43 protein-coding genes and 3 pseudogenes (1 of these 46 cut by a window edge) are annotated in these 57,671 nt (G+C 56.6%); 22 read left to right on the forward strand and 24 right to left on the reverse strand.

Annotated elements, in window-relative coordinates:
• Together Pla52nx_RS00710 and Pla52nx_RS00715 are read right to left on the reverse strand one after the other, a co-directional pair.
• Positions 1-380 carry the 5' portion of a DinB family protein gene (locus tag Pla52nx_RS00710; protein ID WP_146523813.1) on the reverse strand. The gene continues 196 nt to the left of window position 1, outside the view, so only the first 380 of its 576 coding nucleotides appear in the window; the start codon lies at positions 378-380; its stop codon lies off the left edge, out of view.
• The gene (locus Pla52nx_RS00715) at positions 377-532 is read right to left on the reverse strand and encodes a hypothetical protein (RefSeq protein WP_231742878.1); all 156 of its coding nucleotides are present in this window, start codon (positions 530-532) and stop codon (positions 377-379) included. The genes Pla52nx_RS00710 and Pla52nx_RS00715 overlap by 4 nt, the downstream gene beginning before the upstream one ends.
• Positions 533-638: 106 nt before the next feature.
• Here Pla52nx_RS00715 and Pla52nx_RS00720 point away from each other — a divergent pair, with 106 nt between their 5' ends.
• The 3 genes from Pla52nx_RS00720 (at position 639) to Pla52nx_RS00730 (ending at position 1,543) form a co-directional block, all read left to right on the forward strand.
• The gene (locus tag Pla52nx_RS00720) at positions 639-806 is read left to right on the forward strand and encodes a hypothetical protein (RefSeq protein ID WP_342190319.1); all 168 of its coding nucleotides are present in this window, start codon (positions 639-641) and stop codon (positions 804-806) included.
• A gap of 111 nt (positions 807-917) precedes the next feature.
• Positions 918-1,172 (forward strand): hypothetical protein, encoded by a 255-nt coding sequence (locus Pla52nx_RS00725; protein ID WP_197455169.1) that lies wholly within the window; start codon positions 918-920, stop codon positions 1,170-1,172.
• 116 nt (positions 1,173-1,288) lie between these two features.
• Positions 1,289-1,543, forward strand: coding sequence for a hypothetical protein (locus Pla52nx_RS00730; protein ID WP_197455169.1), 255 nt, complete (start codon positions 1,289-1,291; stop codon positions 1,541-1,543).
• Here Pla52nx_RS00730 and Pla52nx_RS00735 read toward each other — a convergent pair.
• Positions 1,511-2,113, reverse strand: a complete 603-nt coding sequence (locus Pla52nx_RS00735; RefSeq protein ID WP_342190320.1) for a hypothetical protein — start codon at positions 2,111-2,113, stop codon at positions 1,511-1,513. The two genes, Pla52nx_RS00730 and Pla52nx_RS00735, sit on opposite strands and share 33 nt — an antisense overlap.
• Positions 2,114-2,218: 105 nt before the next feature.
• On the opposite strand from Pla52nx_RS00735, the gene Pla52nx_RS00740 reads away from it, so the two are divergent.
• A complete protein-coding gene (locus Pla52nx_RS00740; RefSeq protein ID WP_342190190.1) occupies positions 2,219-2,386 on the forward strand; it encodes a hypothetical protein in 168 nt (55 codons plus the stop codon).
• 181 nt (positions 2,387-2,567) lie between these two features.
• On the opposite strand, the gene Pla52nx_RS00745 is transcribed toward Pla52nx_RS00740, so the two are convergent.
• Positions 2,568-2,750 (reverse strand): hypothetical protein, encoded by a 183-nt coding sequence (locus Pla52nx_RS00745; protein ID WP_342190321.1) that lies wholly within the window; start codon positions 2,748-2,750, stop codon positions 2,568-2,570.
• A gap of 105 nt (positions 2,751-2,855) precedes the next feature.
• Between Pla52nx_RS00745 and Pla52nx_RS00750 the strand changes: the two genes are divergently transcribed.
• Complete coding sequence (locus Pla52nx_RS00750; protein ID WP_342190194.1) at positions 2,856-3,023, forward strand: hypothetical protein; 168 nt, start codon at positions 2,856-2,858, stop codon at positions 3,021-3,023.
• 170 nt (positions 3,024-3,193) lie between these two features.
• Positions 3,194-3,340 carry a hypothetical protein gene (locus Pla52nx_RS00755; protein ID WP_197454142.1) on the forward strand — a complete coding sequence of 49 codons (147 nt, stop codon included), beginning with the start codon at positions 3,194-3,196 and terminating at the stop codon, positions 3,338-3,340.
• A gap of 1,173 nt (positions 3,341-4,513) precedes the next feature.
• Here the strand turns inward: Pla52nx_RS00755 and Pla52nx_RS00760 are convergent.
• The gene (locus Pla52nx_RS00760; RefSeq protein WP_146517662.1) at positions 4,514-5,146 is read right to left on the reverse strand and encodes a hypothetical protein; all 633 of its coding nucleotides are present in this window, start codon (positions 5,144-5,146) and stop codon (positions 4,514-4,516) included.
• A 364-nt stretch (positions 5,147-5,510) separates the two neighbouring features.
• Here Pla52nx_RS00760 and Pla52nx_RS00765 point away from each other — a divergent pair, with 364 nt between their 5' ends.
• Both Pla52nx_RS00765 and Pla52nx_RS00770 read left to right on the forward strand, forming a co-directional pair.
• The gene (locus Pla52nx_RS00765; protein WP_146517663.1) at positions 5,511-10,526 is read left to right on the forward strand and encodes a beta-propeller domain-containing protein; all 5,016 of its coding nucleotides are present in this window, start codon (positions 5,511-5,513) and stop codon (positions 10,524-10,526) included.
• A 164-nt stretch (positions 10,527-10,690) separates the two neighbouring features.
• The gene (locus Pla52nx_RS00770) at positions 10,691-11,074 is read left to right on the forward strand and encodes a hypothetical protein (protein ID WP_146517664.1); all 384 of its coding nucleotides are present in this window, start codon (positions 10,691-10,693) and stop codon (positions 11,072-11,074) included.
• A gap of 250 nt (positions 11,075-11,324) precedes the next feature.
• Here Pla52nx_RS00770 and Pla52nx_RS00775 read toward each other — a convergent pair whose 3' ends face one another.
• From Pla52nx_RS00775 to Pla52nx_RS00785, 3 genes are all read right to left on the reverse strand, one after another.
• Entirely contained in the window at positions 11,325-11,675 is a 351-nt protein-coding gene (locus Pla52nx_RS00775) for a YciI family protein (protein ID WP_146517665.1), read from the reverse strand.
• Positions 11,676-11,694: 19 nt separating this feature from the next.
• Positions 11,695-12,072, reverse strand: a complete 378-nt coding sequence (locus Pla52nx_RS00780) for a VOC family protein (RefSeq protein WP_146517666.1) — start codon at positions 12,070-12,072, stop codon at positions 11,695-11,697.
• Positions 12,073-12,164: 92 nt separating this feature from the next.
• Positions 12,165-12,635, reverse strand: a complete 471-nt coding sequence (locus Pla52nx_RS00785) for an SRPBCC family protein (RefSeq protein WP_146517667.1) — start codon at positions 12,633-12,635, stop codon at positions 12,165-12,167.
• Between the two features lie 463 nt (positions 12,636-13,098).
• Here Pla52nx_RS00785 and Pla52nx_RS00790 point away from each other — a divergent pair.
• Positions 13,099-13,188 (forward strand): annotated as a pseudogene (locus tag Pla52nx_RS00790) (PhnA domain-containing protein); the annotation flags it as partial.
• Positions 13,189-13,386: 198 nt separating this feature from the next.
• On the opposite strand, the gene Pla52nx_RS00795 reads toward Pla52nx_RS00790, so the two are convergent.
• From Pla52nx_RS00795 to Pla52nx_RS00830, 8 genes are all read right to left on the reverse strand, one after another.
• Complete coding sequence (locus Pla52nx_RS00795; RefSeq protein WP_146517668.1) at positions 13,387-16,785, reverse strand: FAD-dependent oxidoreductase; 3,399 nt, start codon at positions 16,783-16,785, stop codon at positions 13,387-13,389.
• Between the two features lie 13 nt (positions 16,786-16,798).
• Complete coding sequence (locus Pla52nx_RS00800) at positions 16,799-17,419, reverse strand: hypothetical protein (protein WP_146517669.1); 621 nt, start codon at positions 17,417-17,419, stop codon at positions 16,799-16,801.
• A gap of 415 nt (positions 17,420-17,834) precedes the next feature.
• A complete protein-coding gene (locus Pla52nx_RS00805; protein ID WP_146517670.1) occupies positions 17,835-19,544 on the reverse strand; it encodes a glutamine--tRNA ligase/YqeY domain fusion protein in 1,710 nt (569 codons plus the stop codon).
• A 335-nt stretch (positions 19,545-19,879) separates the two neighbouring features.
• A complete protein-coding gene (locus tag Pla52nx_RS00810) occupies positions 19,880-21,313 on the reverse strand; it encodes a phytoene desaturase family protein (protein ID WP_146517671.1) in 1,434 nt (477 codons plus the stop codon).
• 255 nt (positions 21,314-21,568) lie between these two features.
• On the reverse strand, positions 21,569-22,267 hold the full coding sequence (locus Pla52nx_RS00815; protein WP_146517672.1) for a pilus assembly FimT family protein: 699 nt from the start codon (positions 22,265-22,267) through the stop codon (positions 21,569-21,571).
• Entirely contained in the window at positions 22,264-24,582 is a 2,319-nt protein-coding gene (locus Pla52nx_RS00820) for a tetratricopeptide repeat protein (RefSeq protein ID WP_231741541.1), read from the reverse strand. Before Pla52nx_RS00820 ends, Pla52nx_RS00815 begins: the two co-directional genes overlap by 4 nt.
• 149 nt (positions 24,583-24,731) lie before the next feature.
• Positions 24,732-26,087, reverse strand: a complete 1,356-nt coding sequence (locus Pla52nx_RS00825) for a dihydroorotase (protein ID WP_146517674.1) — start codon at positions 26,085-26,087, stop codon at positions 24,732-24,734.
• 431 nt (positions 26,088-26,518) lie between these two features.
• Positions 26,519-27,604 carry a hypothetical protein gene (locus Pla52nx_RS00830; RefSeq protein WP_146517675.1) on the reverse strand — a complete coding sequence of 362 codons (1,086 nt, stop codon included), beginning with the start codon at positions 27,602-27,604 and terminating at the stop codon, positions 26,519-26,521.
• A 259-nt stretch (positions 27,605-27,863) separates the two neighbouring features.
• Between Pla52nx_RS00830 and Pla52nx_RS00835 the strand changes: the two genes are divergently transcribed.
• The 4 genes from Pla52nx_RS00835 (at position 27,864) to Pla52nx_RS00850 (ending at position 32,981) form a co-directional block, all read left to right on the forward strand.
• Positions 27,864-29,186, forward strand: a complete 1,323-nt coding sequence (locus Pla52nx_RS00835) for a hypothetical protein (protein WP_146517676.1) — start codon at positions 27,864-27,866, stop codon at positions 29,184-29,186.
• A 132-nt stretch (positions 29,187-29,318) separates the two neighbouring features.
• Positions 29,319-30,092, forward strand: a complete 774-nt coding sequence (locus Pla52nx_RS00840) for a hypothetical protein (RefSeq protein WP_231741544.1) — start codon at positions 29,319-29,321, stop codon at positions 30,090-30,092.
• Between the two features lie 7 nt (positions 30,093-30,099).
• Positions 30,100-31,626 (forward strand): DUF11 domain-containing protein, encoded by a 1,527-nt coding sequence (locus Pla52nx_RS00845; RefSeq protein ID WP_197454144.1) that lies wholly within the window; start codon positions 30,100-30,102, stop codon positions 31,624-31,626.
• 623 nt (positions 31,627-32,249) lie between these two features.
• The gene (locus tag Pla52nx_RS00850; protein WP_146517678.1) at positions 32,250-32,981 is read left to right on the forward strand and encodes a type 1 glutamine amidotransferase; all 732 of its coding nucleotides are present in this window, start codon (positions 32,250-32,252) and stop codon (positions 32,979-32,981) included.
• A 521-nt stretch (positions 32,982-33,502) separates the two neighbouring features.
• On the opposite strand, the gene Pla52nx_RS00855 is transcribed toward Pla52nx_RS00850, so the two are convergent.
• A complete protein-coding gene (locus Pla52nx_RS00855) occupies positions 33,503-35,053 on the reverse strand; it encodes a sialate O-acetylesterase (protein ID WP_231741545.1) in 1,551 nt (516 codons plus the stop codon).
• 118 nt (positions 35,054-35,171) lie between these two features.
• On the opposite strand from Pla52nx_RS00855, the gene Pla52nx_RS00860 reads away from it, so the two are divergent.
• Complete coding sequence (locus Pla52nx_RS00860; protein ID WP_146517679.1) at positions 35,172-36,137, forward strand: hypothetical protein; 966 nt, start codon at positions 35,172-35,174, stop codon at positions 36,135-36,137.
• Between the two features lie 617 nt (positions 36,138-36,754).
• Here the strand turns inward: Pla52nx_RS00860 and Pla52nx_RS00865 are convergent.
• From Pla52nx_RS00865 to Pla52nx_RS00875, 3 genes are all read right to left on the reverse strand, one after another.
• Complete coding sequence (locus tag Pla52nx_RS00865) at positions 36,755-38,704, reverse strand: MutS family DNA mismatch repair protein (RefSeq protein ID WP_231741546.1); 1,950 nt, start codon at positions 38,702-38,704, stop codon at positions 36,755-36,757.
• Between the two features lie 15 nt (positions 38,705-38,719).
• Entirely contained in the window at positions 38,720-40,465 is a 1,746-nt protein-coding gene (locus Pla52nx_RS00870; RefSeq protein ID WP_146517680.1) for a glycosyltransferase family 87 protein, read from the reverse strand.
• A 292-nt stretch (positions 40,466-40,757) separates the two neighbouring features.
• Positions 40,758-42,209, reverse strand: a complete 1,452-nt coding sequence (locus Pla52nx_RS00875) for a Gfo/Idh/MocA family protein (protein WP_146517681.1) — start codon at positions 42,207-42,209, stop codon at positions 40,758-40,760.
• A gap of 252 nt (positions 42,210-42,461) precedes the next feature.
• Here Pla52nx_RS00875 and Pla52nx_RS00880 point away from each other — a divergent pair, with 252 nt between their 5' ends.
• On the forward strand, positions 42,462-43,931 hold the full coding sequence (locus tag Pla52nx_RS00880) for a sulfatase (protein WP_231741547.1): 1,470 nt from the start codon (positions 42,462-42,464) through the stop codon (positions 43,929-43,931).
• 443 nt (positions 43,932-44,374) lie between these two features.
• Positions 44,375-44,755, forward strand: coding sequence for a hypothetical protein (locus tag Pla52nx_RS00885; RefSeq protein ID WP_146517682.1), 381 nt, complete (start codon positions 44,375-44,377; stop codon positions 44,753-44,755).
• Positions 44,756-44,841: 86 nt separating this feature from the next.
• Here Pla52nx_RS00885 and Pla52nx_RS00890 read toward each other — a convergent pair whose 3' ends face one another.
• The gene (locus tag Pla52nx_RS00890; RefSeq protein ID WP_197454145.1) at positions 44,842-45,336 is read right to left on the reverse strand and encodes a DinB family protein; all 495 of its coding nucleotides are present in this window, start codon (positions 45,334-45,336) and stop codon (positions 44,842-44,844) included.
• 416 nt (positions 45,337-45,752) lie between these two features.
• Between Pla52nx_RS00890 and Pla52nx_RS00895 the strand changes: the two genes are divergently transcribed.
• From Pla52nx_RS00895 to Pla52nx_RS00905, 3 genes and pseudogenes are all read left to right on the forward strand, one after another.
• Positions 45,753-46,199 carry a VOC family protein gene (locus Pla52nx_RS00895; RefSeq protein WP_146517684.1) on the forward strand — a complete coding sequence of 149 codons (447 nt, stop codon included), beginning with the start codon at positions 45,753-45,755 and terminating at the stop codon, positions 46,197-46,199.
• A 52-nt stretch (positions 46,200-46,251) separates the two neighbouring features.
• Positions 46,252-47,259 (forward strand): hypothetical protein, encoded by a 1,008-nt coding sequence (locus Pla52nx_RS00900; RefSeq protein ID WP_146517685.1) that lies wholly within the window; start codon positions 46,252-46,254, stop codon positions 47,257-47,259.
• A gap of 46 nt (positions 47,260-47,305) precedes the next feature.
• Positions 47,306-48,502, forward strand: a pseudogene (locus Pla52nx_RS00905) (glycosyltransferase); the annotation flags it as partial.
• Here Pla52nx_RS00905 and Pla52nx_RS00910 read toward each other — a convergent pair.
• The 3 genes and pseudogenes from Pla52nx_RS00910 to rny form a co-directional block, all read right to left on the reverse strand.
• A pseudogene (locus tag Pla52nx_RS00910) lies at positions 48,458-48,763 on the reverse strand (sulfatase/phosphatase domain-containing protein); the annotation flags it as partial. The pseudogenes Pla52nx_RS00905 and Pla52nx_RS00910 overlap by 45 nt on opposite strands.
• A gap of 108 nt (positions 48,764-48,871) precedes the next feature.
• Positions 48,872-49,825 (reverse strand): sugar phosphate isomerase/epimerase family protein, encoded by a 954-nt coding sequence (locus Pla52nx_RS00915; RefSeq protein ID WP_146517687.1) that lies wholly within the window; start codon positions 49,823-49,825, stop codon positions 48,872-48,874.
• A gap of 59 nt (positions 49,826-49,884) precedes the next feature.
• Positions 49,885-51,486: a ribonuclease Y gene (rny, locus tag Pla52nx_RS00920; protein WP_146518608.1), complete on the reverse strand. Its 1,602-nt coding sequence runs from the start codon at positions 51,484-51,486 to the stop codon at positions 49,885-49,887.
• A 780-nt stretch (positions 51,487-52,266) separates the two neighbouring features.
• Between rny and tilS the strand changes: the two genes are divergently transcribed.
• From tilS to Pla52nx_RS00935, 3 genes are all read left to right on the forward strand, one after another.
• Positions 52,267-53,382, forward strand: coding sequence for a tRNA lysidine(34) synthetase TilS (tilS, locus tag Pla52nx_RS00925; protein ID WP_146517688.1), 1,116 nt, complete (start codon positions 52,267-52,269; stop codon positions 53,380-53,382).
• A 133-nt stretch (positions 53,383-53,515) separates the two neighbouring features.
• Entirely contained in the window at positions 53,516-55,597 is a 2,082-nt protein-coding gene (locus Pla52nx_RS00930; RefSeq protein ID WP_146518609.1) for an FAD-dependent oxidoreductase, read from the forward strand.
• A gap of 375 nt (positions 55,598-55,972) precedes the next feature.
• Positions 55,973-57,397: a class II fumarate hydratase gene (locus Pla52nx_RS00935; protein ID WP_146517689.1), complete on the forward strand. Its 1,425-nt coding sequence runs from the start codon at positions 55,973-55,975 to the stop codon at positions 57,395-57,397.
• Positions 57,398-57,671 lie beyond the last annotated feature (274 nt).

Here is a 57,671-nt window from a genome sequence, read left to right on the forward strand (position 1 = left end):
ATTGTATGCGATTCACCCCTAATGAATATGGTCTGACCGACGTTCTCAGCGTCAATTGATTCGATCGCGTTGACAAACGCTGACCAACCGCGATCAAAGTACTCGATCAGCGATTGCCGGTCTCCATCCCAATCAAGAAACTCGGCATCACGATTTCGGTCAGGCTTTTCTCCGTCGGTGGTCAGGTAGTCTGTCCATCGGCTTTGAAGGTTGCCTCCAAGGTGGCGCAGGATTATCGCGACCGAGTTAGAGTCCTCCTTTGGACGCGAGTGGAGTTCGGCATCGGTCAATTGTGCGATGGTGGCGTCGATCATACGTCGGTAGGACGCAACCGTCTCACGCATCGCATCGAGCCATGTTGTCGAGTCGCACATTTTCATCGTGAGCCAAATAACGGCGGCGTTGACCGAGCGACGCCATTGTGGTGTCCATGTTCATCCGGCCGATGCGTCGCTTCGGTCCAACGCATGGTTCTGTCGTCTTCCGTGGCGGCACTGTACCGCTCGGATGCGACCTTTGGATTGTATCGCATGCTCGGGCCACACTGCAATTCGAGCCCTGGATTCCGCTCCTGATTTTGCCCCGCCGACGATGTGGCCGAAGTCGAATGCCGAGGCCGGACCGTCACACGTGATCCAATGGCAACAAGTTGTTCGAGCATCCAGTCGACCACAATCCATTTCACGCGCAACAGTTCGGCGAGAGGACGCATTGCCGAAGCCAACAATATGCTGTCGGCCCCAAGATCTGCCAACTCATTCGACTGGTCGATCACTACATCGACACGCGACGATCGAGCACTGTAACGACAGAACGCTTGCCGTCAGCGGGCGGCGACGAAAGATTTACCATTCGTGCAACGGCAACTTCGCCGCTCCGTTGCACGGCATTGTTATGCGGCGTTTGGGATTGAATCAATGAAGATCACGTCATTTACAGATACATGGTATCCAGAGTGCATGAACCAAGTGCGTTCATCTTTTAGCGATGATGTGTCGCTAGATGCGGCGGCAATCGCAGATGCGATCATGGTTGCGGGAGCGTTTATTGCACAGTCGATTGACAACAGCATCGGACACACGGCAGAGGGTGGGAATGGTAGCACGTTGCTTGATGCGATCAACAATCTTGGGAGAGAGCTAAACGACATCGCTGACAAGTTTGTCGAGTGATTCGTCCGCATAACGCTTGCCGTCAGCGGGCGGCGACGAAAGATTTACCATTCGTGCAACGGCAACTTCGCCGCTCCGTTGCACGGCATTGTTATGCGGCGTTTGGGATTGAATCAATGAAGATCACGTCATTTACAGATACATGGTATCCAGAGTGCATGAACCAAGTGCGTTCATCTTTTAGCGATGATGTGTCGCTAGATGCGGCGGCAATCGCAGATGCGATCATGGTTGCGGGAGCGTTTATTGCACAGTCGATTGACAACAGCATCGGACACACGGCAGAGGGTGGGAATGGTAGCACGTTGCTTGATGCGATCAACAATCTTGGGAGAGAGCTAAACGACATCGCTGACAAGTTTGTCGAGTGATTCGTCCGCATAACGGCGGCGTTGACCGAGCGACGCCATTGTGGTTTCCATGTTCATCCGCCCGATGCGTCGCTTCGGTCCAACGCATGGTTCTGTCGTCTTCCGAGGCGGCACCGTACCGCTGGGATGCGACCATTGGATTGTATCGCATGCTCGGACCGCACTGCAATTCGAGCCCTGGTTTCGCTCCTGATTTTGTCCCACCGACGATGTGGCCGAAGTCGAATGCTGAGGCCGGACCGTCACACGTGTTCCAATGGCAACAGATGACTCGAACATCCGGTCGACCGCACTCCATTTCACGCGCAACAGTTCGGCGAGAGGACGCATTGCCGAAGCCAACAACATGCTGTCGGCCACAAGATCTGCCAACTCATTCGAGTGGTCGATCGCTACATCGACACGCGACAATCGAGCACTGTAACGACAGAACGGTGGCGTTGACCGAGCGACGCCATTGTGGTTTCCATGTTCATCCGCCCGATGCGTCGCTTCGGTCCAACGCATGGTTCTGTCGTCTTCTCTAGCGGCACCGTACCGCCGGGATGCGACCATTGGATTGTATCGCATGTTCAGACTGCACTGCAATTCGAGCCCTGGCTTCGCGCCTGATTTCGTCCCGCCGACGATGTGGCCGAAGTCGAATGCCGAGGCCGGACCGTCACACGTGTTCCAATGGCAACAGATGACTCGACCATCCGGTCGACCGCACTCCATTTCGCGCGCAACAGTTCGGCGAGAGGTCGCATTGCCGAAGCCAACAATATGCTGTCGGCCCCAAGACCTGCCAACTCATTCGACTGGTCGATCACTACATCGACACGCGACGATCGAGCACTGTAACGACAGAACGCAGAGATCACCCAGCCGCGGCGGTGGTCTCTTGTGGTACGTAACGACGACACCCGCGGCGTGGGTGCATCGACATTGATCATCGCGGTACAAGGAGCGACGGCTGGGAAGCATCGCCGCCCGTTGCCATTGTACCGGTTGAACTCGACCGTGGGCAAATCGATCACTCTGATCAGTGCCTGCCTCCACTCTGCACTCGATCACTAGCCGCGTTGATCGGCGGCGTTGACCGAGCGACGCCATTGTGGTTTCCATGTTCATCCGCCCGATGCGTCGCTTCGGTCCAACGCATGGTTCTGTCGTCTTCCGAGGCGGCACCGTACCGCTGGGATGCGACCATTGGATTGTATCGCATGCTCGGACCGCACTGCAATTCGAGCCCTGGTTTCGCTCCTGATTTTGTCCCACCGACGATGTGGCCGAAGTCGAATGCTGAGGCCGGACCGTCACACGTGTTCCAATGGCAACAGATGACTCGAACATCCGGTCGACCGCACTCCATTTCACGCGCAACAGTTCGGCGAGAGGACGCATTGCCGAAGCCAACAACATGCTGTCGGCCACAAGATCTGCCAACTCATTCGAGTGGTCGATCGCTACATCGACACGCGACAATCGAGCACTGTAACGACAGAACTACTAAGTTAAACCCTACTCACCCAGTGATATATCTGGATTTCGGGTAATATCACCTAATCAAGTAGGGGTTAATACCTGAGAACACTCGTCTCGTCAAGTTGAGTGATATTACTCTTTTCACTCAACTGAAGCAAGACGCACCGTCTTAGGATCAATCGGATGACACTTTCAAGCTTTGAGGTCATGATGACATCGGCCGAGAATAATGTCGACGAGAACGACCGGGTCTGGTTCCCCAAATGGCTGCGGAGGTATGTGATGATGTTTCGCAATGGCGATGACGGACGAATTGACCGTCAATCTTGACTCGACACTGCGATTTTCTCGAATGCTGTTAGCCTCGGGTGCTCCCGCGTGGCAGCGTTGGCAAGCGGTGAGGGCGGTTGAATGAGGTGTGTGAGACGTTACGCAATCCTAAAACTTGCCCAACAAAAGGGAGGGCCTGCAATGCCGGAAGGCAATCTCAGGACGCCCGAATCGGACCTGGAGGAGCGTGGACACATTGACCCCAGGGAACCATCTAACGAATTTTGCAGTATCTGTCGCTGCCTCCGCAGCTTGATGAGATGTTTGTCGGTTGGACGTGGGGCTGACGCCCCACGCTTTATGCTGTCGCTGCCTCCGCAGCTGGAAGCGGTCACACGCAGAGGAAGTTTTCTTGTTCGATGGTCAACATCCATCGGCACGTTTGACCAACGCAGCAAAGTGCTGTGTCCCCCGGATCGTTTCCTAAGGACATTGAAACGACGATGAAGTACGTGCATGTCGAAGTGGGATTTGATGGCCGCTTGCAGAGTCCGATCGATCGGTTGCTGCAGGAAGGAGGTTGTCTTGGTGGTGGCAATTCAGATCGCGTATCGTCGGTGTGATATCAGACGTAGATTCGACGTGTTGGATGACGCCGGGTTGCCGAGTAGAGATGTGAGAACCGGACGTTCTCTATCGCGTGGCGGCTGATGGGTGCAGCTTGTTTGTTGAAGACGCATGGGGGGACTGCTCGCTTTGCTCGCCGGGTTAGCGTCTCGGAGAGACTCTGCGATGAATAAGTTCCCGCTTGCGGATTGTCGTTCGACTCTCCGAGTCGACAACGTACAGCGGAGAACGCTATCGACTTGGAAAGTCGAGCGACAATTGTTGACCGCACGTCCCGAGAGACGCTGCCACGTGGGTTGCCAGGATTTTTCGGGGGAAGGTGGGGGTGGCTTGGGGAGTGCAGTGCCCAGTGCAGTGCTGAGCGGCTGAAGCCTGGACTCCAACTCGTGCAGGGATTACAGGGACAGGGCACTTTGCTGGAGTGGATGTCACTGGCCCCTTTGGTGATTTGGGTCAACGATCGGTCGCGGGATGCGTTTTGCTTGCGTTGATCGACGTGATGAGATGCTTTCGCCAGTGAAGTTGAGTATCTGCCAACGGAATCGAGCCCCAACACCGATGTAGGCGTCAGGGCTCGAAGTGAGAGAGTTGTGCAAGGCAGGACGGTTAAAAGTAGCTCATGTATTGGGCGATCGTCATCCAGACGGCGTTGGCGGTGGTATTGGATGGAGCAACGTCGTTTCCGTCTTCAAATTGTTGGCTGACGGGGACCAAGTTCCAATCAACCAGATAGAAGACGGCGATGCGTGCTTGGTCTCGACCGCGTCCGCCGATCACTTCGCCTTCAAGTGGGTCGTCGCCTGGATCAAGGATGTCGTTGCCGTTGTTGCCACGTAGGAAGTCCTTGCCTTCGCCACCATACAGGTAATCCCATCGACTGCCCCCGTAGAGTATGTCGTTGCCGCCGTAGCTGTAGGCGATAGAGGGCTTTGCGGTGAGGTTGTAGAATTCGTCCCGATCGTCGTCGCCGTCAAACTCAACGTAGACAAAGCTGGATAGGCCGTAGGCGTTGACCACTTGGAACGGCCCGTTATCGACGGCGTACTCGATGATCATGTAGTCGTCGTATTGGCCTTGATACTCCGTCAAGCGAATGCGTTCTTTCGCTCCCGCGACGTTTGATTGAAGTCGGACGACGCCGCCGGATCGGTTCATGATCAGGTCGGCGGAAGCCGTGTTGGCGAAGCCGACGGCGGCGATTGCGGCGACGATCAGAGCATTGAGTAAGGTCCGAGACATGGTCGTTCTTTCTTTCGGCGTTGCAGAGGAAACTGGTTTGTCGGTGTGACACTCTGCTGAGCGTGCCAACACCCGAGATGTGACAGGATTTTCCGAAATTCTCTTGCGCGATCGAAAACAGCCGGCGCCGATTGGTTCTCGTCTCGTGTTTTCCGGCGACAATGGTTTCGATTCGACGTAAGCAGCACAAACCGTTCGACCAGTGATTCACCAACGCACTACCGGTGAACACCAAACACACGGCGTGCAAATCCACTTGATCGTAGATCAACGAGACGAATGCCAATACGCTATCTTGTGTCGAAGACACTATCGATGTCGCCAGCCTCAGGGCCACGTTCACTAGATCACGTTGAGCAGGACCATGGAAACGATACGAATCAGAAAACGTGAACGCCCTGTCATTCGTGTCTTCGTAAGCTCAACGTTCTCGGATTTTCGATTCGAACGCAATGCCTTGCACCGTTATGTCTTCACCGAGTTGGAACGACGGTGCCTTGGAGAAGGTTTTCATTTTCAGGCGATCGATTTGCGATGGGGTGTTTCCACGGAAGCGGGCCTTGATCATCGAACAATGAAAATCTGCTTTGAGGAAGTACGGCGTTCGCAGTACGTATCGCCCCAGCCTAATTTTCTCATCCTATTGGGCAACCGCTACGGCTGGCGCCCGCTGCCCGAAGAGATTTCGGAGCAAGAATTCGACCTCTTGGTTGCTGCGGCGCAATCCGTCCACGAGCAGGGAAGTGTAAGTCCCAGCATCCACGGTAAGTCGCCGGAGCAGATTCTCCGAGATTGGTACCGATGTGATCACAATGTTCTGATCAGAAGTCCCCACGAAAACCACTCCGATCGCACGACGCTCAACTACATCCTGCAATCGCGCAGGCAGGACCTCGGTGACGGGCGGGATTACACGCAAACGTCGGCGAAGCCGCCGACCGACACGAACGACTGGTGCGATGTCCAAGAGATGTTGTGGGCAATCATCAATGCCGCGTTTCCACCCACGCAGCTCGCAAAACGGTTTCTCGACATGGACTGGCAGCATCATCTTTCAGAGGTCCATGATCCGCAAAGTCCGAAACGCGCGGTGCCTCAGATCGTTCGGTTCCAAGGTTCCGCAACGGAACAGGAGATCTGGGCGGGAGCGTTTTCAGTTCCCAATGCCGGCGAGCATGTTATCGCGTTGTTTCGAGAGTTTGACAGTTGTGACATTCGCTATGGCCGAAGCCGAGCCAAAGATTTCTTTGATCTCACGCGCGAAGGTGATATCGACTCTGATGCGTCTGCGGCTCAGCAGGCATTGAAGACAGCACTCCGCGAACGTCTCGGGCAAGACGCGATTGTGAACTTACCCACTTCGATTTTGACGCATGCAGCAAATGGCCCAGCCGTCGCCGACGGTACCAAACATGGCATGAGGGCTTTCTGTGACAAATTGGTCAACGACACGCTGTGGCCAATCATTCAGCAACAGATGGACGATTGGAAGGAATCTGCCCACCGAGTCGCCAGCACATCGCAGTCCGACAGCCCGTTGACGGCGTCCGATACGCCCGTTGGTAAGATCTCTCCAGAACGCGAGTTGGAGATTGAGCGAGAAGAACACAGGCGGATCGCAGAGCACCATACAGCCAACTTCGTTGGCCGAAATGAGCCGGATGGTCCACTCCAGAAGATAGCCGAGTATCTGCAGAGTGATTCGAAACAGCCTTTTGTACTTTACGGGGACTCTGGTTGCGGAAAAACGGCCTTGATGGCGAAGGCATTTCAAGTAGTGCCACCGAATCAAAGCCACATCATCCGTTTTCTTGGCGTGACTCCCCAGTCATCAGATTTGCGATCTTTGCTTACCAATCTATGCCTTGAGCTTCGCCAAGATCATCCGTTGGATGCACCTGTCCCCCAGGAAGTTGCTGAATTGCAGCGGGAGTTCCGGCAACATCTTGTGGCCGCGTCGGATGCCTGCCGATCAATCATCCTTTTTCTGGACGGGCTCGACCAATTGGAAGATTGCGATTCCGGCTTGCAACTCAATTGGCTTCCTGGTGGGCCCACGAACCTTTTGCCCCAGCAAGTCAAGGTCGTCGTATCCTGCTTAGCCGATCGAGCCGAGGATGATCCGGCCGGACAGCCCTTCGCGATACTCAACCATCGAGGGCTGATCAACAAGGATATGTACCGGCTTGGACCGCTTTTGATCGAACAGGCAAAGAGATTGTTCTTTGATGTGTGGCTGCGAGATGCAGGACGAACGCTGGATGGGAATCGTGACTACCAGACAACTCAGCGCAATCAAATCGAGAGCCGACTGACGGCGAACGAGAATTCTCTTCACCCTCTATTTCTGAAGTTCCTGTTCGAGGATGTCCGGCTGTGGCGTTCCTACGACGATCGAAACAGCGACTTGCCGGATACTGTTGATGCGTTGCTAGAACAATTCTTTGCACGTCTTAGTCTGAAAGTGAACCACGGACCATTATTGGTGCGTCGCGTGCTAGCTTATCTCGCCGCCGCGCGACGGGGCCTTCGTGAAGCAGAGATACTTGAGGTGCTATTTAAGGATCGAGAGTTTCGTCGCGCCCTGCTTCGGAAGAGCCTTGCCACTGGACATCGAATGCATCGCCGGCCTAAACGCATTCCCATTGCGATTTGGGCTCGACTCCGTTTTGACTTGAACCCGTTTCTGACAGAACGTTTAGCACCGGGGGCGAGTGTCCTCACATGGTATCACCGGCAGGTCGCCGATTGGGTTGATGCAGAAGTAGGACGAGAATCCGATTCGAGCCATGGTGCGAGTGATCAACGAGCATTCCACCTGACGCTGGCGGATTACTTTGGGACGGGCAAATTCGTCAGTGATTCCAATGATTGCAAACAATCGCAACGACAAACCTCAACCGAGATTTCTAGTCTGACTCGCGGGATGGACGAGATCGCATGGCAATTAACCCATGCAGAGTGCTGGCTCAAATTAGAATGCCTACTTCGACACCCAGGATTTATCGAGTGCAAAAGGAACTGCGGGTTATCGTACGACTTGCTGCATGACTACGAACGTGCATTGGCGAGTTGGGGCGGTAACTCAAATGGCCAAAAGAACATCGCTGACTGGTCTTCATTTCTTCACAGATTCCTTGGCGATCTCCGCAACGCAAGACAATCGGTGTATCAGCTGGCTCACAACAGTGCAGACTCGGGCTCTGTCGTAGAATCCGTTGAGCGGCTTCTCGAAGAGGGTAAATGGCCGAACGAGCCTTGGGTGCGATTACTGAATCGACCTTCGTTGCTACAGTCCGCCGCCTGCATGACCACAGCGTTCTACCCAAGAATCGACGCCGCAAGTGTAGACTCGACCGGGCGTTTCATGCTGATGGCAGGTCGAGATGATTCGATTCGAAGGGCGGACCTCCACACAGGCGAAGTCCTCGATGTTGTCGAATTGGAGATCAAGGGCCATCTCGTGCGCCTTTCAATGACTCCAGATGGAGCGAAGGCAATCATCGTTGCTGCCTACTTTGCATGGATTTGGGATTTTACGGACAACCATCTTGAGCGTGTCGTTGGCACATTTGATGGTAGATTGTCGTCTGTTTCGATCGAAGATTCGGGACGCTTCGCGATCGCGGGAGATCTCGACGGGACGCTCTATTGGATTGATGTCAGCAGTCGGATCATCATAAACAAGTGCTCCGCACATAGCGATGTCACGACCCTCGCACTTTCTCCTGATGGGGCGAGCTTGATCACCGGAGGTGGAGACGACTGCCTCGTCAAGCTTTGGTCGACTGGATCATTGCACTGCGTTTCAGAACTCAGCGGTCATGAAAGTCCCGTATTTGCATCCTGTGTTACCCCGGACGGCAATTGGGCAGCGACTGGCAGCAAAGATGGATCCGTCCGTGTTTGGGACTTGCGTGAACCGAAGTGTCAAGCAGAACTGCGAATTCACAACAGCACGGTAAACGGATTGGCGATCACGTCTGACGGACAAACAGTGATTTCCGGTGGATTCGACAAGAGAATTTGCGTCTGGGATGTTGCCACCAAGGAATGTACGGGTGAATCAGAATCCCATTCGCGGGCAATTACCAATCTCTTTTTGTGCGATGACCAAAAGCGTTTGATTTCGACTTCATGGGATGGCGCGGTGAAAGTCTGGAGCACCGAGGATCTTCGCAACGTCAAGGCGAGTCGTGACGTCTATCAGGTCACCTCCATGGCAAAACTAACCGACCACTTCATCGCTGTCGGTGATACCGAAGGCCGGGTAAAACTGGTGGATGTCTCTTCACGGAAATCAAGGCTTTCGATTAACGCGCATGACGGATCGGTCTTGGCGCTCGGGGTTCAGCCTCATACCGGTCATTTAGTCTCGTTGGGAAAAGACAAGAACATCTCCGTTTGGAATCCCGATACCGGTACCAATATCACGACTTTTGGCAAAGATCTGTTCGAGCAAGCAGACCAGTGTCCTGTGAGTCTCGATTGCATCACGGATGGGGCAGGCGTTCTTTGTGGAAGCCTCGAAGGTGTCGTCATTGGCTGGAATGTCGAGGCAGCAACGCCAGCCAGCGTTTGGAGAACGCCACCATTGGACCTGCTTGGCTTTACCGCGACGTTTGCTTGCCGTGACGCGCAGGACGAAGACGTTTTTTTCTCGCGGCGTCCAAGCGGAGCCAACTCGGTCGATTGCATCGCGGCTTTGCCAGATGGTTGGCGAGCGGCTACCGCAGGGCCCGACGGTCGGATCACCCTTTGGAACGTGTTCAACGGCGAATCACTCGACACCATGCGTGTCGCCAATGGAAGGCTCTTTTCACTTGCCGTGTCGCCAGACGGTCAATGGATTGCGGCGGCCAATCGAAACTCCGTCTCCATTATCCGAGTCGATCACAACGCTGAACCAGAGTTCCTCGGAATCCATGATGGTATCTGTCGCTGCATCGTTTTTCGTAATGATCAAAGGTGGATTGCTTCCTGCGGCGATGACGGCTACCTGAATCTGCTGTCGATGAATGCTCAGTGTGCCGAATCAGGGTTCTCGCACACGGTGAGTTACCGAACCAATCAAGGCACGCCGAGGGCGGTTGTCTTCGCGGACGAGCTTGTCCTTGGGACGACAAACGGACTGGAGTTCCTGAAGCTCGAGGGAGTCCCTGAAGCAGAACCGGCTCTCCTCACACCGACCGTCCGTTGGCGAGCCAATGAGCGTGGCGGATTCGGAAGCTGGGATCGCCGTCTAACCGTTCGCTGCCCCCATTGTGGCACCATCATGCAGGTGCAAGAAGGAAACACCGAAGTCCGATGCGGCTGTGGTCAGCCGATGCGGTTGAATCCATTCTATTGCGACAACCGCACTCGCATTCTTGGCCAATAGACGCGGCCCCAGGGCCTTGAGGGAGCGTCGCGGGGTCGGGCATCGTGTTCGGTGTTCAGCTTGAGGATTGTTTCAATCTACTCCGCTGTCAATCACCTAGCAGCCGATTGCTTGACTGCGCCCACCGCCAGAAAGTGATTCACCGCAACGTCACACCCGACCATTTGATTCAACGAAAATATGACAAAGTGGTCAAACTCTGTGATCTGATGTTGGCCAAGGCGCTCGAAGGCACTCAGGCGAGACAAGTCACTTCGCCCGGTCAGCTGATCGGTAACGTTGTTCGACAAGTGACCTGTGTTTTCATGATTTTTGCCGAAGCTTGTCATTTCCCTTTCACGGATGCGGCGAGTCAGACGGAAGCGACGTTTGGTTTGGCGACTGCGATGCTCGTCCACCGCACAGGAATGCCGGCGACCGTTCTGAAGTGCTTGCAAAGCCCGCTACCAACTCGCACCAGACTGAGGGCTCCCAACCGAGTCGCTAAAAAGAGCGAAGCGCTTCGCATGGTGGTGTTATCAAACGCTCGGTGGTGTCATAGACCCTGAGCCGCTGGCCGTCAGGCCACGGGTTTTACGCTCTGAAATGGATGCTCGATGCGTGCAAGACCCGTCCGCTGACGCGTCGCGGCTCAGGGCGTTCGGTAGCGTCATCGCTTAGATACGTCGAGCTGCTGGGGATTCGATGCAGATTCACGCTTAATACGGTGATTCCGCCGCGTTCTATGCGGGACGCTCTCCAAAAGGAGTGGTGCGAGATGTGACGTCCAAGAGGAGGTGACTGAGGCCGGAGTGCCATCTACGGCATGCCGGGCAACTCGATGATGCTCCGAATCTCCGTTGTGCCACGTCGGGTACCGGGAATGCTGGCCGCCACCCTGATCGCCTCGTCGAGACTGGCAACGTCGATCAGGAAATAGCCCGCCAATTGTTCTTTTGTTTCCGCGTACGGTCCGTCTGATACAGTGCGTTGCCCGTCGCGAACTCGAACGCAAGTCGCTGTGGAAGCAGGATGCAATGGCGCTGCACCTAAATAGTGGCCTTGTTTGTCCAGTTCGTGACACAACTGAACTGACTCGTCGCGAGCGACTGCCAGTTCGTCCGGCGGCCAGACTCCCTCTTCGGAATAGATCAATAGGATGTACTTCATCTTGCTCTCGTTTCCTGTGCTATTGCATTGAGTGCAGGCCGACCATGTTGCCTTCGGTGTCATTCACCAAAGCAATGAAACCATACTGGCCAATCGACATTTTCGGTTTGCAAATTTTGCCGCCAGCCGCTTCCACGCGCGATGCCTCGTTCGCGCAGTCGTCGCACGCAAAGTAGACGAGCGTGCCCATCCCGCCGGACGGACAATCCTTCATCTTTGCCAATGCGCCCGAGGCGCCACCGGCTTCCATGTTCATGGGAAACGCCTGCATTTCGAGTTCAGGATCCGGCGAATCGAGTTGCGTCAGCTCAACTTGGAGGACCGTTTCGTAGAATTTCTTTGCACGTTCCATGTCTTGAACATAAATTTCAAACCAGACAACGGGGTTGCGAGTCATCATCAATCTCCGGCTAAGGGGTTACTTGGGATAGAATCAAGCCTGTCATCCATTGCCCAAGGGGCGGGCTGCTCAAGGCATCAGGAAAGAAGCTACGCGGGCGTTTCTGTATCGCGCGGCATCTCGTGTTCGACAAGATGTGCCAATTGGATGAGAGACTCTTGCCAGCCGAGATAGCACATTTCAGCGGGGATGAACTCGGGGAGTCCCTCGTGCAAAATCTCCAGTTCGGTACCACAGCTTACCGTTCGCAATGTGATCGTCTTGGTCATATCGGCCGCCCAACCCGGGTCATCGAATTTGTCGGCCACGCGAATGCGTTGATGGGGAACGAGATCGACGAACTTGCTTTCAAAGCTGTGACTATGGCCATTCTCAAAGTTGGTGAATGTCATGTGGTAGCTGCCGCCAACTCGGGCGTCAAATCGGTCAATTTTTCCGAGAAAACCGTACGGCGGCAGCCACCGGCACAAGGCATCGGCATCTAGAAATGCCTTGTAGACACGTTCGGCAGGGGCACGCAGCACGCGATGCAGGTGGACGATGCTCGATGAATCAGTCATGGTACGGTTCTCCAGTTTGTTAACGGCTGTTTGATGGATAGTCGAACGGGGAGCCGTGGGTTCGACATCGATTTCCAATCTTTTCCACCTCCATCACTGCTTCTGTCAGTGTGTTTGAGTCAATTCCATCGACCGGTTGTCCCTCAAGGGGGCATTCAGGGAACGGGAAGTGACGGCAGAGGCATGTTTGGGCAAAAAATTGTTTGGGCAAAAAAATGGCGGCATACGCAAACGCGGTTGAACTTGCGGATTCTTCTATAGAGCGAATGACAACGTGTTACATAACGTTTGGTGTTGACATTGTTTTTTCAGTCCATGTTTTTTTTCCATGCATTGCAATCAAAGTGAGCCTCAGGCGCTAGCCGTGGGCGGGCACCACAGTGGGCGGGCACCACAGTGGGCGGGCACCACAATCCGCCTGAGGCCCACGGCCAACGCCTGAGGCTCACTGGGGGCCGGCAGTAGGGACGTCGATGGCGATCACGACACCGACTGCAAGATCGATGGAATTGGGGCGATATCGCTGAAGTCTGAGTTCGTCAAGAAAGCCTGATGTCCCCGCATGTTCGTCGTGGTGTTGTGTAATACTTTGCCAGCTGTCTCCGTCCAATACCCAGCTTGTTTGAAACACTGCGGCATTGAAACCGTCCCTGGACGCACTTGACGGATGTCGAAACTCGCGTAATCAGGTCATCGCACACAATGGATAGGACATTGGATCTCTCGGCACGATAAACCAAAGTTGAGTTGATCAGTGATCTTCGTTTTGCAACTCGTCAAAGGCGTTCTGGAGTTGTTGACGTGCAGTGCGTATGTCGTCCGATTTGATGTCCACGAGTGGCTGTGCCGGTGGCTCCCATAGTTCGACCACCGGGCGGAATTCTCCGATGTCGTTCAAGATGTAATCTTGGCTTCGTAGGTGCCTTGCGTTTTGATGCTGAACATGAACCCATGCTCTCTGATTACCAGGGTTGCCAAGCAGCTGAGGCAAGAAGCTACGGCCATGGATTCCCTCGCTCGGAAGTGGCGCGCCGGACAACTCGCAAAGCGTGGGAAGCAAGTCCGAAAAATCGACCATGTCCTTACAGATTGTTCCTGCGGGGATATGACCGGGCCAACGCACGATCAAGGGAACATGAGTGCCTCGATCGGTCATCGTACCCTTGCCGCCTTGGATTGCTTTTTCGTCGCCCCATAGGTTGGTCAGGTCTCGGTCGGTGCCATTGTCTGCCAAGAAGAAGACAACAGTGCGATCGGCAACGCCCTGGTCCTGCAATGTTCTCAGGAGCCGACCAACACATTTGTCCAGGTACTGCACCATGTCGGGAAAGTACTTGGGGTCGCCTTTGTGTTCATTGTGCGGTTTGCGATAGCTCTGGTCTTCTGAGTCCGGCGTTGGCTCCCACGGGAAGTGCGGCAGCGGGGTCGCGAAGTACGCGAGAAACGGCGTATGCTGCCTGACGCTCGCCTGGATGAACTCCATTAGAAATTCGACATCCACGTCGGGGCCATATCGATCATGAACCTCCTCGGCAACGACCGAACCGTTTCGATTAGTGTGCGGTTGCCAGTACCGTCGCGTCTTGTTGCCCTGGCTGTCGAAAATCTGCCAGACTTGATACTGATCAAACCCGAACGCGTTGACGGTGTTGTGTTGATGCAGCAACGACATGTGCCACTTGCCAGCGATGCCGGTGGCATAACCCTGCGTCTTCAACTGACGAGCAAAACTAGGTTGGGCAGGCGACAGAAAAATGTTCTCTTGCCGCCGACTGTGAAGCACATCCGTCAGTCCGTTCTTGAAGGGGTAGCGTCCCGTCAAGAGGCTCGCTCGCGAGGGTGAACAGAAGGGGTTGGAAAAACAATGGGTGAATCGCATCCCTTGGTCCGCAAGATCGTCGATGTTAGGCGTCGCATGCTTCCCCCCATAAGCCGAAAGGCACTCGATGCCCATGTCATCCGCAAGGATAACAAGGATGTTTGGCTTCGTTGCAAGACCCGACGCTGGAGTATGAGTTGAAGCATCTGGTTCTGAAACACGGACCACTCGCACCGCATCGGCGATCACGTACCCATCGGTCCCCTCAGTGCTGATTTGGACAACGGCAGGCTGTTGACTCGAAAACGCAAATCGCCCCAGGGAGTGCCAACCACCGTTGGTGGGCTTGCGTTTCTGATCGACAACGACTTTGGATTCTCCGTTGGCATGATGGATCACAACAGGAACGTTCCAGGCCCGGTTGCGATACGGAGTGTAAGCGATATCGACGTCGTACAGGCCCGTTTTCAAACCGGTCCATTCAAAGCGAATCTTCTTGTCACCTTTGCCACTATCGTTGTCGTGCAAATACGACTCACCGACGTACCCGTCGCCAAAAGTGCTTTCGATCCATTCTCCGGTGAGCACCGCGTCGGTATCGTCCAAAATGCTTCCATCAATCTTAGGCGAATCAACCTTTGGCAAATCAATTTTGGGTGGATCCTTTGCGGCTGGAGACTTCTGGCTCCACTGGACGATCAGATTGCTTGCGTCCAGGTGCGGGCGAAGATCGGCGTACTGGACTTCCTGAACGGAAATGTCCATCTTGATTGCGATACTCGCAGCGATCGCTGCGCTTTCGCTCAGCGTCATGAACACAGGTTCCATGCGAATGGAACCGTGGGCCACGTGCGACGTCGACAGGCAGATCGGAGAGAATAGGTTTTCACATTCGCCGATGCGAGGAACAATCGATCGGTAGGAAATGCCATACGGTTTCGGTGGCACATGCCAGATCACACCGTCGTGACGCACAAAGCCCTTTTCGTTGACAAAGAATTGCACGACATGGGAGTCCATCCCGAACGAGCCCAACCCTACTGGATCATTTGCCTGGCGTTTAGCCTCGCAGTCCGCTTGCGTCATCACGTAGTCGGCGATCATGCGACGCGCTTCACGAATGTAGATCATGTAGGGCCAGCCAGCGTTGACCGTGAACTCGTCCTTGGGCAAACCGTATTGGGCAACTTTGGTCCGGATTTTTTCTGGCACGCGAGGACTATTGGCTAACGTCCACAGAAACCCGCGAATGTAAAGTTCATGTGCCGCTTCAATCTCGCGACGCTTATCGTAGGAGGCTTCTGGATAATCCCAGTTGACACCGTCAAGGTCGCTGCCGACGGCATGCATGTTGTTCCAGTCGACTTTCGAAGCCGAGCCCGCCAAAGGATCGATCAAGGCGGGTAAGCGAGAGTCACCAGCCTCGAAGTTTCGCAGCAGAAGTTCGTGATCGATGGCTTGATAGCCGGCCGGCTTTTCGATGGGAATTCGTAGATTCGGATCTGTCGTCAAGCACAGGCGGTAGTTGTACGCTTGAATCTTGCGATCGCCTTGACCGTTCGCAAGACCATCAATCTTGTGCACACGCGGCAGCAATCCGCTATCGGGCTTTCCGGGAACGATGTAGGGATCGACATCGACAATGAAATGATCCTTGTTGCCTTGCCGGTAGTGCAAACGTGGCTGTGTGTCTCCGCGTCGCACGCCTGCCAGGCTTTCACCGTACTTCTCTTCCGGCTCGCGTCCGACGGTGTAGCTCACCCCTGCCGCCGCCATCAAGTCACCAACGTAAGTCGCGTCGATGAACATCTTTCCTCGATAGGTCCGACCGTCCAAGGTGGTGATCGAGACGATACGATGACCTTCCATTTTGACGCCTGACTCACGATTCAATTTTGCATCGAAGACGACAGGAACGCCCGCTTGCTTGATCAGCCTATCGAATACTGATTGACCCACGTGTGCTTCAAAGCTGCGTACAAATTCCTGGCCGTAGTGTTTGGCAATCTCGTCGTAGAATTCTGACGCAATTCCACCAAACGTATCTCTTCGACCCAGAAAGTCTGTTGCACCAAGCCCGCTGGAACTCATGCCACCGAGGAAGTGTGTCGGATTGATCAGGATCACCGAACGGCCTTGACGCTTCGCCGAGATCGCTGCCGTGACGGCGCCAGACGAGTCTCCGTATACGACGATGTCGTAATGAGGGGCTTCGTCTGCCGGTTCCGCATGTACGGATCGTTGAAACGCAGGCGGCATCAAAGCAAAAAACACCAGAACGCTGAGTGCTATTGGCTGGCCATACCATCGAGCAGGATTGAGGTTGTACATTGGGATCGTCTCATTATCCGCGCAGTACGCGAATCACCTGATTGTTCTGGATAACAAAATTCAAACGGTCGACATTGATGGCCATACCGGGAGGCATGGAGATTCCATCCTGCCGAATGATGCGCCAGATGAGCTTGCGTTCTTTTGCCAGTTCTGATGCTTTCTCTGTTTTCAGGCCGATGAAATCGACATCTTCGGCGTGCGAAGTAGGTTTCTCGGGCTGTGCGATTCGGCCGATGGCAATGTTACTGATGACCTCGCGTTCGCCACTCAGAAATCCCATACACTCACCTTCCGTATCGACCATGAAGGTTTCAAAGTAGGTGACCGAAAGCGGGTGTTTGCGCCACGGTGCTTCGTCACCCCGTAGAGACACGTAGGCTTCTGGATAAGTGTGCCGCAGGACGAACCCGACCAATCCGGAGCAATCGCAGTTCACTTGGCCTTTGGCTTCGTCGATTTGTGTCGTGTGTTGATAGCCAGTCTTCGTCAGCGACCCAAGCAACGCTTCCATCCGATTGGCAAAACGCGTGTGAGGGGGTGCGTTGGAATCGAACAGCTCGTCGCCATTGAATGGATACGCTGACGCAAAGACGAACAGCAGACAAGCGACGCAAAGTTTCAATTTTGTCACGGTGTTGCGTTATTCAGTCTATGTAGTGGCATGTCCGACGTGGCAAAAGTCCCCGTCATGTGATCCGGGAAGCGAAGTTCAAAATGGACGATTGCATTGGAAATTCCGCGAACATAACTACGGGAATCGATATCGGCTGGTTGTAGGCTTCCCGTTTTGGTGCGAGGAATATCCTACTCGGGTACCTTGGTCGAAGGTACCCTTAAGGCAGATCACGCTGTTCGGGCGGGTCCCTGGGATGGACGACTGTTCCAGTTTTCTCAGCTCTGCCGAGGGACGTGTAGTAACTAACCGATGCACGTCGGGGATTCTTGCCCGAGAGATCGCGTACGCGCAAGAGTGCCCATCCTACGGTGATGAGCGCGATTTCAGTTGCCACTCGCCAAGTATCGCAATGGGGATGATTCCCGCAGGCTCATTGCGTCTTGCCCTTGGCCACCATCTTGCCCCAACTGTCTCTCAAGGGGACGATCCGATTGAATACGATCGAGTCGGCTGCCTCGCTATCGGGGTCCACGACGTAGTATCCCAGGCGTTCGAACTGAACGCGATCTCCGATGGCGGACTCTGCCAGTGCCGGCTCGGCCAAGCCGGTGATCTCCGACAGCGAGTCCGGGTTGATGTGATCCAAAAAGGACTGGCCTTCGTCGGTCACATCGGGATTCTCGACGTTGAACAAGCGGTCATAGTTACGGACGGTGATCGGGACCGCGTGTTCGGCACTGACCCAGTGAATCGTTCCTTTGACCTTGCGGCCTGACTTATCCTCGCCGCTCTTGGTCTCGGGATCGTAAGTGCACAGGATCTCGGTGACATTGCCCTCGGCGTCTTTGACACAATCATGGCAATCGATGATGTAACCGGCGCGGAGGCGAACGTCGCCGCCCTTTTTCAAGCGGAAGAATTTTCGAGGAGCTTCTTCTTGGAAATCTTCTTTTTCGATCCACAGTGTTCCGCTGAAGGGGATCTCACGTGAACCCGCTTCGGGGTCTTCTGGGTTGTTCGTTGCCGACATCATCTCGACTTGACCCTCAGGCCAATTGGTGATCGTCAGTTTGATCGGATCCAGAACCGCCATGCGGCGTGGGGCGACAGCGTTGAGGTGTTCGCGGATGGCGTTTTCCAAACGGACGACGTCGATCGTGCTGTTGAACTTTGCCACGCCGATGTCGGCGCAAAAATTGCGGATCGACTCGGGCGTGTAGCCCCGGCGACGCAAGCCGCTGATGGTGGGCATGCGGGGATCGTCCCATCCGTTGACGTGATTCTCTTTGACCAGTTGCAGCAACTTTCGTTTGCTCATCACGGTGTAGGTCAAGTTCAGCCGGGCAAACTCGATTTGACGCGGGTGATGGATGCCCAGCGATTTGCAATACCAATCGTAGAGCGGACGATGGTTTTCGAACTCCAGTGTGCAGATCGAGAACGTGATTCCCTCGATCGAATCGCTTTGTCCGTGCGCCCAGTCGTACATCGGGTAGAGGCACCATTTGTCACCGGTGCGGTGATGGTGAGCCCGCATGATGCGATACATCACCGGGTCACGCAGATTGATGTTGGGGGACGCCATGTCGATCTTGGCCCTCAGGGTACGCGCCCCGTCGGCAAACTCGCCCGCTTTCATGCGGCGAAACAGATCCAGGTTTTCCTCCGGCGAGCGTTTGCGATAGGGGCTGTCCTTTCCCGGTTCGGTCAAGCTGCCGCGATAGGTTCGCGTCTCTTCGCTGCTCAAGTCACAGACATAGGCGTGTCCCTCCGTGATCAGCTTTTCGGCCCAAGTATAGAGTTGGTCAAAGTAGTCGCTGGCATAGTGCAGATTGTCCCACTGAAACCCCAGCCAACGCACGTCGTCCATGATCGATTCGACGTATTCGGTCTCCTCTTTGGACGGATTGGTATCGTCGAAGCGTAGATTGCATGTTCCGTCGTACTGATTGGCCAAGCCGAAGTTCAAGCAGATGCTTTTGGCGTGCCCGATGTGCAAGTACCCGTTGGGTTCCGGTGGAAACCGTGTGAACACGCCGCTCGCCTTGCCTGCGGCCAAGTCCGCATCGATCGCCTGGGTGATGAAGTGCTTGGAGCGTGACTCATCGGATTCGTTGGGCTCGGTAGAGGCGTCGGTCATGGCGATGGCTTGTGGATGGCTTGGGAAATCAGGTCGTGGTTGATTTGGAAATGCTGTGGGAATATCGAGAACGTTTTCCCCGAGAGACCCCTGTCGGCGGTTCCGGGTTCGTCCGTGATCCGGGTGTCGATTTTTCTGCTACCGCAGAGATACGAAAAACTCGATTTCGATCATAGGGGGGATTGTTCGGTCAAGGTCCGCCTAGTGGTCTGTTACATCTTAATTTTAGGGTAGTGGATCTTGTTAAAGATCCTGCAGTGGTGGGATCTTTGACAAGATCCACTACGGCCAACCCTAACTCTTAGGCGTCCCAGACAACTAGCCGCCCGAACCGCTCACACGGGAGAGGCTTCGCTGGTCAGCAACTGGTCGACTTCGTTGCTGACGATGACGCCGTAATTGATCGCACCGAGCCAGCCGCTCATGATGATCCCGACGCTACCGGCGTGAAACATGCCGCCGACTTGCTGGGGCAGTTCTCGGCTGACCCCCAGGCCTTCGAATTTGGTGCCAAAGCTGGCGCCCATTTCGTGTTGGGTGTAGTGGTGAAAGGTCTTCGGCGTGGCGGCTTCGGCATGATCGATTTTGTCACGCACGCCTGGGATGTAGCGTTCCAGCGCATCGATGGTGGTCTCCACCAAATCCTGCTTGCTGGCCAAATAGTCGGCTTCGTTCAAATCCGCCCAGTCGGACCAGTTCGCGTTGGTGCTGCTGACGATCGCGTAACGTTCCTTGGTTTTCCACGGTCGAGTTCTGGGGTAATAAAAACTGAAGGTGCGACTGGTGATGTCGCGGCTGAGCAGCAGTTCGGTGCGGAAATCCTCGGCGGTGCTGGTAAAGAATAGATCTCCACTGCTCTCGTCGATTTCTTCGCCCTCTTTGAGCGCCATGTAGACTTGCGTGCTGCTGTTGTTCAGCCGCACGTCCTTGGCCCGTTGGATAAAATCGCGGTCCAGTTTTTCTTCGCCCAGCATCTTGAGGACGGTCGTCTTGAGATTGGCGTTGCTGACGATCGCTCGTGTACGGATCTTGCGACCGCCGACGTGAACGGCACTGACGCGTCCGTCGACCAAGTCGATCTTTTCGACCGGGCAGTTGATGCGAATGTCGACACCGTTGGACTCCAATTCCCTGGTCATCCGTTTGACCAAATCATCTGTGCCGCCCTCGTAGATGTAGACGCCTTTGCTCATGAAATTGCTGAACACGATTCCATAAGTGATTGCCGGGTCCTCCAACGTTGATCCGTTGGCGTAAGTGATGGGCTCCATCAGCAATCGCACGATGTCGTTACGACCGGGAAAGAATCGATCAAACAGTTGTCCCGTCGTGGTGGTTTGATCGTCATAGAAATTCATGCCACGCGCGGTGTCAAAGAATTCCTGAACAGTCTCACTCGGCTGCCCGAATCGCTCGACCAACAGACGCGTGAAATCTTCGCGGTCGAACGTGGTGGTCAGTGAAAATTGCGGGTTGTCGAACCGAATGTTTTTTAGTTGGACGATCCGATCGGCGATGTCACGATTCCAGTACCGACGGCAGGACTTGACCATCCCATGAGGAAACCCGTGCAGTGAGATGTCAAAGGTGTGACCACCGGGGCGCAAGAACCATGTGGCCAATCCACCGAGTTTGTAGTGCTGTTCCAGCAGCAGCACGCGATGTCCGGCACGGCCCAAGATATTCGCGGAGGTCATGCCGGCCAAACCGCTGCCGATCACCACGACATCATATTCGTCCTGAGCACCTTTCAAGAAATCACGTGGCATGTTTGTTCGAGCTTTGGGGGGAGAGGGTGAGTTGCTGGGTGGTGGGAGGGGACTCGTAGGGCTCGGCACAAAAGTTTGTCCTTCTGAAAGTGACTCAGCCAAACACCTTGAGAGTCCGTTCCCGACGTGGTTTTGTACGTTAGTGATTCTGCCCCCTCTCCCCCAGCCCCTCTCCCCCAAATCCTGGCTCGCTTAGGCTCGCCAGGATCTGGGGGAGAGGGGAGCCATTTTTTGTTTGGATGATGACACTGGGTGTTAGAGGGGGCCGATGTCGGGTTGCAGTTCTGCAAAAACACCGATTTGGTCGCCTTTGGGTAAGCCGCCACCGTACAGCAACAAGCCGTTTTCGCCAACGATCCATCTTTCGTCGACCAGTCGCAGTGACTCCGTTTTATCGGCAAAAACCGTGTCTTGACCAATCGAAAGGCTCATTCGGTCATTGGATTTTAGAAACAGATCCGTGTGTTCCCCCGGCAAGACCGTGCCCACCCGCTTGGTCCCCCGCTCTGATCGGACCAGGGTGGTGATTTTCCAGCGATCATCTCGGGGGTCCTTGAGGATTCGCACGGTGGCGAGCGACTCGCCGGGCTCCAAATCAACGGCGGCATACCAACTCGGCCCGGTAGTGTTCTCCGGCCACAGGCTGCTGTAGGCGATTCGGTATCGACCGGATGGGGGCACGCGGACGCGAAATCGATAGGTCAGCGGATCATCGCTGGGGACACGGACCGCGGCGATTTGATCGTTGGACGATGATGCGAGATAGCCGGTTTCGGCTCGCAAGCGTTGCAACTCCGTCGTCGCTGTTCTGAGCCGCATTTGGGTCACGAGGTAGGCTGCGACCAACGCGACCACTGCCATGCACAGCATGAGTTCGCGAAGCGTGAACTGGCTCTCGGTTCGACGCGTGTTCTCATCTGGGCGTTCCGACTCCACCGGATCGCCCTGACTCATCGCGGCTCATCCAACGCGTCGATCATGCGTTGGACACGAAACAGGTCGATGCCGGGCGGTTCGTGGTCCAGCAGCCATTGCAGGTCCTCCAACGCTCGACTGGTACGCTGTGTCATTGCCCTGAGTTGGGCTCGCATCATACGATAGTCCGCCGCGTCTGGATTGACGTGTACGATCGCTTCGATGTACCGCAGCATTGACTCGACGTCTTCGCTGCGGGTCGCGATGCCCATCAAGTTACTCAGCACACGCGTCAAGATCTCCGTGTCGGTCTGTGCGCGCAGGTCATCCTCTTGCAAGTCACGTCGTGCAAACTGTCGGACCATGTTGCGGGCGTCGTCGCGTGAAAGCAATTCGCCGCCATCAAAGACATCGATGAGTTGTTGGTCGTCACCGCTGACGTGCGCGGCGACGAAATGCCCGGGAAGCCCGATGCCTTGGATGTCTAATCCCAATCGTCTGCCCAAGTCCATGTAGAGGATCGACAGCGTGATCGGCAGACCTTCGCGATCATCGATCACGCGATTGAGATGGCTATTGGCGACGTGATAGTATTCGGCACGACCACCGTGAAAACCGTTTTCGACGAACAGATAGCGATCCAATGCTTGACGTTTCGCTTCATCATCAGCGTCCTCCGCCAATTCACCGCGAATCTCTCCGGCCATCGATTCAAATTGCTGTTGATAGGCGTCGATGTCGATCTCGGGGTTGTCGAGCTTTGCGATCACCAAGGTTGCGCGAACCAAGCGGTCGGGGTCCTCGCTTTGCAGGACGGCAGACAACTGATCGAGTGTCTTTTCCTGCTGGACGTCTCCTGCCAATTTCTCCAACGCCTCCGCGTTTCGTCGCAATTCGGCTGCACGTTGTCTGAGGGTGCGATTGACCGCATCACTGGCTTGAGCCAATTGCGCCAGTTGCTCACTGTCAGGCGTCACGGCTGGTTGAATCGGTGGCGAAATGTCGGCGAGCATTCGCAGCGTTTCATCCGCGATCGGCGCGTCGCTCAGGTCGGTTCCGATCCGGAAAGCTTTGAAATCCGGCTCAGTGCCGCGAAACTTGGCCAAGCCCACGCGGCCACTGGTCAACTGCTGATCGGCCGACTGGATGACCAACGCGTCGTTGACGTAGCACTCGATTCGTTCATCGGCGAGTCGAACACGCAATCGGTTCCACTGACCGGGGACAAAGTCAGACGATTCGACTTCATCGAGAATCTCCCAGGAATAAACCGATGGGCCTTTGAAACACGTCAAACGCAGCTTTCCCGCTGAGGGATAGAACCCGTAGTGCTTGTCTTGGCCGTCACTGTGGAACACGAGTCCCGCGGCGCCGGACGGATCATTCAATCGTACATCCACGGCGATTTCGAGCGGTCGCTGATCGGTGTCTTCGTTGCGGATCACCAGAGCGCGGCCGCCAAATCCTGCTCCTTGGCCACGCGCCGAAATCATGCCGCCGCGTTGCACCCATTGGGCCCCCATCAGCGGCATCCAAACACTTGGGTCGATCGTCCCCATTCGGACCCAGCGGTCGATCGTGATCGGGTTGGTGGATTGCATCAAATCGCGTAAACGCTCGACGGGGATCGCGAAACCGAGGTTGTCATCGATGGCGGATTTCATGTTCACGATGCCAACGACCGATCCGTCGAACTTGACCAGGGGGCCGCCGCTGTTGCCCGGTTGCGTGGGCATGGCCAATTGCAAATACGGTTGTCCGTCGATTTCACGAACCGCAGACACGATGCCTTCCACGACGCTGTCGCGTAGTCCCAGCGGATTGCCGAACGCCAGCACTCGCGTTCCTTGATCGGCCATCGGCTCGGTGGAAAGCGTCAACGCGGGCAGTGGATCTTTTCCGGGTCGAACGCGGATGATGGCCAGATCGGCGTTTCGATCCGAGGCTTCCACCGCGATGACTTGCAGTTTCTCACCGGTCTTGGTGGAGTCCTCTGCGTAACGTTCAACCGTGAACGCGCGTCCTTCCCCGATGACGTGCGAGTTGGTGGCGATCAGGCCGTCGGAATCGATCACAAAGCCGGCACCGATTCCCCGCTGATCACGGTCACGGCCTTCCACTCGGATCGTCACCATGGATGGGCGAATCGAATCGCTGACGGGACGAATCGCGGGGGCAACGTCGGCATCGGAATCAACCGTCTTGCCTGGCAGGTCGGCCGCATCCTGTGACAACGCATGGTTGTGGACGGACGAAAAAAACACAAACGCAAACAACAGCAAAAGGATGCTGCGGCGGCGGGGCGAGTGGTGAGACAACGCGGATACTCCGGCGGGCGGCAAAATGACCAGCATGCTGGTGGGCGACGATAAAGTCAACGAAATCTTTAAACGTGTGTTTTCGGGGCACTTTTGCTCCTGCTGCGAGGACGAAATAATTTCCCAACCCGACGCGTCAGCGAGGGATACTCGGTAAATCCCTCGCTCACGCGTTGGGTTATGGTTCAATCAACAGGCCCGATTCCGTCGGGCGTGTTCCAATAACCGCCGCGGGAATGATCGAACCGCAATTTGTTGCCGCGTGCCGACTCATCAAATCCTTCGTCGACATCGTAGACCTTGTGTCCACCGACCCAAGTGCCGATGGGCCAACCGGTCAGTGTTTCGCCGCTCCAGGGGCTCCATTTTGATTTGGTGTGCTGACTCTCGTCGGTGATCATTTTCTTGCGATTCATGTCCACCAGCACGAGGTCTGCATCATATCCGGTCTCAATGCGTCCTTTGCCGACAATCCCCCAAACCCGTGCCGGAGCGTCGCACATCCACGAGGCCACTTGGGGCAACTTGCAGCGTCCCGCGGCGACCTGATTGAGCATCAGCGCCAAAGAATTCTCCACTGCGGGCAAACCGGACGGGCTGTTGGGATAGGGTTGTGCTTTCTCCTCCAATGTGTGAGGTGCGTGATCGGTCGCGATCACTTGGATGGTCCCGTCGAGCAGCGCGTCAAACAGTTTTCGAGTGTCCTGCTCGGTTTTGATCGAAGGATTCATTTGGATGCGGCTGCCCAAACGGGCGTAGTCACCGACATGAAAGAATATGTGGTGCAGGCAGATCTCTGCCGTCAGATAGGGTGACGGGTCGGCGAGGAACTGCAGCTCGGCGGCCGTGGAAACATGCAATACGTGAAAGCGATGTTGATGCCGTCGAGCCAGTTCGGTCGCGCGTCGAGTTGCGACGATGGCGGCTTGCTCGTCACGAATGTTGGAGTGGTCTCGGATGTCCGTTGTGCCGGCCAAACGTTCTGCATTGGCTCGCACCGTCGTTTCGTCTTCGCAATGTGCACAGATCGGCAGAGTGGTTTCGGCGAAGATCCGCTCGAGGGCTTCTTGCTCATCGACGAGCAGATTGCCGGTACTGCTGCCGATGAAGATCTTGATCCCCGGCACGTCGGTTGCTTTGTTGAGTTCGGCAACGTTATCGGGCGTGGCACCGATGTAGAAGCCATAGTTCACCAGTGACTTCGACGCCGCGAGGGCTTCTTTGGCCCGGACTCCGTCCACCGTGATCGCGGGCGGTTTGGTGTTGGGCATTTCCAGAAAGGATGTCACGCCGCCGGCGGCGCACGCGTGGCTGGCCGTCGACAGGTCTTCTTTGTGCGTCAGTCCGGGTTCGCGAAAGTGAACTTGATCGTCAACAACACCGGGCATCAGGTGCAGGCCTGAGCAATCCACCACATGATCCGCTGCTGCGTTGTCGCTGGCGTCGATATCAATGATCACGCCTTGCTCGACCAAAACCGATCCCTCACGAACGGAGTCCGGCAAGACGATGTTGGCGTTGCGAAAAAGTGTTCGTGACATGGCGGGACTTTCGGTGATTCGGGGACAAAAGTGGACCAGATCACTAGGCTTGACCATCTGCCATGCCTCGTCAATCCCCGGCAAGAATGCCCCGTACGTCAGCCTTTCCAGGCGGACTTTGTCTCGGGGTTGGAGAGCTTCGCGTCTCGGGGAACGTGAAACGTATTGTTGCTGCATATGACCGTGAAGCGGTCACAGACGGTAGCCGGCGATGGAGCGCAGCGATCATCGCCGGTTCATTCTTCACGTTCCGAGAGACGCGGCTGGGTGTGAATGTCAGGCTAGTGCATCGTCCGGTCTTGATTTTGGGGTTAGCCGTTTTGGCGTTAGCCACGGTTGTGTCACGAAAACCGTGGCTAACGCCAAAACGGCTCATCTACCGAACCCACGTTCTAAGACTGGACGATGCACTAGAAAGCCTGACGTACGTCTTACCAACGGTGGCGGGCTCTTTGTTTGGCTGTGACTCGGATGCCGAACATTTGTTCGTAGCGTGCGGTCTCGTTGATGATGTCCACGGTGGCGTCTTGGTTTTCGAATCGAAACCGCTCCACCGGCGGCGGATCGATCGGTCGGACCGAGTAGAGTTCGATCAGAGAGATCATGTTGCTGGAGTTGTTCGATGGGGCCTTGTCAGCGGTTTGATGCTTTGGCGGCGCGACGGGCTTTTCACTGAAGAACTCGATACGCACCGGCAGGCCTTTGCCGAACCCTGTTTGCGGGTCATCCGTCTTGGCAATCGCGACGTTGACACGCGCGGGGTACAGATCGGGCAAACGATCGCCGCCACTGGATTGGAGGATTTCCTCTCGTCGGCTGGGTTTGAGAGTCCCGGTCAGCACATAGAGTGGCTGTGATTGCAATTGTGCGAGACCAAGTTTCAGCACATAGTCGTCTTCCAATCGTCCCAGCATCTCGGTCCATCCGCCGACCTTTGTCCTGGGAGAAAGCACTATGGGGCGTTCGGTCGCGTGCTGAGCATCCACCACTGGACTTTGCGCGCGTGAAAGTCGGGCGCCTTCCTCCAGCCATCCGACATCGACTCGGTTCAGTTGGATTTGGTCGGCAATCTGAGTGCGTGTCCAGGCAAGTCGTCCGTCGCTGATTTGTTGCAAGGTGTGTTTGCCTTGGCCGTCCAACATGGTCATTTGTAACTGAAAACGTCCGCTGCCCCCGCCTGCTTGTTCATAAGTTCCCAGCCCGACGATGGTCCGTCCCTCGGTGCGCACGCGTTGACGAACACGGGCGTCAAATGCCGCGCCGTTGGCGATGCGGTCGATCACTTGATGCAGCACCGAGAGGGCTTGCGGCTGACTGGCTGGATCGAGCGTGGGGGCGGGCAGGGTCGCGTAAGAGCCCGGGGCGGGAGGTGGTTGCCGGATTTCTGATGTCGCGTTTTGTGCGCGGGTGGATTTTTGTTCAACGACTGCAAACGCGAAAAACAGCGTGATTGCGAGCATCCATGCGAGTTTCACGCTCGGGAAACGTGAAAACGGAATGTGCCGATCGGTCTTCATGGCGCGGTTGTAACGATTTTTTCAAAGATGCGAGCGTGATTATGCCGATGACACCCTCGGAGCCGGTCTACTGAGCGTGCGGCGGATGGTAGTTACCAACCGTTGTCCAAGTCCAGGCAGATCCTGTTCAGGCAGAACCTGCTGCCAACCCATCCATGACCACCAACTTCAGCCTCGCGGGACGAAACCCGCAACCGAGCGGCTCGATCGGGACTCACTCGATCTGACCGACGGAACCACCCAAGGAACGGGGGAAAAGATGAAACGATTCGTCACTCATTTGTCGCTGTTGGCGGCCGGGGCGATGCTCGCCACCGGTTGTGTGCCGACTCGTCATAACTTGCCACCAGAGCAACATCTGATGGAACCCGGTCCAGGCGTCGGAGGCCCCGGCCCAGGCGTGTTGGGACCACCACCGTACGCATCGGCGCCGTCGCCAGCGTCGGGAATGTCACTGGCCAAGGTCGATCTGCCTGACTCGGTCGATCTGGCCGAAGTCGAAGAAGGCTCGATCGCACAGGTCGGTTTCTTGCAAGGCATCGGCGGCAGTTGCGGTGACGGTTGCACGTCATGCGGCGGCGGTGGATGCTCGTCAGACAGCGGCATGATTCCGCCCGGCGGCGGAGTCTTGGCATCCGGCCCGATGGCGGGCTACGGTGTGCCGTCTGCTGTTCAAGTGACTTTTGGACGCCCCGAAGGCATGCAGGTACGATACGACCAAAGTGGCGCCGGGATGTTTGACAGCGAGCCGTTGATCGTGCCCGCCCGTCAAAACTTTCCCCAAGGCGGACTGTTTCGCATCAAAGTGACCAACATCCCCGGTCGCGAAGGTGTCGAACTGTATCCGACCATTGAGTTGGCACACGCCAATCCACGCACGGGTGCTTACTTGGCACACAACTCGATCCCGTTGCAATTCGACGAAGAAGACTTTGACCAAGTGGTCACGGGCAACTTTGTCACCAAAGTCATCTATCTGCCGGATCCGGATTTCCAAGGTCCCGCTCTCGCCGGTATCGATACTTTGGTCAGCACGCGATTGGATCCAGGCGTCGACCCGATCGTCGAAGCCGACCGTCGCGGTTCGATCTTGGCCATCATCCGTGTGGGTGACAAAGACATCGAGATGCCCGGATCAGGTGGCATCGGCGGCGGAGCTTACATGCCTCCGATCGCCGGACTGCCCGCTCCGTTCGCTCCGGCGTCAACGGAAGGCTGCGGTCACCCAGGTGCCTGTGCTCCACTGCCGCCGCAATTGCCCGGAATGGTTGCTGGTGTCACGGCACCCCAATACGGAATGCCCATGTCGGGAACTCCGATCGGATTGCCCGGACCGCCACACATCCCACTGGGACACCCAGCCGGCTTGACCAAGCACGTCATGCGAAATCACACGCCGATGAACATCCCGCGGCCTGTCGATAACATCAAGATGAACGTGCGTCATCAACCAGGATACAGCTACCCCAACCCGGTGAGCCGCATTCACGTCACCGAACAGAACATCCACCCCGGTGTTCCCAACGGGCGTCCGCTGTACATGCATCAAAGCCAGTCTGTCGACCCGAACTGCCAACCCTAGTTCGGATCCATTCAGAGCTGAAGCACATGGACGCAAGCGAGTCACTTTCGGCTTGCTTGCGTCTTTTGCCATCACGGCACCTCCTTTCTTACCGCTCACTGCCGACCAGCACGACCGGATGGACCGCTCATCATGAGATCGACCAGTCAAACGATCAATCGTTCACCAAGGCACTCGATGGCTTTCCGAGTGAGCATCAAGCTGTTCGGCTTGACCACGCTCGCGATGTCCTGCTTGTCGTTCAGTTTGCAGGCGCCGGCTGCCGAGCCGTCCGACTATCTGCCTCAGGCCAATCACCATCGCTTGTACAACCAAGCGTTGCCGCCGGGAGCCGTCTGGTCCAGTCCGGCCGCCACCCAAGTCGCGCCGGCGTACTTTCAACCCGTCGCGTTCAACGGTCCCGTTGGTACCCAGTTTGACTTGCCCATGGCTGGCGCGTTCGGTCAACCCCAGTCCGACCTGATGGCCGGTCTGATCGTCGGTGCCGTCTATCGCTTTCGCATCACAGGTATTCCTGGCTCCGAAGGCGCAGAGCTTTATCCAACGGTCGAGCTGATCGGACGAACGTATCCGCCGCCGGGTCTGGCCACCAGCTTTCCCATTCCGATCAACCTGGATGAAAGCGACATGCGAGAAGCGTTGGAGGGCAAACTGGTCACACGCGTGATCTACTTGGAAGACCCTCAAACCGCTGCACCGCTTGCCGAACCGAGCACCTCGGCCCGTGCGATCGACATTCCCGATTATGAAGATCCGATGGCCGTCGCAGACCGTTTCGGTCGTCCGATCGCGATTGTCCGCATCGGTTCGGTCTCGCCACCAACCGCTCCTGAACTACTGCCCCAGTTCATGTTCGGCTCGCCACCGTATGCTCCCATTTTCAAACCACAGCCGCAGTCCAACTGAGCAATCGATGATTCAACAAACTCTTTTTCGACTGGCGACCGCCAGCGTGTTGGTCGTGTTCGCTTTGCTGACTGCACTGCTGACTGCACTGCTGACCGGCTGTGCACCCGCTCACGTTCGCCCACCCGGAGCCCTGCCCATTCCCCGTGATGGCCAAACTCCGCAAATGCAATCGGTTCCACTGTCGGCCCCCGGCGGTCAATACCCGATGATGCAGCCGGGCGCCGGCTATCCAACGATGCAACGCGGTGGCAACCCACAGATGCAACAGGTTGGCTATCCACCAATGCAACAGGGCGGTAACCCTGCATTCCAACAAGGTGGATATCGACAATCGCCCCATCCGTATTCGTCCAGCCGCGTCGAAATGCCTGGGAACGTCCCAACGGCTCCGGCCATGATGCAGGGTCAAGCCGAATCGGCGGTCGCGCAAGTCGGATTCGTGGATCGATTGCCCGGCGGTTGCGGTACACCGGCCTGTGGATGCAACGCCTGTGGATCCCCGGCATGTGGATCCCCGGCATGTGGATCCCCGGCATGTGGAGGCGGCGCGTGTGAATCATCATGCAATGAAACGCCATTCGGCTACATGATGCCACCGATGGGCGACACCAATCGCTACGGAACCGATCCACAAGAGTTCTTGTGTGACGGTGGCGACCGCGATGCGCACGCGCGCGTGCTGCGTAATGGCGAGATCGGCGGCTTGGATCCTCAAGACACCGTGGTGCACTACGTCACGGACGCCGGCGACACCAAAATTCAACCCAGCACGCGCGCGTGCGTGTACGCTCCACGGTTTTCTGCCGTCCGACAAGTCACCGGAGCCCTCTCCGGCGAACGAGCACAAGGTGCCGCGGGAATCGAACGCCCCGTCGGTCCCACCGGCATTGGTTTCAATCAGCCCAGCCTGACCATGCGGGACACCGACGAACTCGTCCACGCCAACGTCACCAAACGCGTCGACGCGATGCGAGATCGCAATCGTGGCGTGCCGGTCGAAGGCATCCAGCAGGTCGAGTTGGCCGAAGATGCGTTGGAGGTCCTGGCAACTCTGGACCGTATCGCACTGGACCAACTCAACGAAACCCAGTTGGCATTACTACAACGATCCAGTCTCGCCGCTCAAACGTGGATGATCCGCGATGCAGTGGAAGTCATGATCGAAAGCGTGCAGCCACCGGTCTTAATCCGCGATGCAAAGCTCGAGTCGTTTGTCGAGTATGACTTCCCCGATGCCGGTCGCCTGCGAATCCTCAAGATGGCCGACCGCTCGCATGCTCAACAGGGCGAAGAAGTCTCGTTCGTCATTCGCGTCGACAACGTCGGTGACAGCGCGGTCAACGAAGTCGTGATTGCGGACAATTTGGTGACCCGTTTGGAATACGTCGCGGATTCACAAACCTGCGACCGCGACGCCCAGTTTGAGGTCCAACAGAACGATGCCGGCTCGTTGCGTTTGAAATGGTTGCTTTCCGAACCGCTCGCTGTGGGCGAAGGTGCAGTGATCGAATTCAAGTGCAAGGTACGATAAACTGTACCTCAGTCTCCCGTACGTCAGCCTTTCTAGGCTGACATACCCCCCAAAAACCTCCAGAACCGTTCCGAAAACAGCAGACGAAAGCAGACAACCGCGGCTAACGCTGGACTGCTCAAAACGTTGGTCTTGACATTATTTTTTCAGTCCATGTTTTTGTTCCATGCATCGCAATCAAAGTGAGCCTCAGGCGCTAGCCGTGGGCCAGCACCACAATCCGCCTCAGGCGCTAGCCCGGATTATTCATCAGCCGGCACACGATAGCGTCCGGTTCCCGATTACAGGCGTGAGAATCGGACGCTATCGCGTGGCGGCTGATATGCGAAGACTGTAGTCAGTGGCATGAATAATCCGGGCTAGCCGTGGGCCGGCACCACAATCCGCCTCAGGCCCACGGCTAGCGCCTGAGGCTCACTTGGGGCCACCAGCTGCGCCGGGAGAGGTGACAGAAACTTGCGCAAACCCAAAAAGAAACAACACCAAACTTTGAGCAGTTCAGGCTAACGCCCATGCGGCTAATGGTTTTCGGCTAGACCCTTATTCATTTCCCACCATGTCAGGCTAGAAAGCCTGACCTACAAGAACCATGTCAGGCTAGAAAGCCTGACGTACAAGATGCCATGCGAATCCTGGTCCTTCAACACAGCGCGGGCGACGGACCAGCTGAGTTTGAAACCGTCGTGCGAGAACTCGGACACACGGTCCAGATCATTCGCCTGGATCTCGAACAACGGCTACCGCCCAGCGTCGACTGCGACATGCTGGCCACGTTCGGTGGCGCGTTCTCGCTTGCCATGGATCAGCAACCTGACTGGGTTGCTGCCGAGCAAGTCTTGATTCGGCAGTACATTGCCGCCGGTCGCCGTGTGATGGGCGTCTGTCTCGGTTCACAGTTGATCGCCTCCGCGTTGGGCGGCTTGGTTCGTCGAAACCGGGTCCCCGAAGTCGGCTGGCATCGCGTCGAGCAAACACCTTCGCATGCATCGCAGTTGATCCGAGATTGCTTTCCACAACAGACCACCGTGTTGCAGTGGCATCGCGACACGTTCGATATCCCGCCGGGCGCGTCACGAATCTTTCAATCCGAGGCGTGTGACAATCAAGCGTTTGCGATCGGCGATCAAGTCTTTGGGTTCCAGTTTCATCTGGAAGCCAACGAGCAAACGGTGAAAATCTTTTCCGCCGTCGCTGGCATCCACCGAAGTCTCAATGCGGCCAACGAGTCTGCGTCGAACAGGACGGAGTTGCCCAGCACGGTACACAGCATTGCGGACATTCGATTGCAAACTGCGGTCCATCTGCCCGAGCAATCCAATCTGCTCAAGCGTTTTCTCACGCAGTGGCTCGCGTAGGCGTCCGGTTCACCCGGCGAAACAGGAGAACCGGGTGCTAGCGCACTCCGGCTGATGCAATATTCGGGCTCTGCTTTCACCTCCACCGGCGCAGGAGACTGCTGATTTAGTGAGCCGCAAGGCGCTAGCCGCGGGCCTAATGGTGTTGACGGAACCCTTCGAAGCCCGTGGCTAGCGCCATCGGCTCACAGACACAATGCAACACGATTTAATCAGCAGTCTCCGCAGCTGGGGGAGGTCGGATCGAGCGAAGCAAGATCCGGGAGGGGGCCTACACGCTACAAACCGCGTCGGTGAAATTATTCCTTCACCATACACCCTCCCTCGCATTCGCCTGGACGGCTCTGCTCGACCTCCCCCAAGTTCCTTGGGAGAGGTGACACGGGGAGCCCAGGCCAGCGTCCTGCGGCTCACAAAGTCAGCAGTCGCCGATAGGGCGTAGGCCGCAGTGGCAATCAACCCTGCGGTTCATTCTGGTTAGCAGCGGCACCTACGCCTTCGGCTGCGGGTCAAACGTCGGACTACTTCACGACGCCTTCGGTCACACCTTTCCATTGATCGGTGCGGAAAGGCGTCATGGGGAGACCGGCCGTGTTTTGCACGTTCGCGATCGGGTTGTCCGCCCATGCGTAGCGAACCGCAACGGGCTGCTTGACTTGCTTGCTCCAGACCTCGATGGTGTGTTCGTCGACGATTTGTGCTTCGGCAGGAACGAATTTCTGATCGTCGCCGGCGATGGTGAATCCCACCGGTTGTTTGACATCGAACGTATCGAGATCTCCACCGGCGTCGTCAAACGTCACACGGATTCTGTCGCCGTCGACCTCCATCGACTGGTACGTCGGGCTTTGTGATTGGACGTCCACCGCGTAATCCTTTGCGAGAGCCAAACGAGATAACCGCAGGGCGACGTCTTGTTTGTTTCGCGGGTGGATGTCAGCGGCTTCGCCCAAGTCCACGATGACGGCTTGCCCTGTGTTGGGCAGTGCCAGGGTCATCGTTTGGGCTTCACGGAGTTCTGCCCAATCGCTATCGGCGGGCTCGTCGACTTCGTTCATGAAGTCTGCCAGTTGGACCCAGTAGAACGAGAAGTCTCCTTGTCCCCATTCCTCACGCCAGCTTTGGATCATCAGGGGAAACAAGTCACGGTACTGGTAGGCGCGTCCGGCGTTGCTTTCTCCTTGGTACCAGATCACGCCACGGACGGTGTAACCGATGGTGGGTTTGAGAACGCCGTTGTACAAGTTGGCGGGGCGATGTTGGCCGACCAGATCATTTCGCGGAGCGGCGGGTCGGTTTCCTTTCTTGTCGGTCTGCCACTTGGCGAGTCGCTCTCGATAGTCAGCCATCGCGGCTTCGTGATCATAGGTCTTGGCGCGTTCGTCCCAACGTTGCAGCAACTCGTCGTACTTGCCGTCCTGTTCCAAAACGTCGCGTCGAACCCAGGCTTCCGCAGCCGAACCGCCCCATGCGTTGTCGATCAATCCGATCGGCACGTCGAGGGTTTGGTGCAACTGTCGGCCAAAGAAGTAACCGACGGCGGAGAAATTCGGGACGGTCTCAGGCGTGCAGGCTTGCCACTGTCCGTTGAAATCGTCTTGCGGTTCTTGCGTGCCGACTTGCGGAACGCTGATCAAACGGATGTTGGGATATTTCGCCGTCATCTTTTCCAGATCGGCGTCGTTGGCGCTGTTGACCGGCCATGCCATGTTGCTCTGGCCTGAGCAGATCCAAACTTCGCCGATCAACACGTCGGTGAATGTTTTGGTTTGATCTCCCGAACTGATGGACAACTCGTGCGGACCGCCGGCGGGCATCGCGGGCAACGAGACTTCGAATCGACCGTCCTCGTTGGCGGTGCCTGTGACGGAGTTTTCCGCCAGTGTGACCGTGGCCTCGCTGCCGGCGTCGGTCCAGCCCCACACGCGGATGGGTTTGTCGCGTTGTAGGACCATCGAATCACTGAAGATGGAACTCGTGCGGATCTCGGCGTGAGCCAGCGAGGGCATCGCGGCGGAAAAGGCCGTGACGGCAAGGGACATGACGGTGAACTTGAACAACGTTCGAATCATTGGGGCTGCTCCAAAGGAGAGGCGGGGGGAGGAAATCGAGGCTGGGGGCAGCTATCATACACGGACGCGGGCAACGCATTGCGTTTGCCTCCGTGGCGGTACTCACCGGAATCCAAAGATGTTCCCACTTGCTCGACCCAAGATCACTTTGCTGGCTTCGTTCTGCGCAGTCACGGTCTTGGCTACGGCCACGGGACGCGTCGCGTCCGGGGCAATCATCTCGGGATTCGACCCCGCTCGTCATGAGCGTTTCTTGATGGATGGGACCGCCAATCCTGGATTCCTGGTCGACGAATCCTTGATCTCCGGCATCGCTGTGGAGCGAGCCGTGTTGATCACGCCGATGCACTACATCACGGCCGTCCATGCCGGATCGACCATGCCGACCTTCTTGGGCAGCGACGGCAACTTGCACACCTACATGAGCGCCGGAGCGGTTGCCCTGACCACGACGCTGCCCGGTGGAGTAGTCGTCGACAGTGACATCGCGTTGCACACTTTGACGGCACCGATTCCGATGGCCGACGGCGTGTCACCGATGGCAATCATCGGCGGAGACCCGAACGATTTGATCGGGCACGAATTCTATGTGTTCTCCGGCGATCAACGAGCCGGCCGAAATGTGGTCGACGTTGTGGAAGTGATAGAGTTTGATACCGGATTGCGTGACTCGGTGGCGATTGGGTATTCGTACGATACGCCGACCAATGGCGGCTCCGGCGGCTTGGGGATCGACGAAGCCGGCTTGTTGGGTGGTGACTCAGGGAACCCAGCGACCATTCTGATCGATGGGCAAATGGTCTTGATCGGTGCTCACTTTGGAACTGATGTGCCAATGGGCAGCAGCGCCAATGCCGGTGATCGGTATGACAGTTACAGCACCGTGTTGTCACCCTACGTGGACGAGATTCAAACACTGGTTGCAGTGGATGGTTTCAGTGCGCAAGTGATTTCGATCACCGCGGTTCCCGAACCGAGTGTGGCCGCGGCATGCTGGATGACATTGGCGATGGTGGTCCTACGTCGACGCAGGAGAGTGCTGACTGAGTCGTCTTGCGTTGTGCCCGTGAGCCGATGGCGCTAGCCACGGGCCTCGAAGGGTTTCGTCAACACCATGAGGCCCGCGGCTAGTGGCCTGTTGATTTAATCGAAATTGGGAACGCAAGGGTGAGCCGTGGGCCGTAAGGCACCGGGCAATGCGGTAGGCCCGGCCGCTTACGCGTCGCGGCTCACTAAATCAACGGCCCGCTAGCGCTGGACTGCTCAAAGTTTGGTGTTGTGTCTTTTATGGTTTGCGCAAGTTTTCTGTCACCTCCACCGGCGCAGGAGACTGCTGATTTAGTGAGCCGCAAGGCGCTAGCCGCGGGCCTAATGGTGCTGCCCCAACCCTTCGAGGCCCGTGGCTAGCGCCATCGGCTCACAGTGATAACGAAAAACGATTAAATCAGCAGTCTCCGCAGCCGGGGGAGGTCGGATCGAGCGAAGCAAGATCCGGGAGGGGGCCTACGCGGCGCAAACCGCGTTGGTGAACCTATTGCTTCACCCATACCCCCTCCCTCGCATTCGCCTAAACGGCTCTGCTCGACCTCCCCCAAGTTCCTTGGGGGAGGTGACAAAGGAATAGAACGGTGGCTTCGAAAAGACGTGTCAACAGCAAACTTTGAGAAGTCCAGCTGGGCGATCAATAAACGGTGCCTCGTGCTATCGTCGCTCGCCAAGTCCGACCATCTCCAGTAGCCGCAACGCGTTGGTCGTGGGCGAAACACCTTGACGCATCTTGTAGTCGAACGTCATTTTTTCGTTGCCGTCCGCGTCGGGCTGTATGGTTTCGCGGAAGTGGACCGTTGTGGCCACCGAGACCAAGTCCGGCTCGTCGGCCAGTTCCAGGTCGTGGGTGCTGATCGCGCCGATGGCACCGACCTCCATCAAGTGCCGCAAGACTTGGACGACCGCGATTTGACGTTCGCGGCTGTTGGTGCCTTGCAGGATTTCATCGAGCAAGAACAGGGAGACACATTCGTTGTGTTCGGCCAATGATCTGGCTTGCTCGACGACTCCCTTCAAGCGTTGTAGTTCGGCCATGTAAAACGAAACGCCGGCGCTGAGGTTGTCGCTGACACGGATGCTGGTCGCCAGTTCGACTGAGGGCAGCGAAAACTCCTGGGCACAGACCGGGCCTCCGGTGGCTGCCAATGAAATGTTCAATCCGACGCTTCGCAACATCGTGCTCTTGCCCGACATGTTGCTGCCCGTGACCAGCAACACGGTTCCCGGCGGTCCGACGCTGACATCGTTGCACACGCGGTCTCGCTCACGCAGCAGTGGGTGACCGAGTTGGATACTGGATACCGCTTTCTTGGTCGCGTCGGATTCGTTCGCGGAAACCCAATTCGGATACACCCAGTGCGGATACTCGTCCGCGATGGCGGCGACCGACAGCAGGGCTTCCCAACTGCCCAATGCCTCGAACCAACCGGCGACGGAGTCACCATACTGCGATTGCCAGTTTTCCAAGCGATCCAGTACCCGCAGATCCCACAACGCGAACGCTTGCAGGGGTAGGTACAGCAGGAACGTGGCGGCTCCTTGGCGAAGCGAACCGGCTGCTGCGACCCGCTGCAAAGCATGCATTCCCTTGGTCGCCGAACGCTCGCTGTCGATCAGCAACCGGCGGATCGATGCAATACTGTCGTCGCCATCCGACGTGTTCGAGGCGGGCAGCCAGGTGGCTGAGTCAAACAGTTCCAAGTAATGCTGAACCGATTGCCGATTGGACATCGCGATGGAAAAGATCTCGTGCGCCGGCCCCAAGAACAATGCCGTGAATCCAAAGTTCAATACGCCCAGGCCGATCAACGCGGCGAGTGATGTCGCTAACAAATTCGGAGGTCCCGCGCCGATGGCTCCCACCACCACGGCCGCGATCAAGACGACGGCGATCACCACGGACACGTTTGCCCAAACCAACAGTCCACGACGTTGGTCCAACCATCGGTCACCGGCGGCCCACTGAGCGAATCGGTCGGGTGTTCCCGTGCTCTCACTGACTTCGCCTGCCAATCGATAGAACCTCAATCGTTCCTCACGCATCGGCGCCAACGTCTCGACGGCGCGACGACGGTGTGTGGCCAAATGTTGGTCGGCTGGGGCAGTCATCCAGCGGGCAAGCGTGCGAATGCCGGGCGCGGTCGACGCCATGGACACGAGTTGAAACAGCGATGCCTTTCCCAACAAATCCAGATCGTCCGCTGCGGCCTGTTGGTGGTCGGGCAAATTCAACTCGCAGTGGCCGTCGGGGCCAAAGGGGTCCGTCAGTTTGTCCCAGTTGCGCTCGACACGGGCGATCAAACGATTGGCGACCTTGCGATTGCGACTGAGCTGTTCCAGGCGGTCGCGGATCGGTTCGTTCATCACGACCGCGACAAAGAATGCAGCAAAGAGACACCAGCCCAGGATCACCACGCCGGAGGGCAGCGTTCCCAAGTAACCGAGTGCCAGCACCACAAGGGCGGCAAAGAACAGGCCCGCTCGGATGTTGCCGTATCGTGAATCGCTTTGCTTGAGTTCCGCACGCTCGTTTTCAATGGACTCCAGCAGCGCTCGGTAGCGACTCAGTGCCGAACTGTCGTCGCCTGGTATCGTGTCATCCATGTTGTGCGTCAACTATCAACTTGCGGGAGCTTCGAGGGGGACGCCTCCGCCGCTTGCTCGCACGACTTTCAACGCCACACGATCTTGCAGATTGGGACGAAAGATCGTCAACAGCAGCAGCGGCAGGAACCAAGCGATGTACAGACCGCCGCCATATCCGTGCCAAAACTGAGCTGCAACCATGACAGCCGCGGAACAACTGATCAAGGTCCCCAGGTTTTTGGGCGACGGCCAGGACGCAAAGAAGAAACAAAGGATCAAAAAGGCAACAATGACTGGCAGACGATAGACAGGATCCCAACCCAACCCCCAAATCCCTCGCGGTGTCATCGTCGGTTTGAAAAGTCCGAACATTCGCAACAAATGATCCACCAACGTCTCGGTGCCCCCAAAGGTCAGCAACGCCATCAGGATGGTCAAGGTCACGATCACCGCAGCGGCAAAGCGACGGACTCCGCGACGCCAATAAAAACTGCACCACAGCGGCAACAAAAACAGCGGATAGTAAACCAGTCCGGCAGCCAAACCGATGAACACACCGGCCACGGCGGGTTTGCGATACGTCAAGATCGCCCACAACAAGAGCGCAGCGGGCAGCGCATGATCGACCCGGCCCGTCATCTGCGCGGTGTACGGCATGATCAGGTACAGCGTCGCACAGCCGACCCCCGCTCGAAGATTATCAAAGTGGCGATTGCCGATCAAAACGATGCCCGAGACGATCGCCAAGTGAGCCATGATCGCCATGATCTTGGCCACCAAAGTCCAGCCCTGCGCGCTCAAGTCCAGCTCATCCGGCGTCGCAGGCTCTTCGCCGCCCAAGGCGGTGCTGACCGGTCGCGTTGTGATCGTCGGCAACTTGTGCATCAAAGCGTAGCCGGGACCAAGTTCCGGACCCTGCCATACCTGCATCCGCGGTGTACTCGTCACGACGTTGCCCATCATGAAAATGAACAACGAGATGCTGATGAAATAGAGTCCACCGGTGGTCAGATTGGGATCCAGCAACGGACGACGAACCATCATCGGATCGATCATCAATCGCACCAGGATCATGAACTCGACAAAGAACAACAGGATGAAGCCCGATCGTTGAAGCTGTCGCGCAGAGTATGCCGCAGCGGACTCCATCGGGTCCTTTTCCATCGAGGTCGCTTCCAAATGCCGGTCCAATGCGTTGGGATCGGTCAGCAGCGGAGAATTGGTTTCTTCCTGGAGTGTGGGCTCGACAGTGACTTGAGGGGCCTCCTCCGTCACGGTCTCCGGTTTGTTTGAGTCGCTGTCTGGGACGCTGGCTGGATTACTCTTGGGGTCTCCCGAATCATCTACGTCGGTTTCCGCCTCGGTAGTGTTTTCGCTCTCAGGGTCCGCTTGAGAACGGATCAGCATGGTGGGCCGACTATCAAACGATGCGTATCGGGAATTCTCGCCACTCGAATCACGCAGCGAGGACTGATCATCCAGTTGACCCTTCGTTGACGAAAAGGGATGCCTCTGTGTGGTCGGGTGGTCTGATTCTCGCCGGTCGGCTTGATGGGACCGCGCGGCCAATTGATCCGATTCCAGCTCCCGGAGTTGTCGCCGCCGGCCTTCGTGGACCATCAACAAACCCGGCGCCAGCAAAATCAGCAGCACGATATCTAGATTTCGGACACTCCAAAATCGGTGAAAGACAAAGTACAAGCCGATCGTCAGAAACGACGACATGTACACCCATGTCGTCGGATCGGGACGCTTGTAATAAAGCAGGAACTCGCTCATATGGCATTCGAGCCGGCATCATGCCGGCTCATGAGTTTCTTGACTGCGTTTGATGAGGGACGCACCCCATGTACTCCGCCTGAGTCTTGTCAAACGGAGTCCAAGTACTCGGTGTCAACGATTGTGGGGAGTCAAAGGTATTGGGGAGTCAATGATTTCGGGGTGACATTGCTTTCTGGGTGACAACGCCGAGCTCGAACATTCGAGTCGGCGGACGACAATCTAGCAAAATCCCGTTTCCTGTGGGGGACCGGCTCGTAAAGCCGGCCATTTGCCATCCAGAAAGAGGGAATCACACGATTTCGGGCACTTCGTAACCCTTGCGGTACTCGCGACTGAGGAATCCGTTCGCCGAATCCGCGTTTTCACCGACAAACTGCTGGGTTTTGCTATCAAGCGTCAACATGCCGCTCATTTGGATCTCGTCGCTTTCCAGCTTCAGGTCGTGCGCGGCCAGATGCTCGTCCATTTCTGCGATCAAGGCGTTCCACTCATCCAGCTTGACCTCCCGGGCTTGCTCACGCGAGAACGGCTTTCCGGCGCGGAAGGCCACGTTGGCCAAGTTGCACCAGCCGGTGCTGTCATTGCCCACCGCGATCTCCGCGTTGAGAATCGACGAGTCGCCTTTGCGAACGGCCTCGATGAAGTTGGCCTGGTGCTTGACATCGCCGTTGCCTTTGAAGGTCCGGATGGTCTTGCCGTCCTTGTCGATGGCCTTTGCGTTGCCCCGCTGGCCTTCGAATCGGCCGCCTTCGCAGTACGCGATGTAGCCACTGCCGGGGCCGGGGTGGGCAGGAGATTTCTTGCCGCCTGGTTCCGATGGCAAGTTGCTCAGTCCGATGACGACCGGGATGGTTCCCGTGTCAAAGTAAGCGAAGTGAACATTGGGAGTTTGGCCGGCGTCTCCGAGCGCTACGCGTCCGCCGCCGCCAAGGATTCGCTGAGGCAAAGCGACGGAGTCTTGGAAGATGTTGTTGCGAAGGTCATCAAGCACGTGGACGCCCCAGTTGCCCATCTCGCCGCTACCCGTGTTCCAGTCCCAGTGCCAATCGTAGTGCAGGTTGTTGCGATAGATCGGTTGGTCTTGAGCAGGGCCCAGCCACATGTCGTACGCTACTGATTTTTCGATCTGTAGGGGAGTTTCTCGTTTGCCGATGGAACCGCGAATGCCGTATCGATTGACACGCGCGGCTTTGATTTCGCCGAGGCCTTTTTCTTCGTGCAAGAATTTCTTGATCTCGGCTTGCATCGGATCGCTTCGCTGTTGCGTTCCGATCTGGCAAACACGCTTGTACTTGCGTGCCGCGGCAACGGTTTGTTTGCCTTCCCATTGGCTGTGCGAAAGCGGTTTCTCGACGTACACGTCTTTACCGGCTTCCATCGCCCAGATGGCGGCCAAGCAGTGCCAGTGATTGCAGGTGGCGACAACGACCGCGTCGATGCTGGGCGATGCGATCAGCTCACGCAAATCGGTCCATCCTTGGGCTTTGGGGAAACGCTTCTTCGCGGCACCCAAGCGATTCTCGTCGACATCGCACAATCCGGCGATGTTCACTCCGTCGACTTTGCTGAACTGCCCCATCAAATCGTTTGCACGCCCCCCGCAACTGACGAACCCGAGATTGATTTCGTCGTTCGCATTGGCCGCACGCAGCGAACGCGCAGGTAGCGATGTGGTGAGGGCCGCGGCGGCAGCCAGGGCGGACGATGTCTTGGCAAATTGCCGACGAGAAAGCTTGCTCATTGCGAAATCCCATGGGGGTGGTGTGCGATAAAGGCGGTTCCGCATTGTAAACAATGTGAACTCGATTCACAGCAGCGAAGCGACCGGAAAAAAAAGCCGAATCGGCGTGTTTTGCCACGTCGGACCAAAACCAGCCGGTCCATGAACAACTATCCTTTCGAAAACCGAAACCGAACGGTGCCGTCAAGAAATGGCCCGCAAATGCAAAGAATGTAATCAAACCTCATGGCCACTCTCCATCAACACCTTCCAATGCTTCATCACCTACCAATGCGGCATCCCCAGACGATCCGCCTTGGCCAGTCAACGCCCATCTCCTCATACGTCGCGTTTCTCTTCGCGATTGCCATGGCGACTTTCCTGCTGCCCCGTTGCCTCGCGGAGGAACCCCAAAATCGTCCGAACGTCTTGTTCATCGCCGTGGACGATTTGCGGCCTGAATTGAACTGCTATGGAAAATCTCACATTCATTCGCCCAACATCGACCGGTTGGCCTCCAGTGGTATGTTGTTCCAGCGGTCTTACTGCATGGTCCCCACGTGTGGAGCCTCGCGATCAAGCTTGATGACTGGATTGCGACCGACGAAAAATCGGTTTGTCAATTATCTGACGCGTGCCGACAAAGACGCTCCGGGGATCACGACACTCAATACCCACTTCAAGAACAACGGCTATCACACCGTGTCCAACGGCAAGGTGTTTCATCACACAGACGACAATGTCGGGGGATGGTCCGAAGCTCCTTGGAGACCAAATGCAAAGTCCTATCAGCTCGCCGAGAATCAAAAGCTGCAAGGCCGAAAAAACGCCAAGGGCAAATTGCTCAGAGGCCCCGCTTTTGAAGCCGCCACTGAGGACGACGAACAATACGCGGACGGCATGACGGCTGCAAAAACGATCGACGACTTGCGGCGATTGTCCAAACAAGATCAACCGTTCTTCTTGGCGGTCGGGTTCATGAAACCGCACTTGCCATTCGTGGCGCCACAAAAGTACTGGAATCTGTACGATCGAAATCAAATTCAATTGCCAGCCAACTACAAAGTTCCCAAGGACGCGCCCGCCGAAGCGATTCACAGCTCTGGTGAACTTCGGGCGTACCATGGAATTCCTCCCCAAGGTCCCGTGTCCGACGAGACCGCCCTGTCGATGATTCACGGCTACTACGCTTGCGTCAGTTTCACCGATGCACAAGTCGGTCGAGTGCTGTCAGAACTGGATCAACTCGGATTGCGGGACAATACGATCGTGGTTTTGTGGGGCGATCACGGCTGGAATCTTGGTGACCACACCCTGTGGTGCAAACACAGTTGTTTTGAATCGTCGATGCACGCCCCGCTGATCGTGCGGGCGCCCGGTATCCAAGGGGGAACAAAGACGAACGCATTGACCGAATTCATCGACATCTATCCCACCCTGTGTGATTTGACGGGGCTTGAAAAGCCGTCTCACTTGGCCGGACGCAGTTTCACCCCATTGCTACATGACCCCGACATGCCATGGAAGTCCGCCGCCATCGGTCGTTTTCAATCCGGCGACACGATTCGCACTGACCGCTATCGATTCTCCGAGTACACCACCCGAGACGGAAAACAGACCGCTCGCATGTTGTATGATCACGAAGCCGACCCGTTGGAGAACATCAACGTTGCTGAACAAAGTTCTCTGACCAATGAAGTCGACAAGTTGACCACGCGTCTAGAGAATGAAAAAGGAAAGTAAGTGCTCCCAGGCGACGCAGCCCTGGATGTCGGTGAGTCACGTTGACCCTCACTCAATCGAGTCTGAGTCGGGAGTGTGTTCTGGCCGCTTGGTAAAGGATGAGGGCAGGCTGTGCTGGCGTGAAACCACTGTCACGTCGCCCGACACTGCCAAAATCCTCCGCAAGACCTCCATGAGCTTGCCTCGTGGGTGAAAAAGTTTTGGAGTTAGTTCGCGATTCCTTCCAAAGCCAGCAACTATTCGGCTTGCTTGTTTCTAACCATGAAAACGATTGCTCACGCCAGGCAAGCTGGCATGGGGCACGTGCAGCGACCAAGCTGAAAGCATAAAACACCCAAGAGACACGGACTCGCTGCACAAAAATCCGAAATGCGATTCATCTCTCGTGATTCGCGTTACACTGAGAGGAGATGATGGCCGGTGGCTTCGAGAGGAATGATTGGGTGAAAACGAGATTCGATTCGGTTGATGAATTCTATCAGGAGATGGGTGCGTTGCTTGGAATCGACGCGGATGAAGTCGCAAGAATGTTTGGTCCGCGTCAGTCTCCTGAGCCGACCGCCAAAGAAATCGAGGCTGAGCCGAAAGAGATCGAGCGAATGTGCAATTGCTGCAGACTCCCGTTTCTTGTTAGCCGAAGATTTGCCGACGACGTTCCGCAAGAGAGCCCTTGGTGTTTTTGTGGTCGGTGCTTTGACTATGCATCCACTGGAGACCTCACTCTCGCCGAACAGACGCGGTTCCCCGTTGGGCCACCGCCACGCGACCTGGAGGAGCGAATTCGCAAGTGGAAATCGTCAAGCGGCGATGATGTTCCGACATAGCTCAGCAACATCACGGGAATTGTCGACAGGCAAAGACCGATCACAAACGGAATTCTCAAAAACTGTGAAGCCATCAAATCCGCTTCTCATTCATCGTAGACCGGTGTCAGTTCGATTCCATTCATCCGTAGATAGACCGACAGGATGGCTCGGTGATGGACCGTGTGGTTGAGGACCCACGTTCGCAAACACTCGCCTTTGGAGATGGTGAATAGAGTTTGCCCGCCAGATTTTAATGACCAGTCTTCGGCGAGCTGTTCATCGGTCGCTGCCTCTATCGCTGCTCGCGCCTGCGTGACGGCAGTGTCAAATGCGTTGAGAATCTCAGCGGGGTCCTCCAGCGACGGTACCTCCGGCTTTGGACCCTCCAGTGGTGCCATGTCGAACTCATCGTTTGCGATGATTTGCGGTGTCCAGCCGATGAGGTCCGCAATATGGTTCGCGTTCCACCCGATGGATCGCAGTTTCTCATCAGCCTGCCACGATAGACTTTCCGGCGTCAACGCGGCAAGCACCTTCCGCGTACGCGGCATTTCACGGTCAAATTCAGGAAGCATCAGATGTGAAAGTGTCTTCGGCATGATAGAAACCTCTTTGTTCATCGATTCTGGACCACCAAGCGTGACGATGAGCGTACCGTATTTCGTCATGCAGGGGACGTGCGGAAAATTGTTGCTGCCTATGACCGTGAAGCGGTCTCAGACGGTAGCCGGCGATAGAGCGCAGCGATCATCGCCGGTTCATTCTGACGAGAACCGACCCCGGAGGCGGTCGCAGCCCAGATTCCGAGAAGTCTGCGACACCCTGCGGGGTCGATTCGACATGGTCGTCGCATACCACGGGTGCGCCTTCGGCGACCCGTGGCTACCTTCTGCGATCCCTTGCGGGATCCAATTTCACACTTAAGAATCAGTACCCATACTGATGGGTAATCAAAGATGTCAGCAATGCACTTCACGTCCCGAGCATGACCTACAAATACTGAGGAGCAACAGCAGTGCAGCAACGAATCAGCCTGATCACATTGGGAGTCCGCGATCTAGCGGTGTCCAAGCGGTTTTACACGGAGATTCTCGGCTGGGAACCCGTCGAGAGTCCACCGGAGGTCGTCTTCTTTGATCTTGGAGGACTTGTGTTTTCGCTTTACCCTCACGAAAGCCTCGCCGCAGATTTCAATACCACCGCGCCGACTGATCAGCCAACCTATCGGGGTTTCACGTTGGCGCACAATCTACGCAGCGAAGCAGAGGTGAATGCGTTGTTCGAGCATCTCAAGAAACACGATGTCGTTATCCTCAAAGAGCCGGAGAAAGTCTTCTGGGGCGGCTACTCGGGTTACTTCACCGATCCCGATGGTCACTGTTGGGAAATCGCCCATAATCCGTTTTGGACGATCAAGGATGACGGTCGAATCGAGATGCAGCCGCCCGATGTGGATGAATGAATTATGTACGTCGAGCAATCATTGGCTCCATCAGTCCTCGGAGTTATCTAAGATGCATTACAGAATCCATCATCTCGCCTGCGTCACTGTCTTGTTCGTGACCTTGGCTCAGGCAGCCGAAACCGGAACGCCCGCTGGCATCGCCAGCCGTTATCCAAACGATCAAGGCATCCAGGATGACCCGGCGGTTGTGTTCGTCGAGAACTTTGAAGACGCCAGTCTGGAGGTGATCGGCAAACGCTGGGACACCGTCCGCAACAGCGATGTCATGTCGTTGTCGAACATCGTTCCAGAGGGCAGCGGTGGAAAACAGTCGTTGTTGATCTCGCAACTCGCCGAGAAGGGGACGGGCGCGGACCTGTATCGTCAACTAGATCGTGGCTACGAAAAGCTCTACACGCGGATGTATGTACGATTTGCGGACGACTGTCAGCCCGTCCATCATTTTGGAACGTGTGTCGGTGGCAATCATCCGGCGACACGATGGCCTTCCGTGCGTGCAGGCCAACCCACCCAAGGCGATAAGTCTTTCTGGATCGGCATCGAGCCCTTCGGCCAAAAATGGCAATGGGATTACTACGCGTACTGGTGCGAGATGCGAGGAAGTCCGCCTCGTGGTCAGACTTGGGGCAACTCCTTCATTCATGACGAGTCTCTGCAGGTCCGCAAAAACGAATGGACGTGCATCGAGTTGATGGTCGCCATGAATGATGTGGGAGACACCAACGGCGAGCTTGCACTTTGGATCGACGGCCGCCAAGTCAGCCACTTGGGAAAGGGGTTCCCCCATGGCAAATGGACGTTCGACAAGTTCCAGCCTGGTGCTGAAGGAGAGGGCGTGACATGGAATCACGCCAAAGGAGACCGAGATTACTTTCGCTCAGCAAGCGGCGGTGATCCCTTCGAAGGATTCCGTTTTCGCACCGTGAAAGACCTCAACGTTAATTTCCTGTGGCTGTACCTGTACATCACCAAAGGCACTCCTGGGCATGCCAACCGCGTCTGGTACGACGACGTCGTTGTCGCAACGCAGTACATCGGCCCCTTGGCGAAAAAGTGATCGACCGGGTCTCCGCCGAAGTCGTCATTCTCGCCATCAACCAGCCATGCGAATCCTGATCCTGACCGTCGGAACGCGAGGCGATGTACAGCCCTATCTGGCGTTGGCGTTGGGTTTGCAGGATGCGGGGCACGACGTTCGCATTTGTACTTGCCAGATCTTTGAGTCGTGGATCGCATCGCGCGGTGTTGGTTACCTGCCTCTGAACAATGACATTCGCGACTTCATGGAGTCGGACGACGGTCGGCTGGCGATGGAGACCACCACGAATCTGCTGGCTGCTATTCGGACCGGAGTTCGGTTGATGCCCAAGCTCAAAGGCATGATGCATCGGCAGATCGACGAAATGTGGGCCGCCGCTGAATCGTTCCAACCCGATTTGATCTTGTTTCACAAAAAGGCAATCGGAGCCGAAGACTTTGCCGAAAAGCTTGGGTGTCGATGCGCTCTGGCGTTCTATTTGCCCATGTACGTTCCAACAAGTGAGTCGCCAGCGTTCGGGTTTCCGAGATTGCCCCTGGGCGGCCTGTATAATCGATTGACTTATCGTGCGGTCGAAATCGTGACACGATTGAGCGCTAGAAAATTCGTCAAGCGATGGCGAGAATCCCATGGCATGCCAGCCAATCGTCCGCCCTTTTTTCAGCACGCGGATGGAACCCCGATTTCGTCATTGCAAGCGTACAGTCCATCGGTCGTTCCTCAGCCGAGCGACTGGCCCGATCACGCGTTAGTCACCGGTTATTGGTTTCTCGATTCGGAATCAAACTATCAGCCGTCCCAGCCACTGGTCGATTTCATCGAGCAGGGTCCGCCACCGATCTACGTCGGTTTTGGCAGCATCTTTGGTCGCGACCCCCGAGCGACGACGCAGCGTGTGATTGAGGGAGTACGCCAGTCGGGATGTCGAGCAATTCTGGCGTCGGGCTGGGGAGGACTTGATCTGCGAGATTTGGATTTACCCGAGTCGATGCTGGCGATCGAGACCGCTCCGCATGACTGGTTGTTTGAGCGAGTGGCCGCGGTGGTGCATCACGGGGGCTGTGGAACGACCGCCGCTGGACTTCGCGCAGGTCGTCCCACGATCATCTGCCCATTCTTTGGTGATCAACCTTTCTGGGGCCGCATCGTGCACGGATTGGGGGTCGGGCCCAAGCCAATACCACAACGCAAACTGACGGCGGAAAAGCTTGCGGCGGCAATCCGATCGACGCTCAGTGACAGTACGATGCGATCCAAGGCAGCCGAGTTGGGGATGAGAATACGGAGTGAAAATGGCGTCTCCAACGCGGTGAATTTTATTCAGCAGATCCCACGTCCGACATAGGTCGTGGGAGTCTTCTGCTGCATCCGTTGGCAACTGGATACTCAGTGCCGAGGCCAGCGTGGCCATGATGTCGATTTGGGACACCAGGGCGTTGCACGTCGAACCGGGCTGCGTCTTTCCTGGCCAACGAATGATGTACGGCACGTGGTGTCCGCCTTCGTAGATGTCGCGTTTGAGCCTGGGGCACGTAGGCGAGCCTCTCCGAGGCTCGCGATTTCGCGTCTCGGAGAGACGCGTCTACGTGTTGCGACGACGTGTTGCGACGACGTGTTGACCACGTGTTGCTTAGCCTTTCTTGGCGACCTTGGCGGCGACTCGTTCGAGCAAGGCTTTGGTCAAGCGGATGCCTTCGTATTCGTCGAGCTTGCCGCCTTCGTACTCGATGCCGACGTAGCCGTGGTAACCGTGTGAGAGCACGATGTCCATCATCTTGTCATAGTCCGTGTTGACTTCGTTGCCATCGGCGTCGAAATCATGCGTCTTGGCGCTGACGGCTTTGGCGTAGGGCATCAACTCCTCGACACCTTGGTAGCGATCGTACCACTCCGGGTTGTCGCCGCCGGAGATGCGGAAATTGCCAAAGTCGGGCAGCGTTCCGCAGTTGTCCATTCCGGTGGATTTGATCGTCGCGGCCAACCAAGCACCATTGCTGCTCAGACCGCCGTGGTTTTCGACGATCACGTTGAGTCCGTGCGGCTTGGCAAACTCGCTCAGACGTCGCAGTCCGTCAGCGGCCAGTTTCATTTGTTCTTCGTAGCTGCCGCGACTGCCCGCGTTGACGCGAATGCTGTGACAACCGAGGAACTTGGCAGCTTCCACCCACTTGTAATGATTTTCAACGGCCTGGGTGCGAGCGTTGTCGTTGGGGTCTCCCAAGTTGCCTTCGCCATCGCACATGATCAACAGGCTCTTGACCCCGAGGTCTTCGCATCGCTGTTTCAGATCCGTCAAGTACTTTTCGTCTTTCGCTTTGTCTTTGAAAAACTGATTGACGTACTCGATCGCGTCGATCCCGAACTCTTCCTTGGAAACGCGTGGGAAATCCAAGTTGGTCAAGTTCTTGGACGCATCTCGCAGGGTGCGGTGCAGCGACCATTCGGCCAACGAGATTTTGAAGGGGGCAGCGTCGCCGGCGGCTTTGTCGGCAAAACCACTGCGGGGCAGGATGCACGTGGCTGCTGCAGCGGCGGCGGTGACACGAATGAACTGACGACGAGAGGGTTGATGGGTTGGTTTCATGGAAGTGTTTAAATGGGATGGAAACAGGGGGTGGGATTTGGGACCGCAGTATTGTAATCCTACTTGGCGATCTCGGTGAACTTGGTCTCTCGCATCACGGTGACCTTGATTTCGCCGGGGTACATCAGCTCCCTCTCAAAGGCCTGAGCGATTTCGTGGCAGATCAATGCTGCTTTTTCGTCGGAGGCTTGATTGCTGTCGACGATCACACGGAGTTCGCGGCCGGCGCTGATGGCGTAGGCTTGCTGGACACCCTCAAAGCGTTTGGCGATGGACTCGAGTTCCTCCATCCGTTTGATGTACCGTTCCAGCGATTCGCGGCGGGCACCGGGGCGACTGGCGCTGCAGGCGTCGGCGGTGGCGACGACCATGGTGTAGGGGTGCTCGACGACGATATCGTCGTGATGCCCCAAGGCGGCGTGGACGACTTCGGGGCCTTCGTTGTGTCGTCTCAGGGTGTCGGCACCGATCTTGGGGTGTCCGCCCTCCAACTCATGATCGGCGGCCTTGCCGATGTCGTGCAACAGTCCGCAGCGGCGTCCCAGGTCGCCGTCCATGCCCAACATTTCCGCGATCATGCCGGAGATAAAGGCGACTTCGACGCTGTGCCGCAAGACGTTTTGGCTGTACGAGGTGCGAAAGTGCAAGCGGCCGAGCATTTCGATCAGCCGATCATGCAATCCCGGCACGTTGACTTCATCGGCCGCCTCACGTCCCTTTTGCATGATGAAAGCCTTCATCTGCTTGGTGACTTCTTCGACCACCTCTTCGATCTTGGCCGGGTGGATACGACCGTCGGCGATCATCTTGGTCAACGCTTGGCGCGCGATCTCGCGACGGACGGGATCAAACCCGCTGACGATCACAACGCCGGGCGTGTCGTCGATGATGACATCGATACCCGTTGCCTTTTCAAAGGCTCGGATGTTGCGACCTTCGCGACCGATGATGCGTCCTTTCATGTCGTCGGTCGGAACGTCCACTGTGCTGGTGGTCGAGTCGGCGGTGTGCGTCGACGCGAAACGCTGCATTGCGGTCAGCAGCATGTCACGACTTTGGTTTTGAACCAGTTCGGAGAGTTGTTTTTTGTGTTTGATCAGAGCCGACGCGCGTTCGTGCTCCAACTCTTTGGAAAGTGACTCCAGCAGTCTTTCGGAGGCTTCTTCGCGACTCATCCCACTGGCTTGTTCCAGCAAACGCTGTTGTTGCTGTTGAACTTGGCTCAGTTGCTGGCGTTGCTCGTTCACCTTGCGGAGCTGTGCATCGAGACGTTGTTGGCCGCTCTCCAAACCGCGTTGTTGCTTGCGGAGCATTTCCTCTTGGTTGTCGAGCTGTTCTTGGCGACGCTCCAGTTTTTGGTCGCGTTGACTCAGTATGCGTCGCGCATCGGCCAACTCTTTCTCGGCCTCGGTGCGTGTCTGCAGGGCGGCTTCTTTGCCCTCCAGGATGATCTGTGCCTTGAGCGTTTCCGCCTCGCGGTTGGCTTCGTCCAAGATCGCATCGGCCTGCTGTTGCCAACGGATCTTGCGGACTTGCAGTTTCCAACGTTGATAGCCCAGCATCAACACGGCGCCGGCGAGCACACCGGCGAGTGAATACACGAAGAAGTTATTTTCGATGGATGGCGCCAGCAGCACCGGAATCTTATCCGGTGCCAGCATCGCCATGAGTTCGGTGATGGTCATCTATTTGCCCTCGCTCAGGAGGACGCAGCGACCACTCGACGCAGTTGACGTGACCGTTTGTTCGACCGGCAGTCGGATGGATCGTTGACTTGGACATCAACGCGCGAGCTGTCCGGTCAACCGTGCCCAGTTCCCTTTCGCTGATCAACAGCGACAACACGCCTGATCCAACCATTGCTGATCCGACCATTGCTGATCCAACCACTGAACGGGGGCGAATCCCGTGCGCACCCATGCACGCTGCTAGGGTGTGGGCAACTCGACCCCACCGTAGTGCGATTGCGATCATCAGGATCCACACGCTGTTGACTCGGTCGTTCAATTGAATAGGAACAAGGATGGAGAAGTGATGAGATCCGGGCATCCATCACCTGGATCGTGGATAGGGAACGGTCAGGCAAAGGGAGGTATCGCGTCGTTGAACAAATCCTCTCCAGAACTGGCTTTCCAGATCAAATGGGGGCTTGGTAAACGGCACGGGTCGTCAGTGCAGAGAAAGCCGGTGTTTGAGTATCCGCCTCGCACCGGTGTCTCTGATGAGTGATTCTGGTCCAGAGGAGTAAGTTAAAAGGAGTGTATTGATCAGGGGTGGTGGAAAATCCACGACCCGATGATCAATTGCAAATGGTAGCAGATCTCGGGCCACCAGTGGGGTTCAGCGATCGCCAATGGACCGCGACAATCGGGTAACCTCGATGTCTGACAAACGCTAGTGATGCTACATTTCTGCACTTTCGCCCCCCATCGCTTCCTGAAATGACACGCTCCGAGCGGCAGGACTCATTTCCGCCCCACCCCGACACGCCGCCGGACGCTTGGGACTCGCTCGTGACGGAGTTCCGGGCCGCCTGGCCTGTAGGTCGTTGGGAAAGTGTCGGCGTGGTGGTCGGTTGCAGCGGGGGAGCGGACAGCGTGGCCTTGCTGAGGCTGATGGCGGCGGTGCGAAACGAAACGTCGTCGAACCCCAACTCGGGCTCCCGAGCGGCGACCGGGTTCCTGGTGGCAGCCCACTTTCACCATGGCCTGCGAGGGCATGAATCGGACGGCGACGCGGAGTTCGTCGCAGAACTTGCCCGCGAACTGGGATGCCGATTCGAACTTGCTCTCGGCGACGGAATCCACAGCGACGAAGCCAACTTGAGGGACCATCGGCGAGCTTTTTTGCAACGCACCGCCAGTCGCCGTGGTTGCCGTTACATCGCCCTGGCGCACTCTCTGGACGACAATGTGGAAACGGTGCTTCACCACCTGCTGCGTGGCTCCGGTCCGACAGGACTTGCTGGAATCGCTCCCTATCGCTCCTACGGACACGAACCCGAGCAGCAAGACCTCGTGTGGATTCGCCCACTGCTGAATGCTCGACGTGATCAGATTCGCGAGGCCTTGCGCTCCAGAGGATTCTCTTGGCGAGAGGATGCCAGCAATGAAGACGACCGCTACCGCCGCAACTGGATCCGTCACCAACTGATGCCGCTGATCGAAGCGCAGTTTCCCGATGCGTCGAACGCGATCGCTCGCGCGGCGAACACTCAACGGGAAATGATCGACACGATCGATGCCTTGGCCGACCAGTGGATCGAGCGATTCGTCATCCACGAGTCGCCGCTGACCATTCGCCGAACGGAGTCCGACGAACCCCCGGCAGTCGACTCTTGGACGATCGCCCAAGCGGCTTTGCGGACGATTTGGGCACGCCAGCAATGGCCCTTGGGGGAAATGAGCATGTCGCACTGGCGAGCGATCGCTGCTGCACTGCCGTTGGGCCCGGATGCGGTGTTCATGCTGCCCGGTGACCTGAGGTGTGTCGCAAAAGGTGACCAAATCGTGATCACGAAAACACACGCTCGAGCTGAGATAGAACTACAATCGTAGGTTCACCGCAGCGAGAAACCTCGCGAAACCGCGATGAACATTTCCCCTTTGCCTTTCCATGACCCCTGCCGATATGCCACGCCAACATCGATTCCGCAGCACCGTTCGTGTCGCCTTCCTACTACTTGTCGCGATGCTCGCCAGCCAACCGCATGCACACGCTGCGACTCCCGACGCGACCACGCAGACGTATGACGTCGTGATTTATGGCGGTACCAGCGCCGCGGTCACTGCTGCGGTGCAAGTCAAACAGATGGGCAAATCGGTGATCATCGTGTGCCCCGACAAGCACCTCGGCGGTTTGACCAGCGGCGGATTGGGGTGGACCGACACGGGCAACAAAGCCGTGATTGGTGGACTTGCACGCGATTTCTATCACCGCATCTATCTGGAGTACCAAAAACCAGAACGCTGGCCATTCCAATCCAGCAGCGAGTACGGCAACAAAGGTCAAGGCACCGAGGCGATCGACGGCGATAATCGCACGATGTGGATCTTTGAGCCCCGCGTGGCCGAAAAGGTTTTCGATGACTACGTCGCCGAATACGATATCCCCGTTCACCGCCAGCGCTGGCTTGATCGCGAGCACGGCGTGACAAAATCCGCTGGACGCATTCAATCCATCCAAATGCTTTCCGGCGAACGATACGCGGGCAAGATATTCATGGACACGACTTACGAAGGCGACTTGATGGCCGCCGCCGACATATCCTTTCACGTCGGACGTGAGTCGCGGGATACGTACGGCGAAGAATACAACGGCGTCCAAACCGGAGTGTTACACCACGGCCATCATTTCGGCGGATTGCCACCGATCAGTCCTTATCGCGTCCCCGGCGATCCCGGCAGCGGCGTGCTGCCACGCATCAGCCCCGATCCGCCTGGCGAAAAGTACTCCGGCGACCATCGCGTCCAAGCCTACTGTTTCCGCATGTGCTTGACCGACCACGATCCCAATCGCGTCCCCTTTGCCAAACCCGATGGATACGACCCCGACCAGTACGAGTTGATGGCCAGGATCTATCAAGCCGGCTGGCGGGACACGTTCAACAAGTTTGACCCGATTCCCAACCACAAGACGGACACCAACAACCATGGACCGATGAGCACCGACAACATCGGTTTCAACTATGACTACCCCAATGCCAGCTACGAACGTCGCCAAGAGATCATCGACGAGCATCGCCGCTACCAACAAGGCTGGCTGTATTTCATCTGCACCGATCCACGCGTGCCTGAGGCGACTCGCAAAAAGATGCAACAATGGGGATTGGCAAAAGACGAGTTTGTCGACAATGGACACTGGCCACACCAGCTGTACATTCGCGAAGCCCGCCGGATGATCGGCAGCTACGTGATGACAGAAAACGAATTGCTGAAACGTCAACCCACGCCTCAATCCGTCGGCATGGGCTCCTACACGATGGACTCACACAACGTTCAGCGTTACATCACCCCAGAGGGAGACGTTCAAAACGAAGGTGACATCGGTGTCTCCACGAAAGGTCCCTACCAGATCGCTTACGGATCGCTGGTTCCCAAAGCAGACGAGTGCACCAACCTCTTTGTGCCGGTCTGTCTTTCCAGCTCGCACATCGCCTTCGGCTCGATTCGAATGGAACCCGTGTTCATGATCTTGGGACAGAGCGCCGCGACCGCAGCAGTGATGGCGATCGATGACAACGTCAGCGTGCAACAGGTCGACTATGATCGACTGAAGCAACGCATCGAGGCCGACGGTCAAGTGCTCACCTACAGCGGATCGATCGATCCACAGAAATCTGTCTCTGTTAAATCGCTGCCGGGCATCGTGGTGGATGACGATCAAGCCACCCTGACCGGTCAATGGAAACAAAGCCAAGCCAACGGGCCTTACGTTCAATACGGCTACCAACATCACGTGAACGCAAAAGACTACGAGCCGACAGCGACATTCTCACCTACCTTGCAGACCGGAACCTACGAAGTCCGGATGGCGTTCCCTCGCAACACCAACCGCGCAACCAACGTCCCCGTGACTGTACGCCACAGAGGCGGCCAGACGGAGGTCAAAGTCAACCAACGGGTGACACCACCGATCGACGATCAGTGGGTTTCGCTTGGCAAGTTCGAGTTTGATGCCAATCAACCGGCCGCCGTCGTGGTCGGCAGCCACGGCACCGACGGTTACGTCATCATTGACGCGGTGCAGTTTCTGAAGGTGGAGACGAAGTAGTCGTTGGTATCTGCCTGAAAGATCTGCCCTCTGTGGATCGACAGTCTTCACGATAAGGCCCGCGGCTAGCCCGGATCATTCATTCTCGACAATGAGTTACGTCACCGCTGGGAAATGCAGATTGTTTTTCATAACCCGACGCGTCAGCGAGGGATTTACCGAGTATCCCTCGCTGACGCGTCAGGCTATGAATCATCCGGGCTAGCGGGCCGTTGGTTTTGTCCGTGTTGGGGATTGAAAGACTGTTGGCGGGGCACGCCAACGATTCGGAAGATCGAGCGACGGTTAGCCCCAACGCACCCGGATAGTTAGATCACGATCGGATCGCTAAAATCGGCCGCTTAGGATTTCCACCTCCTTGCCGATCAGAAAACGATGACCGACTACCGAACCGAACGAGATTCCATGGGCGAAGTCCGCGTGAAAGCGGACGCTTATTACGGCGCGCAAACTCAACGGGCCGTGGAAAATTTTCCCATCAGCGGTTGGCAATTGCCCGCCACGATGATCAGCGCCATGGGAATGGTCAAACACGCCTGCGGGATCGCCAATCGCGATCTCGGCAAACTCACCGGATCGGGCAAGAATCCGCTGACGGACCAGCAAGTCACCGCGATGTTGCAGGCGGCCGACGAAGTGGTTGAGGGCAAGTTGGGAGATCAGTTTCCGATCGACGTGTTCCAAACCGGCAGCGGCACCAGCAGCAACATGAACGTCAACGAAGTGATCAGCAACCGGGCGATCGAAATCGTCGGCGGCGATCGAATGAGCACGGAAAAGCCCATTCACCCTAACGATCACGTCAACATGGGCCAAAGCACCAACGACACCTTCCCGACCGCCATCCACGTCGCCACCGCCGTCCAAATCCACACCGTTCTGTTGCCCGCGTTGAAACGACTGCACACTTCGTTGGCCGCCAAAGCCGAGGAGTGGGACAAGGTCATGAAGATCGGTCGGACGCATTTGATGGACGCCACTCCGTTGCGATTGGGCCAAGAGTTCGGTGGTTTTGCGCGCCAAATCGAACTTTCGATCACGCGTGCGGAAATGGCCCGTGATGCCGTTCTGGAATTGCCCGTCGGTGGTACCGCGGTCGGCAGCGGCATCAACACTCACCCCGAGTTCGGCAGCCGCGTCGCTGCGGCGTTGGCTCAGCGCACCGGGATCGCATTCATGGAAGCGGTCAATCATTTCGAAGCCAACGCGCAACGCGACGCGTTGGTGCATTCACACGGCGAGTTGAAATGCATTGCGCAAACCCTGTTCAATCTGTCCAATAACATTCGCTGGTTGGGCAGCGGTCCACGCTGTGGATTCTATGAAGTCCAATTGCCGTCGCGACAACCGGGCAGCTCGATCATGCCGGGTAAAGTCAACCCGGTGATGTGCGAGTCGATGATGCAGTTGACCGCACGCGTTGTGGGCAACGACGGCACGATGACGATGTGCGGTGCTGCCGGTGGAAATTTCCAGCTCAACATCATGATGCCTGTCATGGCGCACACGATCCTGGAGTCGATCGCGCTGCTGGCCAGCGGCTCCAACGCCTTCGTCGAATTCTGTGTCGACGAGATGACGGCCAACGTCGAATCCTGCAACGCGGCAGTCGAACAAAGTCTCTCGATGTGCACGAGCTTGAACCCGTTGATCGGCTACGAGCAAGCCGCCAAGTTGGCCAAGGAAGCGTTCGCGACCGGGCAAACGATCCGCGAGCTGTGCTTGGAAAAAAAGATCTTGCCCGAGGATATTTTGACCGAGGCCTTGGATCCGTGGAAAATGACCGAGCCCCAAGATTGATTGCCCGGGCGGTTTTGCGGGAAAGAGATTCAGCTCCTTCGTTTGACCTGTAGCTGAAGGAGACCGCTGACTTTGTCGTGTTGTATTGTCACCGTGAGCCGATGGCGCTAGCCACGGGCCTGGAAGGGTTTCGTCAACACCATGAGGCCCGCGGCTAGCCCGGATTATTCACGCGACTCAATACGGTCATCGCAACACGTTTGCGTAAAACGGCTTGCGCGGATTGGCAGAAAAACAGTCTGCGCAGATCAGCCGCCACGCGATAGCGTCCGGT

Source organism: Stieleria varia, assembly GCF_038443385.1.
Lineage (GTDB): Bacteria > Planctomycetota > Planctomycetia > Pirellulales > Pirellulaceae > Stieleria > Stieleria varia.

Bases quoted from the DNA above. Each gene is read 5' to 3' on its own strand.
- Pla52nx_RS00715 (WP_231742878.1), bottom strand. From the start codon at position 532: ATGCGATACAATCCAAAGGTCGCATCCGAGCGGTACAGTGCCGCCACG.
- Pla52nx_RS00720 (WP_342190319.1), top strand. From the start codon at position 639: ATGGCAACAAGTTGTTCGAGCATCCAGTCGACCACAATCCATTTCACG.
- Pla52nx_RS00725 (WP_197455169.1), top strand. From the start codon at position 918: ATGAAGATCACGTCATTTACAGATACATGGTATCCAGAGTGCATGAAC.
- Pla52nx_RS00730 (WP_197455169.1), top strand. From the start codon at position 1,289: ATGAAGATCACGTCATTTACAGATACATGGTATCCAGAGTGCATGAAC.
- Pla52nx_RS00735 (WP_342190320.1), bottom strand. From the start codon at position 2,113: ATGCGATACAATCCAATGGTCGCATCCCGGCGGTACGGTGCCGCTAGA.
- Pla52nx_RS00740 (WP_342190190.1), top strand. From the start codon at position 2,219: ATGGCAACAGATGACTCGACCATCCGGTCGACCGCACTCCATTTCGCG.
- Pla52nx_RS00745 (WP_342190321.1), bottom strand. From the start codon at position 2,750: ATGCGATACAATCCAATGGTCGCATCCCAGCGGTACGGTGCCGCCTCG.
- Pla52nx_RS00750 (WP_342190194.1), top strand. From the start codon at position 2,856: ATGGCAACAGATGACTCGAACATCCGGTCGACCGCACTCCATTTCACG.
- Pla52nx_RS00755 (WP_197454142.1), top strand. From the start codon at position 3,194: ATGACACTTTCAAGCTTTGAGGTCATGATGACATCGGCCGAGAATAAT.
- Pla52nx_RS00760 (WP_146517662.1), bottom strand. From the start codon at position 5,146: ATGTCTCGGACCTTACTCAATGCTCTGATCGTCGCCGCAATCGCCGCC.
- Pla52nx_RS00765 (WP_146517663.1), top strand. From the start codon at position 5,511: ATGGAAACGATACGAATCAGAAAACGTGAACGCCCTGTCATTCGTGTC.
- Pla52nx_RS00775 (WP_146517665.1), bottom strand. From the start codon at position 11,675: ATGAAGTACATCCTATTGATCTATTCCGAAGAGGGAGTCTGGCCGCCG.
- Pla52nx_RS00780 (WP_146517666.1), bottom strand. From the start codon at position 12,072: ATGACTCGCAACCCCGTTGTCTGGTTTGAAATTTATGTTCAAGACATG.
- Pla52nx_RS00785 (WP_146517667.1), bottom strand. From the start codon at position 12,635: ATGACTGATTCATCGAGCATCGTCCACCTGCATCGCGTGCTGCGTGCC.
- Pla52nx_RS00795 (WP_146517668.1), bottom strand. From the start codon at position 16,785: ATGTACAACCTCAATCCTGCTCGATGGTATGGCCAGCCAATAGCACTC.
- Pla52nx_RS00805 (WP_146517670.1), bottom strand. From the start codon at position 19,544: ATGACCGACGCCTCTACCGAGCCCAACGAATCCGATGAGTCACGCTCC.
- Pla52nx_RS00810 (WP_146517671.1), bottom strand. From the start codon at position 21,313: ATGCCACGTGATTTCTTGAAAGGTGCTCAGGACGAATATGATGTCGTG.
- Pla52nx_RS00815 (WP_146517672.1), bottom strand. From the start codon at position 22,267: ATGAGTCAGGGCGATCCGGTGGAGTCGGAACGCCCAGATGAGAACACG.
- Pla52nx_RS00820 (WP_231741541.1), bottom strand. From the start codon at position 24,582: ATGCTGGTCATTTTGCCGCCCGCCGGAGTATCCGCGTTGTCTCACCAC.
- Pla52nx_RS00825 (WP_146517674.1), bottom strand. From the start codon at position 26,087: ATGTCACGAACACTTTTTCGCAACGCCAACATCGTCTTGCCGGACTCC.
- Pla52nx_RS00830 (WP_146517675.1), bottom strand. From the start codon at position 27,604: ATGAAGACCGATCGGCACATTCCGTTTTCACGTTTCCCGAGCGTGAAA.
- Pla52nx_RS00835 (WP_146517676.1), top strand. From the start codon at position 27,864: ATGAAACGATTCGTCACTCATTTGTCGCTGTTGGCGGCCGGGGCGATG.
- Pla52nx_RS00840 (WP_231741544.1), top strand. From the start codon at position 29,319: ATGAGATCGACCAGTCAAACGATCAATCGTTCACCAAGGCACTCGATG.
- Pla52nx_RS00845 (WP_197454144.1), top strand. From the start codon at position 30,100: ATGATTCAACAAACTCTTTTTCGACTGGCGACCGCCAGCGTGTTGGTC.
- Pla52nx_RS00850 (WP_146517678.1), top strand. From the start codon at position 32,250: ATGCGAATCCTGGTCCTTCAACACAGCGCGGGCGACGGACCAGCTGAG.
- Pla52nx_RS00855 (WP_231741545.1), bottom strand. From the start codon at position 35,053: ATGATTCGAACGTTGTTCAAGTTCACCGTCATGTCCCTTGCCGTCACG.
- Pla52nx_RS00860 (WP_146517679.1), top strand. From the start codon at position 35,172: ATGTTCCCACTTGCTCGACCCAAGATCACTTTGCTGGCTTCGTTCTGC.
- Pla52nx_RS00865 (WP_231741546.1), bottom strand. From the start codon at position 38,704: ATGGATGACACGATACCAGGCGACGACAGTTCGGCACTGAGTCGCTAC.
- Pla52nx_RS00870 (WP_146517680.1), bottom strand. From the start codon at position 40,465: ATGAGCGAGTTCCTGCTTTATTACAAGCGTCCCGATCCGACGACATGG.
- Pla52nx_RS00875 (WP_146517681.1), bottom strand. From the start codon at position 42,209: ATGAGCAAGCTTTCTCGTCGGCAATTTGCCAAGACATCGTCCGCCCTG.
- Pla52nx_RS00880 (WP_231741547.1), top strand. From the start codon at position 42,462: ATGCTTCATCACCTACCAATGCGGCATCCCCAGACGATCCGCCTTGGC.
- Pla52nx_RS00890 (WP_197454145.1), bottom strand. From the start codon at position 45,336: ATGCCGAAGACACTTTCACATCTGATGCTTCCTGAATTTGACCGTGAA.
- Pla52nx_RS00900 (WP_146517685.1), top strand. From the start codon at position 46,252: ATGCATTACAGAATCCATCATCTCGCCTGCGTCACTGTCTTGTTCGTG.
- Pla52nx_RS00915 (WP_146517687.1), bottom strand. From the start codon at position 49,825: ATGAAACCAACCCATCAACCCTCTCGTCGTCAGTTCATTCGTGTCACC.
- rny (WP_146518608.1), bottom strand. From the start codon at position 51,486: ATGCTGGCACCGGATAAGATTCCGGTGCTGCTGGCGCCATCCATCGAA.
- tilS (WP_146517688.1), top strand. From the start codon at position 52,267: ATGACACGCTCCGAGCGGCAGGACTCATTTCCGCCCCACCCCGACACG.
- Pla52nx_RS00930 (WP_146518609.1), top strand. From the start codon at position 53,516: ATGCTCGCCAGCCAACCGCATGCACACGCTGCGACTCCCGACGCGACC.
- Pla52nx_RS00935 (WP_146517689.1), top strand. From the start codon at position 55,973: ATGACCGACTACCGAACCGAACGAGATTCCATGGGCGAAGTCCGCGTG.